This window comes from Streptomyces sp. NPDC046805 (assembly GCF_040645355.1).
Classification (GTDB): Bacteria; Actinomycetota; Actinomycetes; order Streptomycetales; family Streptomycetaceae; genus Streptomyces.
Genome location: NZ_JBEYYC010000022.1, coordinates 56,191 through 112,367, shown reverse-complemented (window position 1 = coordinate 112,367; position 56,177 = coordinate 56,191). Strand labels below are relative to the sequence as shown.

Below are 56,177 nucleotides of genomic sequence, written 5' to 3'. Positions count from 1 at the left end.
GTGGAACGCCTTCGGGCCGTCCTCGTCCGTGGTGCCCGTCCACATCGACGTGTACGGGTTCATGCGCTCGGCCGTGGAGGAGCGGGGGAGGGTCTGGAGGAACACCTCCAGGTCACGCCAGGTAGGCACGATCTTCTCGATGCCGACGACCGAGATCAGTGTCTCGGGGAGGGTGAGGCACATCCGGCCGTTGCCCTCGGACTCCACGACCACCAGCGTTCCGGTCTCGGCGACCATGAAGTTGGCGCCGGAGATGCCGACCTTGGCCCGCAGGAACTTCTCGCGCAGGTGCAGCCGGGCGGCCTCGGCGAGTTCGGCGGGTGTGTCGGTCAGATTCTCGGGGGCCGGGCGGCCCCATGCGCTCATCTCGGAGCGGAAGATGTCGCGGATCTCGCTGCGGTTGCGGTGGATGGCCGGGACCAGGATGTGCGAGGGGCGGTCCTTGCCCAACTGCACGATCAGCTCGGCGAGATCGGTCTCGTAGGCGTGGATTCCCTCCTCGAGGAGCGCCTCGTTGAGCCCGATCTCCTGCGTGGCCATCGACTTGACCTTGACGACCTCCGACTCGCCGGTCTCCTTGACCAGTTGCGCCACGATCCGGTTGGCCTCGTCGGCGTCGGCGGCCCAGTGGACGGTGCCGCCCGCGGCGGTGACCGACGCCTCCAACTGCTCCAGATAGTGGTCGAGATGGTGCAGCGTGTGGTCCTTGATCCGCCGGCCCGCCTCCCGGAGGTCCGCCCAGTCGGACACCTCCGCGACGGCCTTCGCCCGCTTGGCGCGGATGGTGTGCGTCGCGTGGCGCAGATTGCCGCGCAGGGTCGTGTCGTTGACGGCCTCGTGCGCGGCCCGGGGAAAGGCCGGCATCCCCACGAACGTCCCACTCATACGGTCGGCTCCTCCTCCGTGCTCGCCAGGATCTCCGCGATGTGCACCGGCCGCATGTCCGTACCGAGCCGGGTCATCGTGCCGCCGATATGCATCAGACAGGAGTTGTCGGCGGCGCACAGCACGTCGGCGCCCGTCGACTCGGCGTTGCGCACCTTGTCCGCGCCCATCGCCGCCGACACGTCCGGGTTCTTCAGCGCGAAGGTCCCGCCGAAGCCGCAGCACTCCTCGGCCCCCGGCAACTCCACCAGCTCCAGCCCCTTCACGGCCTGCAGCAGCCGCCGAGGCCGGTCGCCGAGGCCGAGGGCGCGCAGGCCGTGGCAGGTCGGGTGGTACGTCACCGTGTGCGGGTAGTACGCCCCGACGTCCGTCACCCCCAGCACGTCCACCAGGAACTCCGTGAGCTCGTACGTCTTCGGAACCACCGGCGCCAGCGCCGCGGCCACCGCCTCCCCGCGCCCCTCGGCCCGCGCCCGCTCGCCCAGCCGCGGATACAGCTCGCGCACCATCGCCCCGCACGAGCCGGACGGCGTGACGATCGCCTCGTATTCTCCGAAGACCTCGGCGAACCGCCGCGCCAGGGGCTCCGCCTCGTGTCGGTACCCGGTGTTGTAGTGCGCCTGCCCGCAGCACGTCTGGGCCATCGGGAAGTCGACGTCGACGCCCAGCCTGGTCAGCAGTCTCACGACGGCACGGCCCGTGTCGGGATACAGCGTGTCGTTGACGCAGGTCAGAAAGAGGGCGACACGCATCGCGGCTCCTTGTCGTCGATCACCGGATGATCGCAGCGTAGGCCGTGGAGGCGTCTGAGGGGAGACCCCGCCGCCCTCGAACAGCGGCCGCGGGGCAAAAGGAGTTGCGAGAGCGGTACGGCGGCATAGCCTGCCCTCATGACCGAGCCGAAGGCCGCCCCGCTGCGGCCCATGCCCGACGACTGGCGGCGGGCCCTGGCCGTGGTGGCCCACCCCGACGATCTCGAGTACGGCTGCTCCGCGGCGGTCGCCGCCTGGACCGAGGCGGGCCGCGAGGTCGCCTATGTGCTGGCGACCCGCGGGGAGGCGGGCATCGACACGCTGGACCCGGCGGTGTGCGGCCCGCTGCGCGAGCGGGAGCAGCGGGCGAGCGCGGCGGCCGTGGGCGTCTCGGTCGTGGAGTTCCTCGACCACCGGGACGGGGTCGTCGAGTACGGCACCGCGCTGCGCCGCGACATCGCCGCCGCGATCCGCCGGCACCGACCCGAACTCGTCATCACCCTCAACCACCGCGACACCTGGAACGGCGTCGCCTGGAACACTCCCGACCACGTCGCCGTCGGCCGCGCCACCCTGGACGCCGCCGCCGACGCCGGCAACCGCTGGATCTTCGCCGAACTCGCCGCCCAGGGGTTGGCACCCTGGAACGGGGTGCGCTGGGTCGCCGTCGCCGGATCCGACAGGGCGACCCACGCGCTGGACGCGACGCCCGGCCTGGAGCGGGCGGTCCGCTCGCTTCTCGAACATCGCACCTATCTGGGGGCGTTGGCCGACTCGGCCGCGGACCCCGAGGCGTACGCACGGGACTTCCTGGCCAAGACCGCCAGGGCCGCCGGCGAACGCTTCGGGGGGAGGCCCGCGGTCGCCTTCGAACTGTTCGGCGCGTAATCCAGCATGACGGGAGGCGATCCAGCATGACCGACAGGGACGTCCTCGCCGACCGCTTCGAGGAGCACCGCGGGCAGATGCGCGCTGTGGCCTACCGGATGCTCGGCTCGCTCGCCGAGGCGGACGACGCCGTGCAGGAGGCGTGGCTGAAGCTGAGCCGCAGCGACGCGGACGCCATCGAGAACCTGGGCGGCTGGCTGACCACCGTGGTCGGCCGGGTCTGCCTCGACATGCTGCGGGCGCGGACCGCGCGGCGTGAGGAGCCGATGGAGGACACGTTCGTCCCGGACCCGGTGATCCGGCCCCTCTCGCAGGCCGACCCGGAGCAGGGGGTGCTCCAGGCGGACTCGGTGGGGCTCGCTCTCCTCGTCGTCCTTCAGACGCTGGGGCCCGACGAGCGGCTGGCGTTCGTGCTGCACGACATGTTCGCGGTGCCGTTCGACGACATCGCGCCGATCGTGGAGCGCAGCTCGGCGGCGACGCGGCAGCTCGCCAGCCGGGCCCGCCGCAGGGTCCAGGGCGCCACGCCGTCGGCCGACCCCGACCTCGGACGGCAGCGCGAGGTCCTCGGCGCCTTCCTCGCCGCCTCCCGTGCCGGTGACTTCGAGGCGCTGGTCGCGCTGCTCCACCCGGACGCGGTGCTGCGCGTCGACGCGGGCACGCTGGTGCGGGGCGCCGCCGTGTCCAAGGTGGTGCACGGGGCGCGCGCGGTGGCCGAAAACGCCTTCGCCTTCCGGCAGTTCGCAAAATTCGTCCGCTTCGCGCTGGTCAACGGCGCGCTGGGCGCCGTCACCGCGCCCGAGGGACGTCCGCTGTCGGTCATGGCCGTCACGGTCGCCGACGGCCGGATCACCGGCATGTACATCCTGGCCGACACGGAGCGGTTGAGCCGGCTCGATCTGCCGTTGGACCCTGCCTCCTGACATGCGGGCTTGTCACGAGCGTGGGGCGGCTCGCGCACCGCGGCCGCGGGGTGGAGGGAGCAGTTCAGTACGCTGCCCTCATGCCTGATCGGACAGCCGTACGGCTGGATCTGCGCGGCGACTGCGCGCGCTGCTTCGGGTTGTGCTGCGTCGCGCTGCCCTTCGCCGCGTCGGACTTCGCGCTCGACAAGCCCGCGGGAAAGCCCTGCCCGAACCTCCGGGGCGACCACCGGTGCGGCATCCACGCCGAGTTGAGGCAGCGGGGCTTCAACGGCTGCACCGTCTACGACTGTTTCGGCGCCGGACAGCAGGTCTCGCAGCACACCTTCGGCGGACAGGACTGGCGCACCGGGGGCAGGGAGCATGCCCGCCGCATGTTCGACGTGTTTCCGGTCATGCGCCAACTGCACGAGATCCTCTGGTACTTGACCGAGGCGCTGGACCTGCCCGCCGCCCGCTCCCTGCACCCCGACATGCGCGCGGCCCTGGAGCGGACCGAGCGGCTCACCCGGCAGACCCCCGAGGAGTTGGCCGCCCTGGACGTGGCCGCGCACCGGCAGGGCGTCGGTGTGCTCCTGGAGCGTGCGAGCGAACGGGCGCGGAAGGCCGTCCGCGGGAAGAGGAAGGACCGCCGGGGCGCCGACCTTGCCGGCGGCCGCCTCAAGGGGGCCGACCTGCGCGGTGTCAGCCTGCGCGGTGCCTGTCTCATCGCCGCCGATCTGACCGGGGCCGATCTGCGCGACGCGGACCTGCTCGGCGCCGACCTGCGCGACGCCGACCTCACCGACGCCGACCTGACCGGCGCCTTCTTCCTGACCCGGCCCCAGGTCGACGCGGCCCGGGGCGGCTCGGGCACCCGGCTGCCGGGGTCAGTCACCCGCCCCGTGCACTGGGCAGCCGGCCACTGACGCGGCGGTGTCGGGGGCGTGCGGCACGGGAGCCGGCGCCGGGCGGCGCTCCAGGTGCAGGCGTAGTCCCTCCGGCATGACGGTCAGCCGCTCGGTCACCCGCAGCCGGTAGCCGGGGTCGGGCGTGAGGTCGTACCGGCGCAGCAGCAGGCCGAGGACGAGCGTCGCCTCGTGCAGGGCGAACTGGCGGCCTATGCAGGCCCGGGCCCCGGTCCCGAACGGCTTGAAGGTGTGCGGGGCACGGCCGCGTACGGCCTTCGCCTCGAAGCGGTCCGGGTCGAAGCGCTCGGCGTCCGGGCCCCACACCTCGGGGTCGCGGTGCAGCATCGGCGTGAGGATCAGTGCCCAGCCGCCGCGGCGCATCGGATGGTCCCCGGCCAGCACCGTGTCCTGCCGCGCCTCACGGGCGAAGGCGGGCGCGGTCGGCCACAGCCGCAGCGACTCGTCGAGGACCCTGCGCAGGTAGCGCAGCTTGGCGACCTGGTCGTAGCCGGGAGCGGGCGTGTCGCCCCAGACGCGGTCCACCTCGGCGCGGGCGCGCGCGGCCACCTCCGGGTGCTGGGCCAAGTAGTGCAGGGCGAAGGAGAGCGCCCCCGAGGTGGTCTCGTGCCCGGCCACCAGGAAGGTGATCACCTGCCGCCTGACGTTCTCCGGCGACAGCCGCTCCCCGGTCTCCGGGTGGGCCGTCTCCAGCATCCGGTCGAGCAGGTCCCCGTCCCCGCCGCCGGAGTCGCGCCGGGTCCGTACGACGTCGTCGACCGTGCTGTTCAGGCGGGCCATGTCGGCGGCGTTGCGGCGGCCGGCGTCGCGCAGCAGGAGCGGGGCGAGCGGTCCGGGCACGGTGTTGAGGCGCTGCGCATAGGTGAGCGTGCCCACCATCGCGCTCACGAAGGGGTGCGGGCGATCGCGCTCGAACGACCCGAAGTCGTGCCCGAATCCGGTGCGGGCGATCGTCTCCAGGGTCAGCTTGGTCATGTCGCCGGGCACGTCCACCGCGCGCCCGGCCGCCTGCTCCCGGTCCCAGTGGTCGGTCAGCCGCTCCGCCACGTCCAGCATCATCGCGTGGTAGCCCTGCATGGCCTCGCGGCTGAAGCCGGGGGCCAGGACGTCGTGCGCCAGCTGCCAGTTGGGCTCGTGGTTGTACGCCGTGAACAGCCCGTCACCGACGACCGGCCGCAGGTTGGCGACTCCGAGGCCCACGTGCTTGGCGAACCGGGACTCGTCCGCCATGTCGGCCACCAGCGGTGCGCCCCACACGAACACGAACTCCTTGCCGAACGCCCTGCGCCGGAAGATCGGGCCGAGCCTGCGCGCGATGCGCAGCGAGTCCTGCAGCGGGGTGCGCCGGTTGACGCCGACCACGTCGCCGAGGAAGGGGAGCCGGTGCGACGGATGCGGAATGCGGCGCAGTTCGGGCCAGCCCTGCTCGGCGCCGCGGAACCCCTTCGGCAGGCCGTCCGCGGCCGTCGTCCTCGTGGTCGTGGCCGCCCCCGCGGTCGTCTCCGCCATGGCGCGATCTCCCTTGATCCAGCTGGCTGTTGAACGTGTGGCGCATGAATGAACCCGGACGTGTTGTACGTGAGTTCAATAACTGGTTTCAGTCTGGTCCTGCTGTGGAATCGGCGTCAAGTACAGTGCGGACATGGCCGCGAACGAGGGCGCGCGCACCCGCCGCAGACTCAGCACCGGTGAGCGCCGGGAGCAGCTCCTGTCGGTCGGGGCCAGGCTGTTCTCGGAGAGTCCGTACGACGACGTGTGGATCGAGCAGGTGGCCGAGATCGCGGGCGTCTCCCGCGGGCTGCTGTACCACTACTTCCCGACCAAACGGGACTTCTTCGCGGCCGTCGTCGAGCGCGAGAGCGAGCGGATGCTGCGCATGACCGCGGCCGATCCCGGCGTCCCGGTGCGCGAGCAGCTCACGGCCGGCCTCGACGCGTATCTGGCGTACGTCGAGGCCCACGCCCACGGCTACCGCGCCTTCCATCGCGCCGACGCGGCGGGCGACCAGACGGTGCGCCGCGTCTATCAGCAGGCCCTGGCCGCCCAGGAGCGCCAGATCCTGGCCGCCCTCGGCGCCGACCCCGAGTTCGGGCCGCTCTTCGAGGACCGCCCCGACGTCCGCCTGGCCGTGCGCGGCTGGCTGGCCTTCACCACGGCCGTCTGCCTCGAGTGGCTGCGCGGCTCGGGCCTGACCCGGGAGCAGGTCCGGGACCTGTGCGCGCGGGCGCTGCTCGGGGTCATCGCCTGACGGCGCCGCCGTGGCCGCTGACGCACCACCCCGTGATTGGCGCACGCTCCGATCTCCGATAAGTTAGGCAAGGCTTACCTAGGGAGGTTTCGGGATGGGTGACAGCATGGGTGACGGTCAGCCCTGCACAGCGGTGTCCGGCGCGGCGGAACGGGCCCGCACGGTGCTCGCCGCCGCATGGTCCTGCGCGGTGACCGTGGACGGCGGCCGTGAGGAGCACGTCGCCGCGCACACCGTGACCGAGGACGGCCGGGTGCTCCTGCACATGCCCGAGGACAGCGCTCTGCTCGCCGCGGCGGTCTGTGCGCCGCGCGGGGAGCCGTCCGCGGTGCTGGAGTTCGCCGACGTCGCGCCCGTCCCCGTACGGCACCGGATCCGCGCCCGCCTCTGGCTCGCCGGCCGGTTCACCCCCGAGGACGGTCACCTCACTTTTCACGCCACCCGGGTGGTGCTCCGCGAGGCGTCCGGTACCGCCGTCGTCCCCCTCGACGCGTTCGCCGGCGCCGCGCCCGACCCGCTGGCCGGCGCCGAGGCCCGGCTGCTGACGCACCTCGCCGACGCCCATCCCGACGCCGTCGACCGGCTCACGCGGCTGGTCGAGCCCGGCAGTCTGCACGGCGCCGTCCGGGTCCGGCCGCTCGCCGTGGACCGGCACGGGCTGACCCTGCGCATCGAGCGCACCCGCACGCACGGCGACGTACGCCTGCCGTTCCACACGCCCGCCGACGACATGGCCCAGCTCACCGAGCGCATGCACGTGCTCCTGGAGCGGGCGAGCGGCCCGATGTGTCCCCGAGGCCTACAGCGGCAGCGCGCAAACCGCGACCGGTGAGGCGAACGGCTCGCCCGCGAGCCGCAGTTCACCGCTGCGCGCGTCCACGTGGAACACACTCACCGTGCCGGAGCGCTGGTTGGCCGCGAACAGCAGCCGCTCGTCCGGTGAGAAGGCGATCTGCCGGGGGAAGTCCCCGGCGACCGGCACGGTGTCCAGCAGCCGCAGCCGGGCGCCGTCCGCCTCGACGGCGTACCGGGTGAGGCTGTTGTCGCCCCGGTTGGCGAGGTAGGCGTACCCGCCGTTCGCCGTGACCAGGATCTGGGCCGGGTAACTTGTGCCCGGGCCGGTGCCCGTGGACTGCGGCCGGCCGATCGTCAGGCGTCCGGTGGACCGGTCGTACGCACAGACCACGATCGTGTTGTCGACCTCGTTGGCCAGGTAGGCGAACCGGCCGCCCGGATGGAACGTGAGGTGGCGCGGGCCCGCGCCCGGCCGGGTGTGCGCCCGGCCGGTCTCGGTGAGCGTGCCCCTCGCCTGGTCCAGGCGGTAGGTGTAGACGGCGTCGGTGCCCAGGTCGACCGCGAGGACATGGGCGCCGCCGGGACCGGTGACGAACTGGTGCGCGTGCGGGCCCTGTTGGCCCGGCCCGGGCGGCGGTTCGGAGTGCGTGACCAGATCGGTGTGTGGCCCGATGGCGCCCGAGGGGTCGATCGGATGCACGGCCACGCTGCCCGACTGGTAGTTGGCGCTCAGCAGCCACCGCCCGGTGGGGTGCACGGACAGATGGCAGGGGGCCGCTCCGCCGGTGCTTCGCGTGCCGAGCACCCGCCGGTCGGCCAGGCGGACGGCGGTCACGCCCCCGTCCGCGCGCTCGTCCACCGCGTACAGGGTGCGGCCGTTGGGGTGCACGGCGAGATACGACGGGTCGGCGACGCCCGTGAGGATGCCGGATCCGGTGATACGGCCCGTCGCCGGGCCGTACGCCGCCAGGCCGATGCCGGTGCCGCCGCCCTCGGCGGAGGTGTAGGTGCCCAGGTAGAGGGGGGGGAGCCGGACCGCTCGCGCGGGGGCCGCGGCCGGGTCTCCGGCCGTGCGGCGGCCCGTGACTCCCCTCGCCCGGCGGCCGGCGGCGCCGGTGCGGGAAGCGCCAGCACGGCGGCGGTTCCCGCCAGGGCCCCGATGAACCGGCGCCTGCTCCAGCCGCCGCTCTCCGCCGCCGCACCGCTGTCCATGCCCGCACCTCAGGTCGTCGGCTGTCACGGTCGTGACAGCCCACCTTGGCGTGGCGCGACCCCCATGTGCAAAGACAGCGGGGGAGGTTGCCCAGGGCGCGGCAGTCGTCCGCGGCTACCAGTCGCCGTCCTCGACCGGCTTGCCCGGTGCGTCCTTCAGCGGCCTCACCTGGTCCGGCGACGGCTCATGCCAAGGGTCGAGGTCGTCGCCGAGCCAGTCGCCGACCGGCTGGACCGCGTCCAGGGCACCGGTGGGGGCGACGTCCTCGGCGTCCTCGTCGTAGTAGTCGTACCAAGGCAGTCCCGCGCTGGTGTACGACGCCCGGTCCACCGGCGACGGCGGAGGAGCCTCGCCCGTGATGCGGCGCCACTCCGGCGGCGTCACCAGATGCACGAACACCCGCCCCGCGGGCCGGTCCGCCCAGTGCTTCGGCGGCCGGTCGTCCCGGTGGACCTCCTGGCGCATCGAGCCGCCGACGCCGAGCCCCATCGCCGCGCCCCGGCGCCGCTGCGCGGGCGCCGCGGCCGGTACCGCCATGGCCATGGGGGAGCCCGCGGGCAGCGGGCCGCCGTATCCACCGCTCGGCCCGGCCCCCCGCAGCGGCCCCCGCCGTGCCCGCTGCTCCTCGCGCCACGCGGCGAGCGGGCCCTCCTTCAGCGGGAACGACTGCAGCTGTACGCCGCCCCAGACCTCCTCGCCCGTGACCTGTCCCTCCACCGTGGCGCCGAGGCCCAGCGGCGCGGCCACGAACTGGCGGACCGTCCCCTCGCCGGAGTTGATGCCGTCGAGCCAGGGCTGCCGGGGCAGGACGACGTAGTTCTGCGGCTTCCGGGACAGCCGGTCGCTCCACCGCTTGCCCGACACCGCGCACACCTTGCCCACCCCGACCTGCAGCGCGGCCGGCTCCGTCGAGCCCGTGAAGCTCAGCCACATCGCCTCGCGCAGATACACCGGCAGTATCACGCCGCCGCGCGCCCGCCACTCCCGCGGCACCGTGTCCGCGTGGTCGGCCACCCGCCGGACCGGGAAATCGCCCAGCCCCGGAGGCAACGGGTGCGTGCCCTTCTCGGGCAGCCGCAGGGTGCGCACGAACCGCACCGCCACGCCGCCCGGAAGCCGCAGCGTGTTCCCCTCGATCCGTACGGCCGTGTCGGTCATCCGCGCGCTCCCCTCGCTCGTCCGTACGTTCCCTCACGAACATTCCCTCACGAAGAACGCCTGTTGGTGTCCGAGTGGTTCCGGCGCAGCCGCTCCGGCACGCCCAGGTGCTCGCGCAGCCACACCAGCCAGGGCAGCCGCGCGCGCTGGGCACGGGACACCCGGTCCAGCTCCTCCAGGAGGCGACGCGAGCGGTGCTCGATGGCGAGCTCGTCGATGACCCGGTTCACCTCGGTCAGGACGGCGCCGAGCAGCTGCCAGTAGTGGGGGTCGTGCTCAGCCTCGTCCCGCAGCAGCAGCGCCAGCTTGTCCCGGGTTCCCGCCGCCGCGTGCAGCTCGGCGGACAGCCGCTCCTCGGCCGAGTCCGCGCTGGCGGCCACGTCGGTGGTGACCAGCACCGCGAAGCTGACCACCGCGTCGCCGATCTCGGCCAGCAGCTGCTGGACGGCCGCGCCCGCCTCCGGCGGGAACAGCGCCTCGGGATCGCGGGCCTTCGCCAGGTCCGTGAACGTGCGGGCCAGCACCCGCAGCACGACCGTGCAGATCTCCAGCGTGTCCAGGCCCGTCCGCAGCACCACCCGGCGCAGCAGGCCCTCGCGCACGCGCGGATTGAGCCGCATGCTGTCCTCGGCCTGCCGCAGCGCCGCGTCCACCTCGACGATGGCGTGGTCGAGCCGGCGCGCCTCGTGCAGCCGCTCGGCCGCCTGCTGCCACGGGGTCTGTCCCGCGGCCTGCTCGCCGAGCCGCAGCATCAGCTGCCGCACCCGGCGCGCCAGCCCCTCGATCGACTGCCCGGCCTCGTCCACCCAGACCGGGGGAGCGATCAGCAGGTTGCAGCAGAGCCCGACGACGGCGCCGATCAGCGTCTCCACGATCCGTGCCCAGGCCGTGCTCCCGATGGTGGTGACCCCGAGTACCAGCATCGCGCTGATCGCCACCTCGGCCACGTACTCCCGGACCCGCACCAGGTGCCCCACGGTCAGCGCGGCCACGATCAGCAGGGCCAGGCTCCACCAGGTCAGCCCCACCAGCAGGCTGAAGGCGATGGCGACCAGGACCCCGGCCACCACGGCGTTCACCCGGCGGAAGCTGTTGGTGATCGTGGCGTACAGGGTGACCTGGACGACGAGCAGGGCGGTCAGGGGCGCGGTGAGCGGGGCGGGCTCGGGGCTCAGCCGCAGCGCGATGACGTACGCGATCGTCGCGGCGGTGGCCGACCGCAGCGTCTGATCGACCACGGGGTCCCATCGGAGCCTCAGCAACCGCCTCAGGAAGCCCTTCAGCTCCGCGGTCCACTTCCGTAGGTCTGGCACCTTGGGCCTGTTCCCGTTCCACCGACGCGTCCAACATCCCCCTTACACCCTTTGTGTGCCGGGGTCGGTCCGCAAGCCGTGCCCTGCGTCCCGACACCGTGCCGCCCAGGTCTACCCGTGGCGTTCGTCGGCCGGCAGCCGCGCCAGCATGCGTTTGGGGATGCCGCCGAACTTCCCCCGTACGCTCATCAGGTGATTGCGGGCCGTGCCCAGGGCGATGCCCAGCGCGTCCGCGATCTCCTGCGCGGTGAACCCCTTGGCGGCGAGCACCGCCACCTCGTGCTCGCGCGGTGTCAGCCCCGCGTGCGGCTGGTGCCGCTGGCTCTGGGGCACCCGGACCCGCTCCGGCCCGCGGTGCAGTCTCCGGTCCCGTACGACCGCCGCGAGCGACCGCTCGGCACCGACCGGCTCCAGCAGCTCGATCGCCCGGACACGCAGGGCGTTCCCCTCGACGACGGTGGGCGCCACCCGGGCCGCCGCGTGGAAGGCCCGGCCCGCGGTGATCGGCTCGGGCAGGGCGGCCAGCAGCTCCGCCGCCTGCCGCAGCCGCGGGTAGCCGCCGCGCCGGGCGGTCAGCCCTTCTACGAACAGCCGGATCGCCCGGGCCCGCGGTCCGGCGGGCCACAGCTTCTCCAGTGCCGCGGCCTCCCGCGCGGCCAGACGCGGATCGATCTCGGCGAGTGCCAGCAGCACGTCCTCCCAGCCGAAGCGGAGCCGTTTGCGCCGGACCTCGGCGAGCGCGGGCAGCAGGTCCCGGCACGGCGACGGCTCGGCGCGCGCCGCGCGGACGCGGGCGCCGAGCGCCAGCCACCAGTGCCCCAGCTCGTGGCAGCCCGCGGCCGTGAGCAGGGACAGCGTGCCGTCCCCGTCGACCGCGGGAAGCCGGCCGCTCCGCTCGAACGCACACGCCGCCGGAACCATCTCCGCGACGGAGGACGCCCAGTGCCGCGGTCCGTCATCGATCAGGCGGGCCTGTTCGGTCGCGCGGTCCAGTTCACCGGCGCGGACCAGGATCCATGCCTGGATCGCGTCGAAGGTGCGGAGCCACGACGAGGCGTACGCCGTCGAGCGGCCCTCGCGCAGCGCCCGGTGCGCCTGCGCGTAGTCGCCGAACGCCGCTGCCGTGATCGCCCAGTTGATGTGATGGGTCGCCGCCATCTCCGCCGTCGAGGCGTCGAGCCCCGGCGGCAGCAGCGCGGCCACCTGCTGCCATCTGCGCAGCGCGCCCCGCCTACCCAGATACGTCTCGCAGACCGCGAGATGACCGGCGCACAGTGCGATGACATAGGGGTCGCCGCTGCGCATCGCCAGCTCCAGCCCCTGTCGGCCCAGCCGGGCCCGGTGCGCGTTGGACGGGCCCTCGGTGCTCTCGGTCGGAAAGGCCATCCTGCCGAGGGCCAGCGCACGGCCCCGTACGTCGCGGGCCGCGGTGAACTCGCCGAGCGCCCGCACCTGGAACCGCTCCGCCTCGTCTCCCTCGGACGCCCGCGCGCGGGCGAGCAGCAGTTTCGCGCGTACGGCGGACTCGGTGGCCGTCTCGATCGCCCGGTCACAGATCCGGCGGGCGAGTTGGGCGTCACCGCCCCAGCGCATCAGCAGCGCCGCCAACTCGGCGACGGCCACCCGGTCCTGCTGCGCGTCCTGCGCGCTCGCCGGCAGCGCGGCCAGCCGCATGAGCGCCGCGTCCGGATCACCGCGCAGCCCGATCGCCTCGGCGTGCTGCAACGTCTCACGGATCTCGGGCGACACGTGCGCGGCCGCCGAGGCCACATAGGACCCGGCCACGTGCCGACCATGTGCATGACCAGTCACGTGACAAACATATGTGCAGTTACTGCAGTTCACACCCCCCGTGCCGTGCACTTTTCTGGTGACAGCCACTCCCCACGGCGTACAACCCCTCCCTGTCCCGCTCGGTGCCCCGCTGTTGGAAGGACACCCCCACATGCGCCGACTCCAGATCATCGCGATCGCGCTGACCGCCGCCTGCATCAGTGCGACACCTGCCATCGCCCACACCCTCCCCACAGGGGTGTCCCCGCTCCTGTCCTCGACCGCAAGACCCGGCGTCGCCCCGGCCGGAGACAACCCGCCCGAGGAGTTCGACTCCCGGCAGGGCCTCGACCGCCTCGTCCAACCGACCAAGGCCCAACTCGACGCGCTCTCCGCGCTGTTCGACGCGAGCGGCGCCCCCGCCGGCGCCCCGCGCGTGACCTGGAACCACCTGACCGGCACCCCGCGTTCGCTGCGCGTCCCCGGCGGCTATCTGAGCGACCCGCGATCCGGGTCCGCCGCCGACACGGCCCGCCGCTGGCTCGACGACCGACGCGCCTTGTTCGGGCTGACCGGCGCCGAGGTCGCAGCCCTCGACATCACCCGCGACCACGAACTGCCCGGAACCGGCGCGCGGGTCATCACCTTCCAGCAGACCTTCGACGGCGTACGTGCCGTGCACGGCGGCACTCTGATCGTCTCCGTCACCAAGGACGGCCGGGTGCTGTCCTACGCCGGTGACCCGGTGCGCGGCGGCGGACTGCTGGCCGGGTTCACCAAGTCGGCGACGGACGCCCTCACGAAGGTCGTCGGCGACCTGGCGCCCGGCGCCGACTACGTGGCGAAGGCCACCGGCGACGTCCAGGCCGGCTACACCGTGTTCAACGCCGGGCCGTTCGGCGACTCCCAGCGCGTCATGAAGATCGCCTTCCCGACGGTGGACGGGGCCCGGCCCGCCTACAGCGTGCTCTTCGTCAAGAGCCTGTCGGAGGCGTACGACGTCGTGATCGACGCCGCCACCGGAGAGAAGCTCCTGCAGCACAGCCTGGTCGACTACGACAGCGCGCCCGGCTCCGAGGGCACGGTGTACGAGAACTACCCCGGCGCGCCCAAGGGCGGCACCCCCGTGGTCAAGAGCTTCGGCCCGACCGCCGAGTCACCCTCCGGCTGGGTCGACCCGACCGGTATCGCCGGACTGCCCGGCCCGACGACGCTCGGCAACAACGCCAACACATTCGCCCAGTACACGGCGCCGCTCGCGCCCACCGACCAGCTCAACCGCCCGGTCAGCGCGACCTCCCGGTTCAACTACGCCTACACCGACAACTGGGGCCGTACCCAAGGCGCCACGCTCCCGCCCTCCTACGTCCTCGACCGCGACCCCGCGGTGACCAACCTCTTCTATCAGCACAACCGGATCCACGATCAGTACTACGAGCTCGGGTTCACCGAGACCGCGGGCAACTTCCAGGTCGACAACAACGGCAAGGGCGGCAACGGCGGCGACCCGGTCAGCGGCCTGGTGCACTCCGGCGCGCTCAGCGGCGGCTCACCGACCTACCTCGGGCGCGACAACGCCAACATGCTCACGCTGCCCGACGGCATCCCCTCGTTCAGCAGCATGTACCTGTGGGAGCCGATCAACGACTCCTTCGAAGGACCGTACTCGGACGGCGACTTCGACGAGTCGGTCATCCAGCACGAATACTCGCACGGCCTGACCAACCGCTACACCGGCGGCGGCGGCCTCGGCTCGCTCGGCGGGCAGCAGTCCGGTTCGATGGGGGAGGGCTGGGGCGACTGGTACGCCCTCGACCACCTCTACCGGGAGGGCCTGACCGACAAGCCGGTCGTCGCCCCGTACGCCACCGGGAACACCGAACGCGGCATCCGCAACTGGGACTACGACCACAACCCGCTGAACTACGGCGACTTCGGCTACGACCTGACCGGCCCCGAGGTGCACGCCGACGGCGAGTTCTGGACCGCCACGCTGTGGGACCTGCGCAAGGCGCTCGTCGCCCGCTACGGCGAGCAGGGCGGCAGCGACGTCGCCGAGCACCTGGTGACCGACGCGCTGCCGCTGTCGCCCCCGTCGCCGTCCGTGCTCGACATGCGCGACGCCATCCTTGCTGCCGACGCCCTGCGCTACCACGGCGACAACACCGACACCATCTGGTCGGTCTTCGCCAAGCGCGGCGCGGGCCGGTCCGCGTCGACCGTCGACAGCGACGACACCAACCCGGTGCCGGCCTTCGACCACGCCTCGCCGTCCCGCAACGGCACCCTGACCGGCTCCGTCGTCAACGCCGCCACCGGCAAGCCCATCGAGGGCGCCCGGATCGTCGTGGGCGAGTTCGAGGCGCGGGTGAGCCCACTGGCGAAGACCACCGCACAGGGCGGCTTCACCGCCCCGATGACCGACGGCGACTACACCCTCACCATCCAGGCGCCCGGTTACGGCATCCAGACCTTCCGCGACGTGTCCGTCACCGCGGGCCAGGCCACCGCGCGCACCTTCAAGCTCGCCCCGAACCTCGCCTCCACCGCCAACGGCGCCTCCGTCGAGGACACTTCGAGCCAGGACGACGCGCTGCCCGCCAAGTTCCTGCTCGACGACACCGAGAACAGCTCCTGGAAGACCAAGGACACGGGCACGCCGTACAACTCCGGCGGCAACCAGTACACGACGATCAAGCTGGCCCAGCAGGCGGACATCAGCTCGATCAGGATCAGTGCGCTCAAGCCGACCTCACTGCCGAGGTTCAACGCCGCCAAGGACTTCACGGTGCAGACCTCGACCGACGGCGTCCAGTGGCAGACGGTGAAGACCGGCACCTTCGCCGCCCAGTCGCCCCGCCCGGTCGCACCCGACCTGAACATCCGGACGCTGAAGCTGGACTCCCCGGTGAACGCCAAGTACGTCCGCGTGTACGTCGATTCGGTGCAGGGCGAGACGAAGACCTACGCCACCCTCGCGGAACTGGAGGTCTTCTCCGAGGACGCGACCGTGGAACCGCTGCCCAGCAGCCCGGAGCAGCCGTTCACCGTGAAGGGCACCATCGCGGCGGGCAACCCGGCGGCCGGAGTCCTGGTCCTGCCCGGCACCGAGCCGTACCGTCCCGGCGTGACCACCGCCGAGTTCACCGACACGTGCAACGCCGAACCGACGACGCAGGGGGCGGACGCCTGGGTCGCCAAGCTCCCCTCGGGCTTCGCCGACGGCATGCACACCGTGAGCTACGACTCCGACGCCGGAATGGACTTCTACTTCTTCGACTCGTCCTGCAAGTACCTCGCCGGGACGACCGAGTTGGGCACTGCCCCGTCGACCAAGGCGATACCGCCGGGGGCCGCGTACGTGGTGCTCCAGGCGTGGCAGGCCACCGACTCACCGTTCACCCTCACCGCGCAGCGTGCCGACTGACAGCTGTCGACTGACCGAAGGGGCCGGGTCGTCGGCAGTCCGGCCCCTTCGTCATTCCGTGTCGGCGGGTTCCGCGGCGGCCAGGGCCGGGGGCCACACGCCGGGGGCGAGGACGCCCAACGCGTAGGCGCGGGCGATCAGTTCCGTGCGGTTCGCCGCGCGCCAGCGGGCCGACAGACGCCGCAGGTGGTAGGTGACGCCGTCCGCGGTGAGACCCAGTTCGCGCGCGGTGCGAGCCGTGGTGGCGCCCTCGGCGAGCAGCGCCAGCACCCGGCCCTCCATGGACGTGACCCGCACCGGCCGCTCGGCGCGCGGCTCGTGTTCGCCCAGCACGCGCAGCATCACCAGCAGGGCGGGCGTGTCCTCCACGGTGTCGCTCACCGGGTCGGCCATCAGCTCGCCGTACCGCTCGCCGCCGTCGGGCGCCTGCCAGCGCACCGACACGTGGTACCGCGACCGGTGGCGCAGCCGCAGCGCCTCCACGATGCGTTCCACCTGCGTCGCCTCCTGCGGCCGGAACAGCTCCAGCACCTGCCTGCCGCGCAACTGACCCGGCGTCGCACCGCATTCGGCGGCCATCGCCGGATTCGCCAGTTGTACGATGCCCCGCGCGTCGCACACGGCGACGGGCATCGGGACCCGGTCGAAGACCATGAGGGCACGATTGCGCCACACCACGGCCTCGGACGGACCCGCCGCCGTCCGCACCTCCCAACGCACCGGGCCACCGCCTCCATCGACCATGAACGTGCAGGTCGGAGCCTACTGCTAGGGCGTTGGTGCTACGGCATCGAGCTGGCATAACGCAAGATCCCGCGGGCACTTTCCACTACGCGATCATGTAGTCACCCGGTATCGGTCGGGGTCCCCGGTCGACCACGCTGGAGCGCAGTACCCTCCGTACCGCGAAAGGCCTTGTAGCGCCATGCCTCCCACCGCGTTGCACCCCGAAGCCGGGGAGACCCTGCTCGGTGTCCCCGTCGTCGACATCTCCGCCACCGGCCCCGGCCGCACCCCGATCCAGCAGGTCATGGGGCTGATGCGGGAGCACGGCCCGGCGCTCGTGCGCCGACTGCACGGGTGGGACACGCTGTTCGTCGCCGAAGCGGACCTGGTGGCGGACCTCGCCGACGAGGAGCGGTTCGCCAAGCACATCTCGCCGGCGCTGGAGAACGTGCGGGCCTTCGCCGCCGACGGGCTGTTCACCGCGTACAACGACGAGCCCAACTGGGCCAAGGCGCACGACATCCTCATGCCCGCCTTCGCGCTCGGCTCGATGCGCACCTACCACCCCGTGATGCTGAAGGTGGCCCGGCGGCTCATCGACTCCTGGGACCGCGCCGCGAAGGACGGTCAGGCCGTCGACGTCCCCGACGACATGACCCGGATGACGCTCGACACCATCGGACTCGCCGGATTCGACTACGACTTCGGCTCCTTCGACCGGGACGAGCCGCACCCCTTCGTCGAGTCGATGGTCCGCTGCCTCGAGTGGAGCATGCTGCGGCTCGCCCGCGTCCCCGGCAAGGACTACTCGGCGGTCGACGAGGCCTTCCGCGGCGACGCCGACTACCTCGCCCAGGTCGTCGACGACGTCATCGCCTCCCGCGCCGGCACCGACCAGAGCGACGCGGCGGACCTCCTCGGTCTCATGCTCACCGCCGAGCACCCGGCCGACGGCACCAAGCTCGACGCCGCCAACATCCGCAACCAGGTCATCACCTTCCTGATCGCGGGGCACGAGACCACCTCCAGCGCGATGTCCTTCGCCCTGTACTACCTGGCCAAGCACCCGGCCGCGCTCCAGCTCGTCCAGCGCGAGACCGACGCGCTGTGGGGCGACACCCCGGACCCCGAGCCGACGTACGACGAGGTCGGCAGGCTGACGTACACCCGGCAGGTCCTCAACGAGGCGCTGCGGCTGTGGCCGACCGCCCCCGCCTTCACCCGGCGCGCCGTCGAGGACACGATGCTCGGCGGCCGGATACCACTCAAGGCGGGGCAGCCGGTCACCGTGATGACCTCGATGCTGCACCGCCAGCCGGTGTGGGGCGACAACACCGAGCTGTTCGACCCCTCCCGGTTCACCGCGGAGGCGGAGGCCGCGCGGCCCGTGCACGCCTTCAAGCCGTTCGGCACCGGCGAACGCGCCTGCATCGGGCGGCAGTTCGCGCTGCACGAGGCGACCATGCTGCTGGCGATGCTCGTCCACCGCTACCGGCTGCACGACCACGCCGACTACGCCCTCACGGTCAAGGAGACCCTGACCCTTAAGCCCGAGGGCTTCACCCTGACCCTCACCCCGCGCACCCCGGTCGACCGCATGCACACGCCCCTGCCGGGCTCGGCGGCCAAGGCGGCACAGGCCGCGTCGGACTCGGCCGCCCTCCCCGCCCGCGTCCTGCCCGGCACCGGCGCCCTCCTCCTGCACGGCAGCAACTACGGCACCTGCCGCGAGTTCGCCGCACAGCTCGCCGACGCGGCCGCCGCCCTCGGCTGCGAAACCCAGGTCGCGCCCCTGGACGCCTTCGCCGGCGGCCTGCCCACCGACCGGCCCGTCATCATCACGGCCGCCTCGTACAACGGCCGCCCCACCGACGACGCCACCGCCTTCCACGCGTGGCTGGACGGCACGCCCGACCTGACCGGAGTGACGTACGCCGTCCTCGGCGTCGGCGACCGCAACTGGGCCGCCACCTACCAGCACGTGCCGACCCGCGTCGACGCCCGCCTCGCCGAACTGGGCGCCACCCGCCTCACCGAGCGCGCCGCCGCCGACGCCTCCGGCGACCTCACCGGCACCGTCCGCGACTTCACCGCCCGGATGCGCACCGCCCTGCTGGAGCAGTACGGCGACCCGGACGCCACCGCCGCCCCGGCCGAGCCCAGCACGGCCTACGAGGTCCGCGCCCTGACCGGCGGTCCGCTGGACACCCTCGCCGAGCGCCACGAGCTGGTGCCGATGACGGTCACCGAGGCGTACGACCTCACCGCCCCCGGCTACCCGCGCGTCAAGCGGTTCCTGCGTCTCGCGCTGCCCGACGGTGTCGGCTACCGCACCGCCGACCACATCACCGTGATGCCGGGGAACGCCCCGGAGCTCGTCGAGCGCACCGCCGCCGCCTTCGGCGTGGACCTCGACACCGTCCTGGACATCCGGGCCGCGCGCCCGCGCCGCGACGGCATCGCCGTGGACCGTCCGCTGACGGTGCGCCAACTTTTCACACATCACCTGGAGTTGCACGGACGGCCCACCGCGCACCAGCTGGCGGCGCTCGCCGACGCCAACCCGTGCCCGCCGGAGAAGGTGGCCCTCGCCGCGCTGACCGACGACCCGCGCACCCTCGTCGAGGTGGTCGAGGACCACCCGGCCCTGTGCGGCGCCCTGGACTGGCCGCTCCTCCTCGATCTGCTCAACCCGCTGCGCCCGCGCACCTACTCGATCTCGTCGTCGCCCGCCGTCGACCCCGGCCACGTGGACCTCATGGTCTCGGTGCTCGAGGCCCCGGCGCGGTCGGGCAAGGGCGTCTTCCGGGGCACCGCCTCCACCCACCTCGCCGCCCTCCGGCCCGGCGACACCGTGCTGGCGCGCATCCAGCCCTGCCGTGAGGTGTTCCGGATCGACAGCACCGCCCCGGAGCCCGTGATCATGGTCGCCGCCGGCACGGGCCTCGCCCCCTTCCGCGGCGCCATCGCCGACCGTACGAGGGCGCTTGCCGCGGGCGCCGAACTCGCCCCCGCCCTCTGCTACTTCGGCTGCGACGCCCCCGACGCCGACTTCCTGCACGCCGGGGAACTCTGCGCCGCCGTGGCCTCCGGCGCGGTCTCGATGCGGCCTGCGTTCAGCGTGGCCCCCGAGGGCTCGGTGATGTTCGTCCAGCACCGCATCGCCGCCGAGGCCGACGAGGTCTGGGAGCTGCTGAACGCCGGTGCCCGGGTGTACGTCTGCGGCGACGGCTCGCGGATGGCGCCCGGCGTGCGCGAGGCGTTCCGCGCCCTGTACCGCGACCGCACGCCCGGCGCCGACGAGGCGGCGGCCGAGCGGTGGCTCGACACGCTGGTGGCGGACGGGCGTTACGTCGAGGACGTGTACGCGGCCGGCTGACGCGCAGAAGCCGGCTGACGCGGAAGGAAACGCCCGATGGGCGCACGGGGTGCGTGCGCCCATCGGGCTTCTGCGTCCGGACAGGCCCTAGTGACCTGAGTCGGAGAAGGCGTTCACGCCCGTCAGCTCCGCGGACAGCTGCCACAGGCGGGCCGCCTGCTCGGGGTCGGTCGCCCAGTCCTTCACTCCGACCCGCTCGCCGTCCGCGGGGGCGGGCTCGGCGATGTCGCAGTCCTCCAGGTACACGCCGCCCACGCCGTCCAGTTGCGGTGAGGTGGCCGCCCACACCTGCGTGGCCGCACCCTGCGGCGGGGTCTTGAAGCCCTCGGGGTTCAGCGCGTTGCCGTCCTCGTCGATCCAGCCGCGCTCGACCATCTCCTCCTTGGCCAGGTGCCGCTGGAGCGGCGTCATGATGCCGCCCGGGTGGAGCGAGAAGGCCCGTACGCCCGCGTCGCGGCCCAGCCGGTCGAGGTGGACGGCGAACAGCACGTTCGCCGTCTTCGACTGGCCGTACGCCGCCCACTTGTCGTAGCCCTCGCGCCACTGGACGTCGTCCCACCGCACGGGGGAGAGGTGGTGGCCGCGGGAGGAGACGGAGACGACGCGGGCACCGCCCTGCTCGAGCGCCGGCCACAGCCGGTTGACCAGGGCGAAGTGCCCGAGGTGGTTGGTGGCGAACTGCGCCTCCCAGCCCGGCCCGACCCGGGTCTCCGGGCAGGCCATGATCCCGGCGTTGTCGATCAGGATGTCGATGGTGCGGCCCGAGGCCAGGAAGCGCTCGGCGAAGGCGCGCACACTGTCCAGGTCGCCGAGGTCGAGCTCGTCCACCTCGACGCCGTCGAGGCCGGCCAGCGCCTCCCGGGCGGTGTCGGGCCGCCGTGCCGGGACGATGACGCGGGCGCCCGCCTTGGTCAGCGCACGGGTGGTCTCCAGGCCCAGGCCCGAGTAGCCGCCGGTGACGATCGCGAGCTTGCCGGTCAGGTCGATGCCCCGCAGAACGTCGTCGGCGGTGCTGTCGGCGCCGAAGCCCGAACCGATCTTGTGCTGTGCAGAAGTGCTCATACCCGGAACGCTACGGATTCGAGTGCTCTCAAAGTCAAGTGGAACCGGGGAGGAGAGTGACCGCTGCCTGTCGCTCCCCGGCACCCCCCGGTCATCCGGGCGTACGCCCGTCCCGGGTCCAGGCCAGCAGCTCGGGCGCGGACCATGTGTTCACCACGCGCTCGGCGGGCACCCCGCACTCCTCGGCCCGCGCGCAGCCGAGGATCTGCCAGTCGAGCTGGCCGGGCGCGTGCGCGTCGCTGTCGATCGAGAAGAGCACGCCCGCGTCGACGGCCCGGCGCAGCAGCCGTCGCGGGGGATCGAGCCGCTCCGGACGGCTGTTGATCTCCACAGCGGTGCCCGACTCGGCGCACGCCGCGAACACCGCGTCCGCGTCGAACGCCGACTCCGGCCGCTCCCGCTCGCCCCGCAGCCGCCCCGTGCAGTGACCGAGGATGTCGGTGTGGGGATCGCGTACGGCGGCGATCATCCGGCGCGTCATCGCGCGCTCGTCCATCCGCAGCTTGGAGTGCACGGACGCCACCACCACGTCGACCTGTTCGAGGAGCTCCGGCTCCTGGTCCAGCGAGCCGTCCTCGAGGATGTCGCACTCGATACCGGTGAGCAGCCGGAACGGCGCCCACACGGAGTTCAGGGCGGCCACCACCTTCAGCTGTTCGCGCAGCCGCTCCGGCGACAGCCCGCGGGCCACGGTCAGACGCGGTGAGTGGTCGGTCAGGACGGCCCACTCGTGCCCGAGGCGCGCCGCGGTGCGGCCCATCTCCTCGATCGGGCTGCCCCCGTCGGACCAGTCGGAGTGCAGATGGCAGTCCCCGCGCAGCAGCCCACGCAGTTCCCGCCCGCCGTCGGTGAGCGGGCCGCCGGCCGCGTCCTCCAGCGTGCGCAGGTAGTCCGGCACCTGCCCGGCCAGGGCCTCGCGCACCACCTGCGCGGTCTTCGGGCCGACGCCCTTGAGTGACTCCAGCGTGCCGCCGGCGGCGCGCTCGGCGACCTCGGCCTCGGGCAGGTCGGACAGCACCCGGGCGGCGGTGCGAAAGGCCCGTACGCGGTACGTCGGCGCCAGCTCCCGCTCCAGCAGGAAGGCGATCCGGTCCAGCGCCTCGACGGGCTCCATCGCCACCGCCACCTCCGCCCGCGCCGCCGTCTCCGGCTCCAGGATCGCGCAGCCCCCGGGGTGCCGCACGACGGATGGCGGGGGTCGGCGATCGGTTGCCCACATCCCTCATTTCCGGTCATTGCGCTCTACGCTCTATTGCATGACCGAGATTGAGAGCCCCTACATCTCGCACCCACGGATCCTCGTCCTCCGGGTCATGGAGGGTAAACCGGGCCGCCCGCCCTTCCGCATCGTGGAGATCGACGGCGAGGTGGTCGGCGAGGCGACGACCGTCACCGACGTCCTGGAGGCCGCCGCCGCGTACGGCATCACGGTCCACGACCTGGACGACCCGGACGTGGTCCGCTGGGTGGGCGGGGACAAGTTCACCTGGAAGCTCCGCTAGGGCCCGTTCGGCGTATCAGGTCGTGGTGTTTCCCGTCGTCACCGAGACGGAGTCCACCACCAGCTGCTGCGGGAACACCGTGGAGGCGTCCGGGTCGCCCGGCCAGGAGCCGCCCACGGCCAGGTCGAGGATCAGGAAGAACGGTTTGTCGAACACCCATGTCCTCCCGCCCAGGTCGGCGGGGGTGCGCCGCTGGTAGACGCTGCCGTCCACCGACCAGGTGAGCGAGCCGGGGGACCAGTCGACGGCGAAGGTGTGGAAGCCGTCCGCGAAGGCCTGGCCGCTGGGGAGGGAGTAGGCGGCGCCGATACCGCCCGAGCCGGAGTAGCCGGGGCCGTGGATCGTGCCGTGGACGGTGGCGGGCTCGTAGCCGACGTTCTCCATGACGTCGATCTCGCCCGAGGCCGGCCAGCCGAACTGCCCGAGGTCGTTGCCCAGCATCCAGAACGCGGGCCACATGCCCTGCCCGCGCGGGAGCTTCATCCGGGCCTCCACGTGGCCGTACTGCGCGGTGAACCGGCCCGCGGTGTTCAGCCGGGCCGAGGTGTACTGGCAGCTGCCGTACCAGCACTGGTAGCCCGCGGGGTTCTCGCGCCGGGCGGTGACCACCAGATGGCCCTGGCCGTCGAGGGCCGCGTTGGCGTTGCTCGCGGTGTAGTACTGCCGCTCGTGGTTGTCGACGTTGTCGCCGGTCTCGGTCTGCCATGTGGCGGAGTCGGCGCCGGCGCCCGCCGGTCCGTCGAAGGTGTCACTGAACGTCGCGGCGGCGCGGGGAGTCGAGGCGTCCGCCCGCGCGGGGGCGATGGCGGCGGACGCGACGAGACCGGCGGACAGGGCGGCGTACAGACAGCCGCGGAGCATGCGTGGGGGAGTCACGGCTTTCCCTTCCGTACGGCGGGCCCGGGACACGGACGCGCCGTCCGAGGTGGGGGGTAAGGGCGTCGCCTCCTGATTCAAGGAGTGGCACAGGGGCCCGTCAATCCCTTGGTACGGACCAATCTCGGCCGGTCGCTCCTTCCCCCTCCCGACGGTCAGTCCTTCCCCTTCCGTGCGTGCACCGTCCGGCCGAGCCACCGCCCCAGCACCAGGTAACCGACCAGCGCCCCGGAGGTGTTGAGGATGACGTCGTCCACGTCGAACGCCCGCCCCCTGACGAGGGCGCCCTGCGCCAGCTCCACCAGGAGCATCACGATCGCGGTGAGCAGCAGCACCTTCACGATGCCGCGCGCTCGCGGCGCCAGCACCGGCACCAGCACCCCGAACGGGATGCCCAGCACCAGGTTCCCGCCGATCTGCCGTACGGCGTCGCGCAGTTCGGGCTGGTCCAGATAGGTCTTGATGGTGCTGCCCGGGTGCAGGTTGGTGTGGGTGAGCGCCTCCGACGCGGGAGACGGCTCCAGGGTGAGCCGGGCCAGCTCGACGGCGAACGCCACCATGAACGCGAAGGCGCACAGCATGGCGAGCATCCGGCCGAGGAAGGGCAGCGCCTTGCGGCCGGCGTCCGCCCACCGTCGCACGTGCCCCTGGATCGCCTTCGCGGCCTTTCCCTTTCCGGCAGGGCGCCCCTTCTTCGCGGCGCTTCCCTTTCCGGCGCCACGCTTCTTGCTGATCGTGCGCCCCTTGCCGGTCGTACGGTTTTTTCCGGCGGTGCGTCCCTTCCTCGTTGCGCGCGGCTGCGAGGCGGCCCGGGCCATTCCGTCCTCCTGTCTTCAACTATCTTGTGTGCCTTGGCAGTTACCCGCTGTCGAACAAGGGATGCCCTCTCCGGTCTCCACGGGACGGCATCCGGTCACGTCGTCCCGTACGAGACGTGCACCTCCTTGAAGCCCAGGGAGTGCAACAGCCCTTCGAGCATGCCGGTGGTGTTCGCCTCGGCCCGGGCGGTCAGCCCGCTGTCCTTGGCCGCCTCACCGATGTGCCGGACGGCGAGGCGCTGCACGGCGTGCTCACTGTTCGGGTTGTCCGAGAACAGGTCGCCGAGCCGGTCGAGCAGCCCGCGCTGCTTGGAGACGGCGTACGAGTGGTCGGCGTCCAGGGCAGGCCGGCCGAGTCGCGCGTGCGGCAGCCGGAGCGTGGCCGAGGTGCGGTCGCCGTTGACCGACACGTCCTTCGCGCCGAGCCGGCCGAGGTCGACGTACGCCTCCACCGTGCCGGCACCGACGTACAGGGTGCGGGTGCCGCGGATCGCGTCGGGCAGGTACTTGGTGTCCTTCTCCAGGTCCACCACGACCTGGAAGTTGCCCGAGGCGGCGTCGTAACGGCTCATGTCCTTGATGGACTTGAGGAGTGCGGGGCCCGACCGGTCGCGGGTCTCGGTGCCGAACAGGTCCTTGAATCCCGGGAGTACGGCCAGCCGGATGCCGGCGAACAGCACCACGAGCACCACCGCGATCGCGGTCACCGCCTTGGCCCAGCCCGGCATGCGCCGGGGCGGGTGCGGCCCCGTGCGCCCGGGCGTGTGTCCGAGGGAAGTCGTCATGTCGAGGGTCTCCTTTCCCCTGTCCGCATGCCCACCCAACGGCCTTGCCAGACCGGCGCGTTGATCGGCCCCTCGGCCCGGCCGGCGGGCGCCGCTTCAGTAGCATGAGCTCGCAGCCCGTAATGATCACGCGAGGAGCGGATCGTGCGAGACATCGCCGTCTTCAGTGGCACTGCCCATCCCGAGCTGGCGCGGGAGGTGTGCACCCATCTCGGCGTGCCACTCAGTCCCGCCCGCGTCAGCCGGTTCGCCAACGACTGCCTGGAGGTGCAACTTCAGGCCAACTGCAGGGAGCGGGACGTCTTCCTGGTCCAGCCGCTCGTCCGGCCGGTGCAGGAGCACCTGGTCGAACTGCTCATGATGTGCGACGCGGCCCGGGGCGCCTCAGCGGGCCGGATCACCGTCGTCATGCCGCACTACTCCTACGCCCGCTCCGACAAGAAGGACGCCCCGCGCATCTCCCTCGGCGGCCGGCTCGTGGCGGACCTGATGGTGGCGGCGGGCGCGAGCCGGGTCCTCGCCATGACCCTGCACTCGCCCCAGGTGCACGGCTTCTTCCCGGTGCCCGTGGACCACCTGCACGCGCTGCGCGAACTCGCCGTGCACTTCCGGCAGTACGACCTGACGCGCACCACCGTCGTCTCGCCCGACCTCGGCAACGCCAAGGAGGCCGCCGCGTTCGCCCGGCTGATCGGCGCCCGGGTCGCGGCCGGCGCCAAGCAGCGGTTCGCGGACGACCGGGTGAGCATCAGTTCCGTGATCGGCGAGGTGGCCGGGCGGGACGTCATCGTGTTGGACGACGAGATCGCCAAGGGCAGCACCGTACTGGAACTCCTCGAAAAACTGCGGGAGTTGGGGCCACGGTCGATCCGGGTGGCCTGCACGCACGGGCTGTTCGCGGCGGGCGCGCTCAAGCGGCTGAGCGAGCAGCCCGACGTGCTGGAGATCGTGTGCACGAACACGGTGCCGGTGCCGATGGAGGAACGCACCGGCAAGCTGCAGGTGCTGTCGATCGCCCCGGCGCTCGCCGAGGCGGTCCGGCGCATCCACAACGGCGAGTCCGTCAGCGCCCTGTTCGACGCACCGCCGGCCGAGTCCCCCTGAGGGAGGCGCGACCGACGGGGAAGGGCGCGGTCACACCGGACCGGACGAGGCCTCGGACCGGTCCAGGGCCGCGTCCAGCGTCGGCCGCGGGGGCAGCAGCCGCGACAGACCGGTGACCCGTAACAGGCGCAGGGTCAGCGGGTGGACGCAGACGAGCTGCAGCTGCCCGCCGCCGTCGAGCACCCGGTGGTGGGCCCGGTACAGCAGACGCAGCCCGGAGCAGTCGAAGAAGTCGATGTGCCGCAGGTCGATGACGACCCGGACGCCGGGCCGGTCCGTCACCCGGTCCAGGTACGGCCCGATCTCCGTGGCCGCCGCGATGTCGATCTCACCGCGGAGCTCCAGCACCGTATGGCCGCGGGCCTCGTGGACACGCAGCTGTTCCAGCCGTGGTGCGGGTTCCTGTCGCGGCTCCTGTCGCACGACGGCATCACCTTCCACCCTTGCCGGGGAACTCCGTGTTCCGCCCTGCAAGCTACCCTCGATGGAAGGAATTTGAGCATGTTCGATTGACATATGTCATCGAGTTTGACGCCGGTCTTTCTGCCGGGCGCCGACTCGTCCTGTCCGGCGGTGGTTCGTCCTGCTGCGGTCGATGTGCGGCTCAGTCGGCCAGGAGAACCAGCTTGCCCTTCGTCCGCCCCGTTTCGCCCAGCTCGTGCGCCTTGGCCGCCTCGGACAGCGGGAAGGTCCCTGCGATCGTGGCGCGCAGTTGGCCCGCCTCGACCAGTTCCGCGATCGCCCGCATCCCGGCGCGGTCGGCGTCGACGAGCATGCGGACCGCACGGACACCCAGCCGCTCGGCCTCGTCGTAGAACTCCTGGGAGCCGACCGGCAGGATCGACACCGCGATCCCGCCCGGCCGCAGCACGCGCAGCGAACGGAGCCCGGTGTCGCCGCCGATCGTGTCCAGCACGACGTCGACGTCCCGGACCGCCTCCGCGAAGTCGGTGCTCCGGTAGTCGATCGGCTCGTCGACGCCGATCTCCCGCAGGAAGTCGTGCTTGCCCGCGCTCGCCGTCCCGATGACGTACGCCCCGCGCGCCTTGGCGATCTGCACGGCCACATGGCCGACCCCGCCGGCCGCCGCGTGGATCAGCACCCGCTGGCCCCGCCGCAGGCCCGCTGTCTCCACCAGCGCCTGCCACGCGGTCAGCGACACCAGCGGCAGTGCGCCCGCCTGGGTGTGGTCGATCCCGGCCGGCTTGTGGGTGAGGGCGCGGGCCGGGACGGTGACGTACTCGGCGTGCGTGCCGTGGCCGAACGGATAGGAGACCATCCCGAAGACCTCGTCCCCCGGCTTGAACGCGGCGACGCCGATGCCCGTCTCCTCGACCACCCCGGACACGTCCCAGCCCAGGACGAACGGCGGCTCGCCCAGGAAGCCACCGGTGGCCCGGTGCTTCCAGTCGGTCGGATTGACACCGGCGGCACGCACCCGGACGAGCACCTCGTTCGGGCGCGGCACGGGCCGCTCCACCTCCACTTCCTTCAGCACCTCGGGACCGCCGAGGACGTCCTGACTGATCGCGCGCATCGTAGTCACGCCCTCCATCGTGCCCCGGACGCCGGAGACCGGCGACCCGTCCCACTACGGCGGAGGCCCGCCGTGCTCCCCCCGGGCCGAGCCCTGCCTCAGCACCCGGGCGCGCAACGCCAGTTGCATCTCGAAGCGGGCCGCCGGATCGTGGAGCAGATCGCCGAACAGCTCGTCCAGCTGGCGCATCCGATAGCGGACCGTCTGCGGGTGCACGGCGAGACGCGCGGCGACCTCGGCAACTCCCCGGCCGGACTGCAACCAGCTCAGCAGTGTTTCGGCCAACCTCTCGCGCTGCGGCGGACGCACCTGCTCCAGCGGGCGCAGCCGGAGCTCCGCCATGGCGTCCAGCAGCGCGTTGTCACGTGACAGCAGCAGCGTGGACAGGTGGTCCTGACAGCGCACGATCCCGGTGCCGGCCCCGGCGTCCGCGAGCACGCCCCGCCGTACCAGCTCCAGCGCCTCGGCCGCCCAGCGCAGCGACCGCGCGCCCTCCCGGAGCGCCACCGTCGGGCCCATCGCCCCGCGCATCCCGTGCAGGGCCCCGGCCACCGCCCGCCCCCGCCCCGGCCCTTCCGGATCCGGTACGACCAGGACGGCGGGCTGTACGTCGAAGCGGGCGAGGAACTCCGGCGGCACGATGGGCTCCGCCCCCGCCCGCGGCGCGTGGTCCACGACCACCACCGCGACGGCCCGCGGCACGGTCCAGCGCGCGGCCTGCGCGAGGTCCGCGATCGCCTCGGCCGAGGCCGGCGGGTCGGCGGTGAGCAGGTCGACCAGCCGCGCACGGCGCTGGCGGAGCTCGCCCGCCGCGTGCAGCCGGGCCTCGGTGTAGCCGGCGGTCGTGGCGGCCGCCATCTCGTCCAGGTGCAGGAACAGCGCCTCGCCGATGGCGCCCAGGGCATGGCGCGGCAGCCGGCCCGCGTCGACCAGCGCGTTCACCCGGCGCCAGGTCACCCGGGCACCCAGCCGCAGCGCCGACTGGAAGGAGTCGAGACTGCGCCCCTCCTCCGCCTCGCCGCGGCCGATGCGCCGGTACGTCTCCTGCACCGGTTCCCAACCGGTGTCCGGACGGGCCATCCGCTCCAGGAACCCGCGCAGGGCGTGGTCCACCCCCCGGTGGACACCCTGTGTGTAGGCGTCGTCCATCGGGCGTTCGTACTCGGGGATCTCCGTTCTGATCGCCTGGACCACCTCCTCGACGATGTCGTCGAGAAGTGGTCTGAGGCGGTCGGGCAGGCCCGGCGGCAACGCCTTGAACGGGCCGCCCGCAGGGACGTCCCCCGTCGCGGCTCTCTTCGGCACGGGGGTGACTTTACCGGCCGGTAACCGGCCGGGGCTCTTGCCCTGCGAACAGTTGTCCGGTCGTGCTTTGTGGCGCGGTGACAAGTGACGTGTCGACAAGTCCCCTGCGCCGAACGGGGGTTCGCCGAGGTGAGACGGCCTTCGCGAGTGACGGAATCCTCACCTCCGCGATCGGCTGCGGTTGATCTTCTAGGGTTCAGACCCGATAAGCTCCAGTGCGTCACCACGAGTTGACCCCGGCCTTCACGGGTCGGGCGGCTCGTCACGTGTAGACGCGAGTGCGGCCGTTGCACACCCCCCAAGTCGATCGTGTTGCTTTCGAAGGATGCAGATGGAACTCGCCACTCCGCCACCGGCGGCGCGGGCACCTGTCGCCTGGTACAGCTGGTGGCTGATGCCTCTGGCCCTAGGGGGCGGGACGGTTGCCGCCACGTTCATGAGCTCGGAGCATGTCACCGCCGCCGTCGCCGGTGCGGCCGCGACGGCCACCGGCTCGGTATGCGTACGGCTCCTGATCCGCTCGCAGAAGCGGCTGCGGAGCGCGGAGGAGGGCTTCCGCGCCGCGCAGGCCGAGCACGCCCAGCAGTGGCAGCAGCATGTCGTGGGGCTGGAACGGAAGTTCAGCGCGGAACGCGCCGCCCTCGACGAGCAGCTGACCGACCACGCGGCCGCCCACGAGGACCGCCTCGGCGAGCAGTCGGCGGCCTTCGACGCGCAACTCGCCGACCAGGCACGGGTGTACGAGGAGCGGCTGGCCGGCCAGGCCCAGTCGTACGAGACGCAGCTCGCCGACCAGGCCCAGTCGTACGAGACGCAGCTCTCCGACCAGGCCCAGTCGCACAAGACGCACCTCGCCGAGCAGGACGAGGACTGGCAGGAGCGACTCGCCCACCAGCGGGCCGCCGTCGGACGCCTCGGGGGCGAGCAGCTGCCCGACGCGCTGAAGCGGCTGCGGGCCGGCGACGCCATCGACGACCTGCTGCCCTCCGCGGACCAGTGCGCGAAGGTCGACGCGGAGCTGCAGGCGGAGCTGCGCAAGATCCTGCGCACCTCGTTGATCGGCATCGAGGAGGAGTTCAACCGCTCCACCTCCGCCGAGCAGGCCGTGATCAGCCTCGGCAACCGCATCCACGTCCTCACCAGCAAGCTCCGCGGCCGGCTGCACGAACTGCAGGGCGAGCACGGGCGGTTGCCGGCCGTGGCTCGCGGTCTGATGGAGCTCGACCAGGCGCTCGGCCCCGCCGACTCGCTCGCCGCGAGCATCAGCGTCCTCGGTGGCGCGGACCGGCCCGGGCGGCAGTGGCAGGAGCCGCAGCGCCTGCTGAGCGTGGTCCGCGGCGGCATCGGCCGGATCAAGGACTTCCACCGGGTCGAGGTGCGCCACCTGCCCGAACTCGGCGTAGACGGCGGTCTGGTGGACCACCTCACGCTGATCTTCTCCCACCTCCTGGACAACGCGGCCCGCTACTCGCCCCCCACCGAGCCGGTGACCGTGTCCGGCAAGCAGGTGCCGAACGGCGTCGGCATCGAGATCCAGGACTCGGGCAAGGGCCTGAGCGAGGAGAAGAAGCGCGAGGCGGCGCACGCTCTCGCGGGCACCCAGGCCGGGCCCGGCCTCGGCGGCATCTCGGAGGACGCCAACATCGGCCTGCGCGTCGTCGGCATCCTCGCCCGCCGCTACGGCATCCGCGTCACCTTCGCCGACTCGCCCTGGCTCGGCACCTCGGTGGTCGTCGTGGTCCCGCACAAGTACTTCAGCCCGCTGCCGGTGACCACGCCCGCCGCCGCCCGGGCCGCCGCCCCGGGTGCGGCGACCGCCAGGCCCACCGCCTCGGCCGCGGCCCCGTCCCGTGGCCCGGCCGTCCGTGAACCCGTGGCGGCGGAGGCCGGCGAGTCGGCCGAGACCACGCCCGGGGGACTGCCCCGGCGCAGGAGCAGGCGGCGCGAGACGGAGGAGCCGCAGCGGTCCGGCCGTACCGCCCCTGGAGACACCGGCGGTGTCTCGGCCATCCCGCCGGACGAGTCCTTCGCGGGCCTGGCCGCCTTCGCCACCGCGAGCAGCGACATCCCCGACCCGCGCACGTCGGCCCCGGCACACCGTGCCGGATCCGAAACCACCGCACCGCCCGCGACGACCGACGGACGCGAGGCCATCGAGCACCGCACTGAAGAGAGCGACTAGTCCATGACGCAACAGGGAACCGACGTGAGCTGGGCGCTCCGCGATCTGGTGGAGAGCATCCCGGAGATCCGTTTCGCCCTCGTGGCCTCCAGCGACGGCAAGGCCATCACCTCCTTCGGCGCCGAAGACCCCGACGACGTGGACCGCTTCGCGGCCGTGGTGGCCGGGCTGCAGGCCCTGGCCCAGCCGGTCGCCGAGCAGTTCCCCACGTACGCGGGCCAGTTGAGACTCGCGATGATCGAGGTCGACGGGGGCCACCTCTTCGTCGTCCGGGCGGGCGTCGAGACGTATCTCGGCGTGCTCGCCCGCGAGGGCCTCGACCAGGGCCTGCTCGGACACCAGATGAGGGACCTCGCCCGCAGGATGGGCGAACTGCTCGGCACCACCCCGCGCCAGGAGGAGCACTCTGGATGAGTGCTCCCCGCCGGCCCACGGACCCGTCCGGACTGGAGCGTTACTACGTCCTCACCAAAGGACGCAGCCGACCGGACGGGTCGGCGTCGACTCTCGACGTGGCTACCCTCATCGTCTCCCGCAGCGACCCCGCGGCGGGCATGCAGCACGAGCACGAGGAGATTCTGCGGCGCTGCCGCGACCCGCTGTCGGTCGCCGAACTCGGCGCCCACCTCGGACTGCCCTTCAACATTCTCGCGGTGCTGCTGGCGGATCTGCTGGACGCAGGCCGCGTCGAAGCCCGTGACCCCATCCCGGCGCACGATGCCGGGGACGGGCTCGACCTCGCGCTCCTTCAGGAGGTACTCAGTGGACTTGAACGGCTTTGACCACCCCGGCAGTTCCGGTGCCGGAGGCACGCGCTCGGTCAAGGTGATGATCGCCGGCGGATTCGGCACCGGGAAGACCACCATGGTCCGCTCCGTCAGCGACATCAAGCCGCTCACCACCGAGGAGACCCTGACGCAGGCGAGCGTCGGCAGCGACCACCTCATCGGCGTCGCCGACAAGACGCAGACCACCGTCAGCCTGGACTTCGGCAAGATCAGCCTCAACGACAGCCTGATGCTGTACCTGTTCGGGACGCCGGGCCAGGAGCGCTTCTGGTTCCTGTGGAACGGCCTGTTCAAGGGTGCGCTCGGCGCGATCGTCCTGGTGGACACCCGCCGGCTGGCGTCGAGCTTCCGGGCGATCGAGGAGATGGAACGGCTGAAGGTCCCCTTCGTCATCGCCCTGAACGTCTTCCCCGACTCCCAGGAGCACCCGGTCGAGGAGATCCGGGACGCGCTGGACATCTCCCCGCACACCCCGGTCGTGGTCTGCGACGCCCGTGACCGGACCTCCAGCCGCGACGTGCTCGTCGCGCTGATACGTCACCTGCAGGAACGCTCCGCCGTCGCCGTGGAGGCCCGATGAACGACCAGCCCCAGGGCCTCGCCGCCCCGTCGGGGTGCCCCGTCGCCCACGGCGCCGGCATCACCCGGCTCTACGGCGAGGAGTCGGAGACCGACTCGCACGACATCTACGCGCGGCTGCGCAAGCGGTACGGCACCGTCGCCCCCGTACTGCTGGAGGGTGACATCCCGGCCTGGCTGGTGCTCGGCTACCGCGAGATCCGGCGCGTGCTGGACAACCCGTCGCAGTTCAGCCGGGATTCACGGATCTGGCGGGACTGGCAGGAGGGCCGGGTCCCGGAGACCTCGCCGCTCATCCCGATGCTGGGCTGGCGCCCCGACTGCGTCTCCCAGGACGGCGAGCCGCACCGCAGGCTGCGTGCCGCGGTCACCGACAACCTCCAGGCGGTGACCGGCCGAGGCATCCGCCGCCATATCACGCACTTCGCGAACAAGCAGATCGACGCCTTCGCGGACGCGGGCCGCGCCGACCTGGTGACGGACTTCGCCGAGTACCTGCCGATGCTGGTCCTCACCCGGGTGTTCGGGCTCGCCGAGCGCGAGGGGCGCAGCCTCGCCGAGTCCAGCAACCAGCTCATGAAGGGCGGCGCGGACGCCCTCGCCCACAACGAGCGGATCATGGGTGTCCTGGCCGAACTCGCCGCCCGCAAGCGGGCGGAGCCGGGCTCGGACTTCGCCACCGGGCTCCTGGGGCACGACGCGAGCCTGGACGAGGACGAACTGGTCAACCACCTGCGCCTGGTGCTGATCACCGCCCACACCATGACCAGCAACCTGCTGGCCCGGGCGCTTCAGCTGATCCTCACGGACCCCTCCCGGCACGCCGGGCTGGTCAGCGGGCAGTTGGACATGACCACGGTGGTCGAGGAGGTGATGTGGAACACCCCGCCGCTCGCCGTGCTGCCGGGGCGTTTCGCGACCTCCGACCTCGAACTCGGCGGCTGCGCCCTCAAGAAGGGCGACCTGATCGTCCTCGGCCTGGCGGCCGGCAACATGGACCCGCAGATCCGGCCCGACTCCGAGACCTCGGTCGTCGGCAACCAGTCCCATCTGGCCTTCAGTGGGGGCCCGCACGAATGCCCCGGCCAGAACCTGGGCCAGGCCATCATCGAGACGGCCGTGGACGTCCTGCTCCACCGCCTGCCCGACCTGCGTCTGGCGGTCCCGGCGGAGGAACTCACCTCGACGGCCTCCACCTGGGAGTCCCGACTGGACAGCCTGCCGGTGGAGTTCGCACCCTGATCCGCACGGGCTCTCGGTGAAACCGTCGCGAGGGGCCGCCGTCCGACGGGACGGCGGCCCCTCGCCGTTCGGTTCACACCGCGAGCAGGTCGTCCACCGATCCACGGCCCGCCAGTTCGGCCGCGACCGCCTCGCCCTCCTTGGCGGCCGCGTAGCGGCCGGTGATCAGGGCCCACTCGTAGTTGCCGTTGATCCAGTGCTGTATCGCCTCGACGCCCATCCGCACCCGGGCGCGCTCGTCCTCGTCCAGGCCGAGCTCGTCGCACATCTGCGGGACGCGCGCCTCGAGTTCGACGTACTCCTCGAGGCAGTCGCTCGTCATGCGGTACGCCTCGTCGATCGCGTCCTGCCAGGACCCGCCCCGCTCCCGCTGCAGGACGCATATCAGGTTGTGGCCGTCGCCCCGGCGCCGCTCGCGCTCGAAGGAGTGGATGTCGTTCATGAACCCGATGGTGTCCGCGGCCAGATCGCGCATCCGCTCCATCAGCGGCTGGGCCATCACCTGCGCGGGCACCTCGAAGCCGCGGCTGCGCTCGCCCGCATCGATGCTGTGGTGGATGCCGACCGTACGGCGGCGGAAGATGGCGTACTCGTCGAGTCCGAGCGTCCCGGCCAGCCTGCGGGCGGCCAGGTCGACCTCCTCGCAGTGCGCCACCAGGAACCGCCCCCAGGACGCCGCGAAACGCGTCTGCCAGGTAAGGGACATGCCGTCGGAGAGCCGCTCCCAGACCTCCGCCCAGGCCAGCGTGATCGGGCAGACCACCCGGGGGCGGCTGCCGGCCGGGCGCAGCGGTGTCACGATGAGCTCGCGCGCGACCTCGGCGATCTTGTCGGCGCGGTCCGGCTGGTTGGCGTCGAACTGGTCGTCGAAGAGGAACGCCAGCGAGAACCAGTTCATCAGCACGATCAGGTCGTCCGCCGACGCGTGCGGGTAGGTACGCGCGGCGGCCTGCGGCAGATCCCAGGACTGGTACTCCTCGAACCCGGCCTGACTGCGCACCAGGCCCATGTCCCAGATCCACCGAAGATGGCGGGCCCGCGCATACTCCAGATGCTCGCTGACGGGGGTGTCGAAGGGCAGGTCGAACCTGACGTCCTGAGGCATTCGTTTCCTTTCGGGAGACGGCACGCAGAGTCCCCCCAACTCCTTGCCAGCGGGCGGCCGCACGACCGCACCGCACTCGAACTGCACTTCCCGGCACGAAAGTTGTGCGCCGGGAAGTGCTACGAGAACTGCCCAGAGCCTAAATGATCTACACCGTGACCCTGCCGTGATGTGTGTTACTGCATATGCCTCTTGTGTCGCGTGTGCTTGCGAGGCCCGGCAGGAGGCCCGGAAGGGCCCGGGCGGGAGGTCCCGAAGGAAGGCAGCAAAAGGGCCCCGCCGCGACGGGGGAACGCGGCGGGGCCTTGACGCACAGGTGCCCGCGGGGAAGCCGATCATGCCTCCCGCGAACAGCTTTTTCCTCGACTCCGTGATCTCCGGCCGGACTCAGCTCCCGGCGGCCGGTTCGAGCACGAAGACCGGGATCGCCCGGTCCGTCTTCTGCTGGTACTCGGCGTACGGCGGATACGCGGCGACCGCCCGATCCCACCACTCGGCCTTCTCCGGGCCGGTGACCTCACGGGCCGTCATGTCCTGCTTGACCGGGCCGTCCTGCAGCTCCAGACGGGGATCGGCCTTGAGGTTGTGGTACCAGACCGGATGCTGGGGCGCCCCGCCCAGCGAGGCGACGGCCGCGTACCGGCCGTCGTGCTCGACCCGCATCACCGGCGTCTTGCGGATCTTGCCGCTCTTGGCGCCCAGGGTCGTCAGCAGGACGACGGGCATCCCCGTGTCCCGCAACGTCGTCCCCTCGGTGCCACCGGACCCCTCGTACAACTCGACCTGCTCCCGCACCCACTGCGTCGGACTGGGCTCGTACTCGCCCTCTAGAGGCATGGTGTTCGTCCCCTCGTCGAAACCGCGGTTGAACTGACACCGCGATTCAACACTGGTACCCACACGTTTCATCCGTACCGCGCCGTCACGGCGGCGCCATCGCCATCCGTGCGGCCAGCGCCAGGATCACGCCGCTCGACAGCAGCGCGGTCACCAGCCGCCCCCGCTGCCCGGTCAGCGCCCGGCCGAGGAGCGCGCCGCCACCGGCCAGGAACAACTGCCAGCTTGCGGAGGCCGCGAACGCCGCCAGCACGAACACACCCTGGGACAGGGGGCGTTCGGCGTCCGTGGTGCGCGTGCCGAGCACCAGCGCGGCGAAGTAGATGACGGTGGTGGGGTTGAGGAGGGTGATCCCGAGGAGGCCGAGATACGCCCGCGCCGGGGTGGGAACCGGCCGCTCCGGCCGCAGGGCGGGCCCGCGTTCACGGTGCCGGCGCAGCGCGGCGACCGCGCCCCGCACCGCCAGCGCGGCCAGCACCAGGGCCGAGGCCCAGCGCAGCGGGGTGAGGACCGGCCGCAGGGCCGCCGCGAGGGCGGAGCCGCCGAGCATGGCGACGAGGGCGTAGAGGCCGTCGGCGCTGGCGACGCCGAGCGCGGCGCAGGCGCCGGTCCTCAGGGACGTACGAGCGGTGAGCGAGACCAGGTAGGTCGCGACGGCGCCGACGGGTACGGCGATGCCGTAGCCGGCCAGCAGGCCCGCGACGAGCGCCGCCGTCACGAGCGCGCGGAATCGGGCCTCCGGGGGCGGCCGGGCTGCTGCTGGACCCGCACGGGGCACACGGCGGCGGAGGTCGGCGGCAGGTAGGCTGCAATCGAGGTCATGCGCCGAATCCTGCGGCGTGCGGCCGGGCACCGGCAACCGAATTTCGGCAACGGGACGACGCACGAACCACGATGTTCGGCCAGATCCCCCGAATCACCGATCTGGCCGAACTTGCCATCGCCTCATAGATGCCTTGGGCATCTAATGAAGATCGGCACGACGCCCCCCACGTCTGCGAGGTCTTCCATGACGGAACCGACAGAACTCACGCGACCCACCGAACGTACGCACCTCACGGAGCGAACGGACCGTACGGACCGTGCGGAAGCGACCGGTCCGGCAGCCGCGGCCGAACCCGTCGCCTTCCCCCAGGACCGCAGCTGCCCCTACCATCCGCCCACCGGCTACGACCCGCTGCGCGAGCGGCGCCCGCTGGCGCGCGTCACCCTCTTCGACGGCCGCCCGGTCTGGCTGGTCACCGGCCACGGCACGGCCCGCACCCTGCTGTCCGACCCGCGGCTGTCGACCGACCGCACCCGCCCGGAGTTCCCCGCGACCTCGCCGCGCTTCGCGGCGTTCCGCGACCGCAAGCCCGCGCTCCTCGGCGTCGACGACCCCGAGCACCGCACCCAGCGCCGGATGATGATCCCTTCCTTCACCCTCAAGCGCGTCGCCGACCTGCGGCCCGAGATCCAGCGGATCGTCGACGAGCGGCTCGACGCGATGATCGCGCGGGGAGCCCCCGCCGAGCTGGTGAGCTCCTTCGCGCTGCCCGTGCCGTCCATGGTGATCTGCGCCCTGCTCGGAGTCCCGTACGCCGACCACGAGTTCTTCGAGGAGCAGTCGCGCCGGCTGCTGCGCGGGCCCACGGCTGCCGACACCCGGGGCGCGCGCGACCGGCTGGAGGCGTACATCGGCGAGCTGATCGACCGCAAGCGCGAGCAGCCGGAGCCCGGCGAGGGCATCCTCGACGACCTCGTCCACCACCAGCTGCGCGAGGGCACGCTGGACCGCGCGGAGGTCGTCGCCCTGGCGATCATCCTGCTCGTCGCGGGCCACGAGACGACGGCCAACATGATCTCGCTGGGCACGTACACCCTCCTCCGGCACCCCGAACGGCTCGCCGAACTCCGTGCCGATCCGGCCCTGCTGCCCGACGCCGTCGAGGAGCTGATGCGGATGCTGTCGATCGCGGACGGTCTGCTGCGCACGGCCACCGAGGACATCGAGGTGGACGGCACCACCATCCGCGCCGGTGACGGCGTGGTCTTCTCGACCTCGGTGATCAACCGCGACGACTCGGTCTACCCCGAACCCGATGCCCTGGACTGGCACCGCCCCGCCCGTCACCACATAGCGTTCGGGTTCGGCATCCACCAGTGCCTCGGCCAGAACCTCGCCCGCGCCGAGATGGAGATCGCCCTGAGCGCCCTCTTCGAGCGGCTCCCCGGACTCCGCCTGGCCGCACCGCCGGAGGAGATCCCCTTCAAGCCCGGCGACACGATCCAGGGGATGCTGGAACTCCCCGTGACCTGGTAAGAGGCTCCTGCCATGCACATCAGCATCGACATCGACCAAGACCTCTGCATCGGCGCCGGCCAGTGTGCCCTGACCGCCCCGAAGGTCTTCACCCAGGACGACGACGGCTTCAGCACGCTGCAACCCGGCTGGGAGGAGCGCGCGGGCGACCCGTTGGTGCGGGAGGCGGCCCGCGCCTGCCCCGTCGGCGCCATCACGGTGACCGAGACGACGGGCTGACGACGGGCGAACGACGGACTGACGACGAGCTGAGGACGGGCTGGTCCACGCCCCGTCGGACGGGCTGCGGCGGCGGTCGGGAGCAGGTACCGTCTCCGCTGCCGTCCCGGCGCCGTACCGCCGCCGCTGTGCCGCCGCTGTGCCGCCACCGTCCGTCGTCGGGCGAAGTCCTAGGAGGAGAAAGACCATGGCCGACCGCCCGCCCCTGCCGCCCTTCACCCGCGAGACCGCCGCACAGAAGGTCCAGTCCGCCGAGGACGCCTGGAACACCCGCGACCCGCACAAGGTGGCGCTCGCCTACTCCGAGGACTCGGTCTGGCGCAACCGCGACGCCTTCGTCACCGGCCGCGCCGAGATCGTCGAGTTCCTCACCGCCAAGTGGGCGCGGGAGCTGGACTACGCGCTGCGCAAGGACCTGTGGGCCTTCGACGGCAACCGCATCGCGGTGCGCTTCCAGTACGAGTCCCGGGACGCCGACGGGCAGTGGTGGCGCTCGTACGGCAACGAGCTGTGGGAGTTCGACGAGCACGGGCTGATGATCCGGCGCGAGGCCAGCATCAACGACGTGCCCATCGAGGCGAAGGACCGCAGGATCTTCGGCTCACGCCCCGCAGCCGAGCGGGGGCTGTCCTTCCCGCTGCAGTAGAGGACGCGCGCTTCAGCAGGGGACCCGCGCTTCAGTAGGGTTCCCGGATGACCGCACAGGCCGAGAAGCCCTTCCTGTACGTCGTCGTCTGCGCGGCCGGGATCGCCGTCGGCGTCAGCAAGTTGATCACCGCCGCCCAGGAGCGGGACTGGGAGGTCGGTGTCATCGCGACGCCGGTCGCCATGAGCGGATTCTTCGACACGGGCGCCGTCGAGGCGCAGACCGGCCGCCCCGTCCGGTCCGCCTGGCGCACCCCCGCCGACCCGCGCCCCTTCCCGCCGCCGGACGCCGTGGTCGTCGCCCCGGCCACCTTCAACACCCTCAACAAGTGGGCGGCCGGGATCGCCGACACCCTCGCCCTCGGCACCCTCTGCGAGGCGTTCGGCCTCGGTGTTCCCATCGCCGTCCTGCCCTGCGTGGCCGACGCGCTGGCCGCCCATCCCGCGTACGGGGCGAGCATGGTCCGGCTGCGCGGGATGGGCGTCCGCTTCGGCGAGCCGTACGGCGGCGAGGTGGACGAGACCGGCCGCCGACCGGAGTTCGGCTGGGAGCGCGCGCTGGACCTCCTGGAGCGCGACTAGGGCCACCACGCCCCTCACTCCACCTCGCGCACGTATCCCCTGCCCTCGGCGTCGGCAGCGCGACATCACGGCGGACGATGCTCAGCCGGTCGCCGAAGCCTGCGCCGGCGCTCGCCCGGAGACGTCCGGCGCGGGTGACACCCTCGCCGGGCCGGACCCGGCGACACGTGTCCAGATCAGGGCGGCCGCCGGCTGCGGTCGTCAAGCGGGGCCCACGAGGGCCTACGCTCCAGGTGACAACCGATCCGAAGGCAGGAGCAGCAACGATGCAGTACGTGAAGCTCGGTTCGACGGGCCTCGACGTGTCACGGGTCTGTCTGGGCTGCATGACGTACGGCGATCCCGACCGCGGCGCCCACGAGTGGACCCTCGACGAGGAGGCCTCGCGCCCGCTGATCCGGCAGGCGCTGGAGGCGGGCATCAACTTCTTCGACACGGCCAACGTCTACTCCGACGGCACCAGCGAGGAGATCGTCGGCAGGGCGCTCGGTGACTTCGCGAACCGCGACGAGATCGTGCTCGCGACGAAGGTCCACGGCCGGATGCGCCCCGGACCCAACGGGGGCGGGCTGTCCCGCAAGGCGATCATGTCGGAGATCGACCACAGCCTGCGCCGCCTCGGCACCGACTACGTCGACCTCTACCAGATCCACCGCTACGACCACGAGACGCCCGTCGAGGAGACGATGGAGGCGCTGCACGACCTGGTGAAGGCGGGCAAGGTCCGCTATATCGGGGCCAGTTCGATGTACGCCTGGGAGTTCGCGAAGGCCCAGTACACCGCCGAGCGGCACGGCTGGACCAAGTTCGTCTCCATGCAGAACCACTACAACCTCCTCTACCGCGAGGAGGAGCGCGAGATGCTGCCGCTGTGCGCGGACCAGGGCGTGGGCGTGCTGCCCTGGAGCCCGCTCGCCCGCGGCCGCCTCACCCGGGACTGGGGCACCGTCACCGGGCGCAGCACGACCGACAACTTCGGCGACCGTCTCTACCTGGAGAGCGACCGGTCGATCGTCGAGGCCGTCACCCGGATCGCGAACGACCGGGGTGTGCCGCGTGCCCAGGTGGCCCTCGCCTGGCTGCTCCACCAGGACACGGTGGCCGCACCGATCGTCGGCGCGGCCAAGCCGCAGCACCTCCAGGACGCGGTGGCCGCCGTCGAACTCGAGCTGAGCGACAAGGAGATCGAGGAACTGGAGCGGCCCTACACCCCGCGTGCCATCAGCGGCCACTGACGGAACGAATGACGGTGAGACCCCGTGCGGCACGCACTCCCCGTGCCGCGCGGGATCGGGTCCGGCGAATTCACTGACATCAAGTCAATTTCCAGAAATCGCCGGGGCGTTGTGCCATTCCCGCCAATCCCTTGTTCCGTGTCGCCGCCTGTGCGAAGGTGTCGGCTGTCGGCGTGCGGCCCATTACATTCCTCGCCGCGCGCGCGAGCCCGTTCCGTACGCCCCCACGCTTCAAAAGAGCTGCCGCCGGCGGACGTTCGAGACGCCGAATCCCCTACGGGGTGAACCTCCCCGGGATTCCCCCACCCCAGGTGGCGTCTGGAATCCGTGCAGTCGTGTGGAAGGAATGCAGCCGTGAATGACGCAGGCCTGCCGAATTCTCCGGGCCCGGTCCGGACCTCCGGCATCACGGACGAGCAGTTGAGTGCTGAACTGAAGAAGTGGACGGGGACGACGTCCGCGCCGCATCCCGTGGGCGAACTCCTCGACCGGCACTGGGAAGCGGCCTTCTCCTACGCCCTGTTGTGCACCGACGGCGCCCGCGCGGCCGGAATGCTCACCACCGCGGCCTTTACAAGACTTTTCGGTGAATTGCTCAGACACACCGGACCCGCGACCGCATGGCGCCCTCAACTCCTTCTCACCGTACGGCGCATCACGGCGGAATGGGACACTGACGGACGCCGCGAACAACTCCACCCCGCACTGCGCTCCGCCGCCGCGGCCGGCGACCGCGCGGCGGCCCGGCTGCTGCCGCCGTCCGACCGGCGCCTGCTGTCGCGGGCGTTCCAACGGCTGCCGCAGGCCTCCCGCGCGCTGCTCTGGCACACCGAGGTCGAGGCCGAACCGCTCGCCGTCCCGGCCGCCCTGCTGGGCCTCGACGAGGAGGACGCCCGCGTCGAACTCCGGCGCGCCCGCGAACGGTTGCGCGAGGAGTGCCTCCAGGTGCACCGCGAACTCGCCCCGGAGGACGAGTGCCTGCGCTACATGCGCATGCTCGACGTGACCTACCGGCGCGGCGGCGTCGACGTCGACCCGGACCTGCGCCTGCACATCGACGGCTGCCGCCACTGCCTCCACACCGCCGACCAGTTGGACCAGTTCAACGGCGGCCTCGGCCTCGCCCTGGCCGAGGCGGTCCTGGGCTGGGGCGCCCTGGCCTACCTGGAGGTCAGGGCCGGGCTGACCGAGCAGCCCGCGGCGCACGCGCCCGCACAGCCGGCCGTCGCCCGCCCCGCCATCGGCCCTTGGACAGCGTCCCGTAGCCCTTCCCGAACGCCTGCCCCGTCCCCTCGCCCTGCCACCCCCGTCCGCCGGTCGGTCCCCAGGGCCGCGCTGCGGGCGGCCCGTCGCGCCCGCCGCCGCAACCTCGTCGCGGCCGTGGCGACCGTGAGCGGTCTGGTCGTCCTGCCGCTGCTCCTGTGGGCCGTCGTCGGCTCGGACGACGGTGGCGCCCCCGCCGCCGCGGGCGGAAAGCCCACCGGGACACCCGCGCCCGGTTCGCCGACGCCGGTACCCTCCTGGGTCGGGGCCGGTGCGACCGCCCAGGGGGACCTGCGCGGCAGGCTGCACAACGTCGCGTCCGGGCTGTGCGTGGGCGTCGTCGGGGAGAAGGCCGTCAAGGGTGCGCAGACCGAGCTGGCCACGTGCAGCTCGGCCACGAGCCAGCAGTGGTCGTACGAGACCGACGGGCTGCTGCGCAACGGCGCCGCCCCCGGCCTCTGCCTGGACTCCCACCTCGGCTACTCGGTCCGGCTCGCCCCGTGCGCCGGCGCCTCACGGCACGGTGCCAAGGACATCCGCTACGACTTCACACTCCAGGGCGCCCTCGTCCCCCGTGGGAACCAGGACCTGGCCCTCACCCCCGCCGCCACCGACGGCGGGGGCGACCTCGTCCTCAAGAACCGCACGGACGCCACCGTCCAGCGCTGGGTCATCGACACCTCGAAGCCCGACCTGCAACTGCAGGTGGTCGACTGGGACGGCGGCAGCCGCTCGTCTTCGACCCCGACCACCGCCGAGCCCGCCCCCCGCGCGACGGGAACGCCGTCGCGGACACCCAGCCCCTCCTCGTCCGAGCCGAACTCGGGCCCGGAGCCTTCGAGTTCACCGTCGTGGTCGAGTCAGGGGGCGGGGCCGGTCGACGGCTGTGACTACCACCCGTACTCCTGCGGTTCGGGCGGTCAGTACGGCGGCTATGGCGGGTACGGCGGTGGTTACGGCGGCCGGTACGGAGGTTGGGGTCGCTGACAGGCTCAGGCGCCGGTGCCCCGGCTGAAGACCGTCAGGAAGACCGAAGAAGCGTTGCCGGACACCGGCACCCTTCCGGCCGTCCACGCCACCTTCAGGTGGTCCCGCTCGTCCGGCGGCGTGACGATCAGCGCGGCGGGCGTCGCCGTCTTGGCGCCGCTGACCTCCGGGTTGGAGAAGCTCAGGCCCGCCCACGCGCTCTGTCCCGGCTTCAGGGTGACCGTCGTGGGTGAACCGGAGGAACGCTTCGGGTCCGGACCGAGCTGAGCGCCGGAGGCGTTCACGAAGGCGGCGCCGGGATAGCCGTGCACGGTGCAGGTGCGGGCCGACTTGTTGGTGAGCACGATCGGGAAGTTCTCCTGGCCGGCACCCGGGTTGTTGCGGCCCACGGAGGCCCTCAGCTCGGAGGTGTGGCAGCGGGTGCTGCCGCCGGTCGTGGTGGTTCCTTGGCCGGTGCCCTTGGTCGCCTTCTTGCTCGACGCGTGGCCCGACGTCGTACCCGCCGGGGCGGGGGCGCTGGGAGAGGTCGGTGCGGGGGTGTCGTCGCCCTTCGGGGCCTCGGTCGCGGGTGCGGCCGTGCCCGAGACCTTCTGCGGCGCGACCTGGGTACCGGAGCCGTTGCCGCAGGCGGTCAGGAGGCTCAGTACGGCGAACGAGGTCACGAGCAGGGTCGCCCGACGCGTGGACGGGGAGGTGTGCGCCATGTCTGTCACCACTCCTGGATCTTCACGGCACGCGGTGGCACGTGCCTGCGGCGCCTCGTGCGCCGTCATCAGACTCCGATGCACGGGCCGCCCGAAAAGTTCGCGACTCGCCTGGATGTCTTCCCCGGCGGAGCGATTTCCTCCCCGCCTTGTCAGGTGACCCACGGCTCGCCAGGCTGACCGCGGCCTCCTCGGCCGGGTGACCGCTGTCTGTCAGGTGACCCGCAGCGAGCGGAGGATGCCGTCCGTAGCGTCGCCGTCCCCGCGCTCGCGGACCTGCACGTACACCTGGGGGTGCGCGGCGCCGCCCGCCGTGCCGAGCGCCGTCTCGGTGAGGGAGCCGCCGCCGGAGCAGTCGCGCCAGACCCGGGTCCGGCCGTGCCAGCGCGCGCTCGTGAAGGCGTGGCTGCCGGCGTACCGGCACCCGGTGTGGTCGAGGGCGTTCACCCGGGCGGTGACGTCGCCGTGCTCGCTCAGGCCGATGAACACGCCGTTCACCGGGGCCGTGAGGTCCTGCCACCGCGTCAGGTCGTCGGCGACGGCCAGCCCCGGCTCGTGCCCGGAGGCCAGGCCGAGCGCCCGCGGATCCCAGCCGGAGTCGCGCAGCCGTCGCCCCCATCCGGCGGGGACCTCGGCCACGATCCGGCCGGTGGCGTCCGTGACCCGCGCCTCGTCGGGCGCGGAGTGCCGGTTCGCCAGTGCGACGGCGACGGCCGCGACCGTGGCGGCGAAGACCGCGGCCACGGTGAGCGTGACGGGGCCGAGCCGGCGCCTGACGCCGTCGAGTCCCCGGCGGGCGGGTCTCGCGCGGGGCGGGGCAGCGGTCGCCGCCGCGGCCAGCCCGTCCAGCTCGTCCGCGAACGCCGCCGCACCGGGCCAGCGCCGCTCCCGGTCCGGCTCCAAAGCGCGCATCAGGGCCCGCTCGACCTCCTCGGGAAGGTCGGGCCGCAGCCGCCCCGGCCGTACGACCTTGCCCGGCGCCCCCGGCACCGTGCCCGTCACCAGCTCGTAGCCGACCGCGCCCAGGCTGTAGACGTCGGCACGCGCGTCGATGCCCGCGCCGGGCTCGGCCTGCTCGGGCGGCCGGTACCCCGCCGAACCGGCGGCCAGGGTCAGCCCGGAGGCCTGCGCCAGGCTCTTGGCCAGCCCCAGGTCGGCCAGCAGCACCCGCCGGGAGCCGTCCGGGGCGGTGCGCAGCAGCACGTTGGTCGGCTTGATGTCGCGGTGCACGATCCCCGCCTCGTGCAGCGCCGCCGCGCCGCGGGCGGCCAGGGCCGTCAGGCGCAGCGCCTCGGGCACCGGCAGGGGAGCGGCGGCCGAGAGGTCGGCGAGGGTGCCGGCGTCGGCGTACTCCATCACGAAGTACGGTCTGCCATCGGGCAGTTCACCGATGTCGTAGACCTGGACGACCCGGCCCGAGCCGGCCTTGCGCAGCAGCCGCGCCTCGGACAGGAACCGGTCCCTGACGTCGAGTCGGTGCGCCCAGTTCTCGGCGAGGACCTTCACCGCCACCGGGGCCTCGAGCTGCTCGTCGTGGGCGAGCCACACCGTGCCGAAGGCGCCGGTGCCCAGGCGCCGTTCGAGGCGGTAGCGGCCGATCCGCTCCAGGGACTGCATGCGACTATCATGCCTGCCCTGAGATCGGCTCCGAGGGGGAACGTCCCGTGCACGACGCGGCGTTGACGGAAGACCTCGCCCTGCGTGCCGCCGCGGGCGACCCGGCGGCCCTGGACCGGCTGCTGAGCGCCGTCCGGCCCGAGGTCCTGCGGCGCTGCGGGCGCTTCCTGCCGTGCCGGGAGGACGCGGAGGAGGCGGCACAGGACGTGCTGCTCCAGGTCGCCCGGAAGATCACCGCCTTCGAGGGCCGCAGCCGCTTCAGCACCTGGCTCCACACCGTCGTCGCCAACTGCGCCCGCCAGAAGTACCGCGAGCTCAAGCGGCGCGCCACCGAACAGCCCGCCGCCATCGAGCCCTCCCAGCACGTCGACCCGCGCACCACCAGCGTCATCGCGGGCTCCCGCGTCGACCTGCTGGAGGCGCTGGAGCGGCTCGAACGGGAGCACCCGCACCTGGTCGCGCCGCTGGTCTACCGCGACATCTGCCAGCTGGACTACGCCGAGGCCGCCGAGCGCGTCGGTGTTCCCCTCGGCACGTTCAAGTCCCGTCTGCACGAGGCCCGTAAGCAGGTACGGCCCTGGCTGGCCGCCGGCTGACCCCCCTTGCCGCTCGCCGCACGCACGGTGCCCGGCCGGCGCGCTGCCGTTCCTGCCCGGGTACCGTTCGGCATACGGCTTGAACTGGGGACATTTACCGGTAAGTACCCGCGCGGTACCTTGAGGACATGCCAGCTCTCAACGTGGAGTTCAGCGAACGCGAGCTTGAGGACCTGCGGCAGATCGCCAAGGAGCGGGGGACGTCGATGAAGGCTCTGGTGCGCGAGGCGGCCGCGGCCGACATCGCCCGGCACCGGGCGCTGGAGGAGGGGGCGGAGGTCTTCCGCCGCTTCTTCGCCGCCCACGCCGACGAGTTCGCGGCCGCGTTCCCCGGCGACGAACCGCCCACCGAGGGCGAGGCCGCCTGACCGATGTCGCCCGTGCTCCACATCGACGTCCCCTGGCTGCTCCAGCGCCATGAGGAAGTGCTGCCGGACCAGCCCGCGATCAACGACTTCTCCGTGCTGATCGCGGCGGTCGCCCGGCACCGCGTCGACCCGCCCCGCCTCGGCGTGCACGCCGACCCGGCCTGGCGCGCCGCCGCCCTGCTGCACACCCTCGTCCTGCTCAAGCCGCTGCCGTCGGCCAACGCCCGCTTCGCCTGCGCCACGGCGGTGGCGTACATGTCCGTCAGCGGCGCCGCCGTCGAGCCGCCCCCGGGCGCCCTCGTCGACCTCGCCCGCGCTCTGATGTCCGGCGGGACCGACGTGTACGGCGCGGCCGAGCGGCTCCGTTCCTGGCAGGTGTGAGCCCCCTCCGGCGGGCTCCGGAGCCGAGAGAGCGTTAATTAATCTGATAAAGCGATAAGCGGGATAACTGTCCCTCAATCTCGCTTACCAATCAGGTACTTGATGGCACATCAGCTGACTCTTCGGCATGTCGGACATAGAAGTCATATGAGCAGTTAGTACTTTCATCATGCGTCGGCTGCCCCAGCCGAACTCTCTGAGACAGGAGAAGTTGCATGTTGATCAAGCGCTCCAACGTTGTCACCGCGGCCGTCGCGGCCGCAGCGGCCCTGGCCGCGACCGGCATCACCTACGCCTCGGCTTCCGGGTCCGTGGCTCAGGCGCCCTACGGCGGCACCGGGACCAACCCGACCGGCAACCCGACCAGCGGCACTCAGGGCAAGGGCAACGAAGGCAAGATCATCCTCCAGAGCCAGGGCAACCAGAACATCAACAACAACAACAACCACCGCGAGCACCACGAGGAGGAGGGCAGGATCCAGATCAACGAGCGGACCTACTCGGCCCGTGTGGGTGGCTGCATCACGGTGGTCAGTGGGCTGGGCGCCACGAGTCTGAACGTCCGCAACGACAGCCGCAAGACCGTCGAGGTCTTCCGCGGGGCGGTCTGCGACAACGGCGCTCCCATCGCCACGGTCGGTCCCTACAGCTCCAGCGACGGCCTGGACCCCGGCACGGTGCCCGGCTTCTCGGTTCAGAACGGCGTGGTGGGCAGCTTCCGGGTGGTCGACCGCCACCACGACCGCGAGGACCGTGACTAGTTCTGAGCCGACCGTATGACATGGAGGCCCGGCCCGCCGCAATCGGGCCGGGCTCCAGTCTCTTCCGTCCGGTGCTCCCCCTTTCGGGTGGGGACCGGACCAGACCTGACCATTGTCTGACACCCCGCGCATCGTGCACGCCCGGCCGGAGCCGGACAGGCCACCCGGACAGGTGACGCGGGCGCAGACGCGTGCCTTGATCAGCTGCTCAGCAGGGCTGCTCCACCAGGTCGGCCGCGCTGACGGTGCCGGGGGTGGCGTGTCCGGACAGGGCGAGCGTGAGGTCGAACTCCCCGAGCAGACAGCGGATCACGTGCTCGACGCCCGCCTGCCCGTCGAGGCCGAGCCCATAGACGTACGGCCGCCCCAGCAGGACCGCCCGCGCGCCGAGGGCCAAGGCCTTGAAGACGTCGTCGCCGGTGCGGACCCCGCTGTCGAACAGCACGGTCAGCCGGTCGCCGACGGCCTCGGCGACACGGGGGAGCGCGTCGGCCGCGGCGACCGAACCGGCCACTTGCCGGCCGCCGTGGTTGGAGACCACGACCCCGTCCATCCCGGCGTCGGCGGCCAGCCGTGCGTCGTCCGGGTGCAGGATGCCCTTGAGGACGATCGGGCCGTCCCAGTGCTCGCGTATGAAGGCGAGGTCCGGCCAGGTGTGACCGGCGTCCCCGAACAGGCCGAGGAAGTGCAGGACGGCCGCGTTCGGATCCTCGTGCACCGGCTTGGCGAGGCCCGCCTGGAAGGCGGGGTCGGTGAAGTAGTTGGCGGTGCCCACTCCGTTCAGGAACGGCAGATATGCCTGGTCCAGGTCACGCGGCCGCCATGCCAGCAGCGGGGTGTCCAGGGTGATGACCAGGACCGTGAACCCGGCGGACTTCGCACGGGCGAGGAAGCTCCGCGTCACCTCGCGGTCCTTGCCCCAGTACAGCTGGAACCACCGCTCGGCGTCCCCCATCGCCTCCGCCACCTGCTCCATGGGCGTGCTGGAGGCGGAGGACAGGGTGTACGGCACGCCCTGAGCGGCGGCGGCGCGGGCGGCGGCGAGTTCGGCCTCCGGATGCATGATCGACAGCACGCCCACGGGTGCCAGCGCCAGTGGGGCGGCCAGCGCACGGCCCAGCACCTCGACGGACAGGTCGCGTTCGCTCACGTCCCGCAGCATGCGCGGGAGGATCCCCCGCCGCTCCAGGGCGGCCCGGTTGGCGCGCGCGGTGCTGCCGTCACCGGCGCTGCCCGCGACGTACCCCACCGGACCGGGGCCGAGCCGCTGCTCGGTCATCTCCTCCAGCCGGGTGAGATCGGTGGGCAGCCGTGGTACGGCCCCGGACATCCCGTTCAAGTAGATCTCGTACTGGAAGTCCGCCCAGTGCTTCGCCATCCGTACCTACCGCCTCTCGTCGCTGAGCTCGCGTCGTGCCGACATACTCGCGGGTATGTGCGGGCCCGTCCACCGAGGATGCCCGGTGGACGGGCCCGGAACCGTCATCGCGCCCGGGCGACCGCCCGTACCGGTGCGCCGTCCGCCCCGGGCAGCCGCAGCGGGAAGAGGAACACCTCCACCTCCCGCGCGTCCACGAGCTGCTCCAGTCCGGTGAGGTTCTCGGCGATCACCCCGCCCGCGCCGCACAGCACCCGGTGTGCGGGCAGCCCGAAGTCGGCCAGGGGATCGCCGGGTTGGGGCGTCGGGTCGACGCTGAGCGCGTCGACCGCCACCGTGCGGACGCCCGCCTCCACGACGGCTTGTGCCGCCGCGGGGGTGAGCCACGGATGGGCGAGGTACTCCTGCGTGCCCCAGTGCGCCGACCAGCCCGTGGCCAGCAGCAGCATCGCGCCCGGCGCCGCCGCGACGGCGTCGAGCGCCGGCGTCAGCATGCCGGGGGTGATCGCCTCCCGGGGCGCCAGCCCCCGCACGTCGGCGACCACCGCCTTCCCGGCGAACCGGTCCAGCGGCAGGTCGTCCAGTCGGGGCCAGGCGTCGTCCACGTGGTACGGCGCGTCGACGTGGGTGCCGGACTGCGACCCCATGTGCAGGCGCAGGACGTTGACACCGTCGGACTCGGCGTGCAGGGCGGGGGAGACCGTGACCTCCGGGTCACCGGGATACACGGGCATCCCGGTGGCGAGGGGGACCGACAGATCCAGCCAGGTGCTCATCGCCCGGCCTCCGCCGCCAGTGCGGGCGAGGCGCCGTCGGCCTCCGTGCCGGGGCCGGTGATCGGCGGCACGGGCACGTCGACGGTACGGGCCAGTCGGGCGCCCTCGGGCCCGTACGCCGCGCGCGGTTCGGGGAACAGCCGCAGCAGGGCGAGGAACAGGACGGCGGCCACGGCCAGCGACAGCGGCAGGCTGATGTCGACGCCGTTCGCGAGGTCGCCCAGCGGGCCGACGAACTGGCCCGGGATGTCGGTGAACAGCACGCCGGTGAGCGCCCCCACCCACCAGGCGGTCATGCCGCGCCAGTTCCAGCCGTGCGCGAACCAGTAACGGCCGCCGCGCTGACGGCGGTTGAAGACCTGGAGCGCGTCGGGGTCGTACCAGCCGCGGCGGGTGTAGAAGCCGAGCATCATGACGACCATCCACGGCGTGGTGCAGGTGATGATCATCGTGGCGAACGTCGAGATCGACTGCACCAGGTCCAGGCCGAACCGGCCGATGAAGATGAACGCGATGGACAGCACGCCGACCAGCAGCGTCGCCTGCACGCGCGACAGCCTCGGGAACACCGACGAGAAGTCCAGGCCGGTGCCGTACAGAGAGGTCGTACCCGTCGACATGCCGCCGATCAGGGCGAGCAGACACACCGGCAGGAAGTACCAGCCCGGCGAGATGGCCAGCAGGCCGCCCACGAAGTCGGGTCCGGCCGGGTCGACGTACTTCGGCGCCTTCTCCGCGATGATGCTCGCGGTCGCCAGGCCGAAGACGAACGGCAGGAGCGTGGCGATCTGGGAGAGGAACGCGGCGCCGACCACCTTGCGGCGCGGCGTGTCCGCCGGGATGTAGCGCGCCCAGTCGCCGAGGAACGCGCCGAACGACACCGGGTTGGACAGCACGATCAGGGCCGCGCCGATGAACGACGGCCAGAACATCGACTGGGTCGCGGCGTCGGCATGGGCCGTGAAGGAACCGGCGTACGACGGGTCGAAGTCACCGGCGAAGGCGATCGCGCCGAGCAGGAACAGCACGCTCGCCGAGGCCACCGCGATCTTGTTGACGAACAGCATGAACCGGAAGCCGTACACGCACACCGCGAGCACCAGCCCGGCGAACAGCGCGTACGCGACGACGTAGGACAGCGTGCCGCGGTCCAGGCCGAACAGCCGGTGCGCGCCGCCGACCAGAGCGTCGCCGGAGCTCCACACCGAGATGGAGAAGAACGCGACGGCCGTCAGCAGCGACAGGAACGAGCCGACCACGCGGCCATGCACGCCGAGGTGGGCGGACGACGCGACGGCGTTGTTGGTGCCGTTGACCGGGCCGAACACCGCCATCGGGCACAGGATCAGCGCACCGGCGACGACGCCGAGCACGGTGGCCGCGAGGCCCTGCCAGAAGGAGAGCCCGAAGAGGATCGGGAAGGCGCCGAGGACGCAGGTGGAGAAGGTGTTGGCCCCGCCGAAGGCGACCCGGAACAGGTCGAACGGGGTCGCGGTGCGGTCCGCGTCGGGGATGCGCTCGACGCCGTACGGCTCGACCTCGGTGACGGACGGGGGCGGTGCGGTGGGGGAGGGGGACGCAGAGTCGGCGGGTTGCGGGGTCAAGGGGGCTCCAGCGAAGGTACGGCGACGGAGCGCGTCGTGCGCGGGGCGGTGAACGGCCGTCGCCGCCGCAGGGGTTGCGCGGCGCGGACTTAGGCCGTCCGGGAGGATCAGCCGAACCTACGGCGCGTGCCGAGACCCCGGCCAGGGGACATTTCATCCATCTTCCGTGCCGTCAGTGGACGAATCCGACACTTATGCCGCGTCGGGTCCCCGGGCTCGGCCATACGGGTCAAGTCGGTCCGAGCCTCCCGGGTCCGCTCCGCAACTCCTGGATCTGGCCCTGTACGGCGCACCTCGACCACAACTGAACCTGAATGTTTCAGGACGATTGACGAGCGGCCGGATTCAGGCCACTTGGTTGCGGATTTGATCAAGAGCCGCTTTGTTTCGGGGTTTACGTGTGCGCCGTCCGTGACTTCACGCCACTGATTCAATACGCAAGGTTACTGAAACCCGTGGGTCGGAGGTGAGTTTCGGCGGCGGACTCGGCAGACTCGCGCTCGCCGCTCCGGTGCCGCTCCGGCTGCCGGCGGCACTTCGTCTGATCGAGCGGAAGGATGCACACCATGCGGAACACCGCGCGCTGGGCAGCGACCGTCGGCCTCGCGGCCGGCGCCGTCTGCGGACCCCTGACCGGGGCCGCCGTCGCCACCCCGGGTGCCACCCCGTTCTCCCTGTACGCCCCCTCGGCCCTGGTGCTCACCGTCGGTCACGGCGCGAGCGCGGCCGGGGCGACTCCGGAGCGCGCCGTCACTCTGACCTGTGCCCCGGCGCCCTCCGGCACGCACCCGGCCGCGGCCTCGGCATGCGCCGAACTGCGCGGGGCGCGTGGCGACTTCGACGCCCTGAAGAGACGGGACGGCGCGGCGTGCACCAGGGAGTACAGCCCGGTCTTCGTGACGGTCGAGGGTGTCTGGGAGGGCAAGCGCGTCTCCTATGAGCGCACCTTCGGCAACGCGTGCGTGAAGGACTCCCAGGGGGGCGGCTTCTTCGCCTTCTGAGGGGATGCGGGATCGCCGGGTCCGCGCGGCACACCGGACCGGGCGCGCGGCTGGGGAGTGCGAGCCCCTGCCGCGCGGAACCGCGATCTCGCGCCGGGGGCCGGACGGGCGGAGTGGGGCCGCCCGTCCGGCCCCCGGAATCATGTCGGCGCCGATCCCGAAGGCGGCGGCGTGCTGTATTCCTTGACTGAAATATAACCGCGGAGGCATATTGGGTCGCATGTCCGACGCCGAGCTCTGGACGGCCCTCGCCGACCCCCACCGCCGGGCCATCGTCGCGCTGCTCCTGGAGCGGCCCCGACCCGTCGGGGAGATCGTGCAGGCGTGCGGTCTGAGTCAGCCGAGCACGTCCAAGCATCTGAAGGTGCTGAGGGAGGCGGGCCTGGTGCGGGTCAGGCAGGACGCACAGCGCCGCGTCTACGCCCTCGATCCGGAGCCGATGGCCGCGCTCGACACGTGGCTCGCCCCCTACCGCCGGCTGTGGAACAGCAGCCTGGACGCCCTGGGGCGCCGCCTCGACGAGACGTCGGACGACAGCACAAGACCCTCCCCTCCGAAGGACTGATCCCCCATGTCCACCGAACTCACCGGCACCTACCGGCCCCTGGACGACGGCCGCCCCGCCGTCCGCTTCAGCCGCACCTACGCCCACCCGATCGAGCGCGTCTGGCACTTCGTGACCGACCCCGACGAACTCGCCCAGTGGTTCCCGTCCCGCGCCGAGATGGAGCTGCGCCCCGGCGGCACGGTCCGGTTCAGCGGCGACCCGAACATGCCGGAGTCGACCGGCCGGGTCATCGCCGTCGACCCGCCCCGGCACCTGTGCTTCGCCTGGGGCGGCGACGAACTGCACTTCGATCTGGCGGAGACCGGCGACGGCGGCACACGGTTCACGCTCACCAACGTGCTGAGCGCCGAGAACACCGCCGCCCGCAACGGCGCCGGCTGGGAGGTGTGCCTCGGCGCGCTCGACGCGAAGGCACGCGGCGAGAAGAACCAAGGGCCGCACTCGGGAGCGAGTGCGGCCTGGAAGGAGTTCTACGAGGGGTACGTCGAGGCCGGGATCCCCTCGGGCGCGCCCGTGCCCGGCCTCGACTGAACGGTGGCTACGCCATCTGCCGGCGCACCAGCTCGTGCAGGCGGCCGTTCGTGTCCGCGAGGAGTTCGGCGGGCGGCCCCTGCTGGGCGACCTTGCCGTCCTCCATCACGATGACCCGGTCCGCGTCCAGCACCGTCGACAGACGGTGGGCGATGACGATGCGGGTGGCGTTGAGTTTGCGCGTGCTCTCGATGACCGTGCGCTGGGTGTCGTTGTCCAGCGCGCTGGTCGCCTCGTCGAAGAACAGGATGCGCGGGCGGCGGATGAGGGCCTGGGCGATCATCAGGCGCTGGCGCTGGCCGCCGGAGATCGCGCCGCTTCCGGCGACGATCGTGTGCAGGCCCATCGGCATGCGCTTGATGTCCTCGGCGAGACCTGCCAGTTCGGCCGCCGCCATCGCCTCTTCCGGCGTGTACGGCTCGGTGCCGCAGATGACGTCCAGGATCGAGCCGGTGAACGGCTGCGCGTGCTGGAGCACCACCCCGCACTGGCGGCGCACCGCCGACTGGTCCAGCGCAGCCAGGTCCTGACCGTCGTACATGACGCTGCCCGAGACCGGCTTGTCGAAGCCGATCAGCAGCCGCAGCAGCGTGGACTTGCCGCAGCCGCTCGGGCCGACGATCGCCACGAACTCGCCCGGCCGTATCTCGAAGGACACGTCGTCGAGGACGAGCGGACCGTCGTCGGCGTACCGGAAGGAGAGGCGGCGGGCCTCGATGCCGCCGGACAGCGGGCCGGGGCGGGTGCTGGCCGTGCGCACCTCGGGGGTCGCCTCCAGCACCGGCTTGATCTCCTCGAACAGCGGCAGCGCCGCCACCCCCGAGACGAACGCGCCCGTCAGCGTGGTGACCGAGGTGAGCACCATCGTCATCGAGGTGCTGAAGGTGAGGAACCCGGCCGCCGACATCGTGCCCCGCGCCGGACCCGCCAGCAGCACGAACATCAGCAGGGTGCAGACCGGCAGGTACACCGAACCCAGCACCGAGTTGAGGTTCTTGATGCGGCCCACCTTCTGCTGCAGCTCGCGGCTGCGCGCGAACTCGGCCGCCCAGGAGGCGTACGCGTAGTTCTCGGCCGCCGCCACCCGCAGCTTCGGCAGACCGCGCAGCGTCTGGAACGCCTGGTTGTTCAGCTTGTTGCTGAGCACCACCAGGCGCCGCTGCCAGCGCACCTGCCACAGACCGAGGCCCAGGAACACGGCCGCGATGACCACGAGCATGCCGATCGCCGCCAGTGCCATCGGCACGCTGTACCAGAACAGCAGGCCCACGTTCATCACGCCGACGGTCACCGACTGGGCGACCACCGGGGCGATGCCCGCCAGCAGCCGGCGGATCGAGCTGATGCCCATGGCGGCACTGGCCAGCTCGCCGGTCGAACGCTGCGTGAAGAACTTCGTCGGCAGGCGCAGCAGCCGGTCCCAGACGGCCGGTTGGAGCGTCGCCTCGATCCGGCCCTCCAGCCGGAGCATGGTCAGGTTCTCCAGCAGCATGAACGCCGCCGCCACCACACCGCTGACCATCACCGCCAGGCAGACCTGCACGATCAGTCCGGTCTGCGCCTTCGGGACGTACTCGCCGAGCACCTTTCCGGTCGCGATCGGCACCAGCGCGCCGATCACCACCGTCACCAGTCCGGCGACCAGCAGATTGAACAGGTCGCCGCGGTTGCCCTGCATGCTGAACCGCAGCAGGCCGAGCGGGCTGAGCTTCTTGTCGGGCAGCGGGCGGTAGAACATCACCCCGCGCGGCTCGAACTCCTCCGCGTTGGCCTTCTCGATCGGCGTCTCCCGGCCGCTCGACGGATGCACGGCCACATAGCCGCCGCGCCGCCACAGCAGCGCGACCGGTGCCCCCGACAGCGCCCGGTGCCCGACCAGCGGGCCGACGTTGTCCCGCCACCAGCTGCCGTCGAGACGTACGGCCCTGGCGCGCACCCGGGAGGCGAGGGCCACCCGCTCGACCGGGTCGAGGCGGTCGCTCTCGGTGCCGCTCTGCGCGGGCTCGGCGAGCTGGATGCCGGCGGCCTGGGCCACCATCTTGCACGCGGCGTACGTGGCGTCGGCGTCCGCGGAGGTGGTGCGCTGGGACGACCTCTTGCCGATGGACGCGAGCAGCGTCTGGTCGGCCTGGACACGGACCGCCTCACCGGCCTTGATACCGGCCGCAGTCCGCGTCTCGTGGGTGCGTTCGAGCTGCTCGATCCAGCGGTCCAGCGCGGTCAGCAGCCGGTACTGCTGCTGACACAGGCTCTGCCACATCGCCGGGTCGATCAGCAGGTCGGCCGTGGCCTCGGCGCCGTACATCGAGCCGTACTGGACGCTGCCCGGGGGCACCTGCATCCAGAACACGTCGTCGTCCGTGACCTCGGTGGTCCCCTCGTTCGCCATCGGCGCCTGGAAGAGGACGGCCAGACCGCGGCCGACGCCGAGGGCGAGGGCGTACTCCAGCGGGCTCGTGGCCGGGGGCACGTACTGGGGGTTGCCGTACTCGTCGTACGACCAGGTCTGTGTGCTCGGCTCCTGGTACAGCTCACGCAGGTTGATGCGG

General features: G+C 72.1%; 51 protein-coding genes and 1 pseudogene (2 of these 52 only partly in view). 27 read left to right on the top strand and 25 right to left on the bottom strand.

Features of this window, described 5'->3' with window-relative positions; translation table 11 throughout:
- Together ABZ910_RS23525 and ABZ910_RS23520 are read right to left on the bottom strand one after the other, a co-directional pair.
- Positions 1-885, bottom strand: partial view of a LutB/LldF family L-lactate oxidation iron-sulfur protein gene (locus tag ABZ910_RS23525; protein ID WP_361368409.1) — the 5' portion only. 594 nt of this gene lie to the left of the window's left edge; the window shows 885 of its 1,479 coding nt (coding positions 1-885); the start codon lies at positions 883-885; its stop codon lies beyond the left edge, outside the window.
- A complete protein-coding gene (locus tag ABZ910_RS23520; RefSeq protein ID WP_361368407.1) occupies positions 882-1,637 on the bottom strand; it encodes a (Fe-S)-binding protein in 756 nt (251 codons plus the stop codon). Before ABZ910_RS23520 ends, ABZ910_RS23525 begins: the two co-directional genes overlap by 4 nt.
- A 138-nt stretch (positions 1,638-1,775) precedes the next feature.
- Between ABZ910_RS23520 and ABZ910_RS23515 the strand changes: the two genes are divergently transcribed.
- From ABZ910_RS23515 to ABZ910_RS23505, 3 genes are all read left to right on the top strand, one after another.
- The gene (locus ABZ910_RS23515) at positions 1,776-2,525 is read left to right on the top strand and encodes a PIG-L deacetylase family protein (protein WP_361368404.1); all 750 of its coding nucleotides are present in this window, start codon (positions 1,776-1,778) and stop codon (positions 2,523-2,525) included.
- A gap of 26 nt (positions 2,526-2,551) precedes the next feature.
- Complete coding sequence (gene sigJ, locus ABZ910_RS23510) at positions 2,552-3,448, top strand: RNA polymerase sigma factor SigJ (RefSeq protein ID WP_361368402.1); 897 nt, start codon at positions 2,552-2,554, stop codon at positions 3,446-3,448.
- An 80-nt stretch (positions 3,449-3,528) separates the two neighbouring features.
- Complete coding sequence (locus tag ABZ910_RS23505; RefSeq protein WP_361368399.1) at positions 3,529-4,356, top strand: pentapeptide repeat-containing protein; 828 nt, start codon at positions 3,529-3,531, stop codon at positions 4,354-4,356.
- Here ABZ910_RS23505 and ABZ910_RS23500 read toward each other — a convergent pair.
- A complete protein-coding gene (locus ABZ910_RS23500; protein ID WP_361368396.1) occupies positions 4,318-5,865 on the bottom strand; it encodes a cytochrome P450 in 1,548 nt (515 codons plus the stop codon). The two genes, ABZ910_RS23505 and ABZ910_RS23500, sit on opposite strands and share 39 nt — an antisense overlap.
- Before the next feature lie 133 nt (positions 5,866-5,998).
- On the opposite strand from ABZ910_RS23500, the gene ABZ910_RS23495 reads away from it, so the two are divergent.
- Complete coding sequence (locus tag ABZ910_RS23495) at positions 5,999-6,604, top strand: TetR/AcrR family transcriptional regulator (protein ID WP_361368393.1); 606 nt, start codon at positions 5,999-6,001, stop codon at positions 6,602-6,604.
- 106 nt (positions 6,605-6,710) lie between these two features.
- Positions 6,711-7,436: a DUF2470 domain-containing protein gene (locus ABZ910_RS23490; RefSeq protein WP_361368502.1), complete on the top strand. Its 726-nt coding sequence runs from the start codon at positions 6,711-6,713 to the stop codon at positions 7,434-7,436.
- Here ABZ910_RS23490 and ABZ910_RS23485 read toward each other — a convergent pair.
- From ABZ910_RS23485 to ABZ910_RS23470, 4 genes and pseudogenes are all read right to left on the bottom strand, one after another.
- Positions 7,404-8,611: pseudogene (locus tag ABZ910_RS23485) on the bottom strand (lactonase family protein). The gene ABZ910_RS23490 and the pseudogene ABZ910_RS23485 sit on opposite strands and share 33 nt — an antisense overlap.
- Before the next feature lie 115 nt (positions 8,612-8,726).
- On the bottom strand, positions 8,727-9,770 hold the full coding sequence (locus ABZ910_RS23480; RefSeq protein ID WP_361368390.1) for a hypothetical protein: 1,044 nt from the start codon (positions 9,768-9,770) through the stop codon (positions 8,727-8,729).
- A gap of 47 nt (positions 9,771-9,817) precedes the next feature.
- On the bottom strand, positions 9,818-11,083 hold the full coding sequence (locus tag ABZ910_RS23475; protein ID WP_361368387.1) for an FUSC family protein: 1,266 nt from the start codon (positions 11,081-11,083) through the stop codon (positions 9,818-9,820).
- 111 nt (positions 11,084-11,194) lie between these two features.
- Complete coding sequence (locus ABZ910_RS23470) at positions 11,195-12,868, bottom strand: LuxR C-terminal-related transcriptional regulator (RefSeq protein WP_361368384.1); 1,674 nt, start codon at positions 12,866-12,868, stop codon at positions 11,195-11,197.
- Between the two features lie 160 nt (positions 12,869-13,028).
- Here ABZ910_RS23470 and ABZ910_RS23465 point away from each other — a divergent pair, with 160 nt between their 5' ends.
- Positions 13,029-16,283: a M36 family metallopeptidase gene (locus ABZ910_RS23465; protein ID WP_361368381.1), complete on the top strand. Its 3,255-nt coding sequence runs from the start codon at positions 13,029-13,031 to the stop codon at positions 16,281-16,283.
- A gap of 51 nt (positions 16,284-16,334) precedes the next feature.
- Here ABZ910_RS23465 and ABZ910_RS23460 read toward each other — a convergent pair whose 3' ends face one another.
- On the bottom strand, positions 16,335-16,937 hold the full coding sequence (locus ABZ910_RS23460) for a PAS domain S-box protein (RefSeq protein WP_361368499.1): 603 nt from the start codon (positions 16,935-16,937) through the stop codon (positions 16,335-16,337).
- Positions 16,938-17,208: 271 nt separating this feature from the next.
- Here ABZ910_RS23460 and ABZ910_RS23455 point away from each other — a divergent pair, with 271 nt between their 5' ends.
- Complete coding sequence (locus tag ABZ910_RS23455; protein WP_361368378.1) at positions 17,209-20,388, top strand: cytochrome P450; 3,180 nt, start codon at positions 17,209-17,211, stop codon at positions 20,386-20,388.
- Between the two features lie 87 nt (positions 20,389-20,475).
- On the opposite strand, the gene ABZ910_RS23450 is transcribed toward ABZ910_RS23455, so the two are convergent.
- Positions 20,476-21,450: an SDR family NAD(P)-dependent oxidoreductase gene (locus ABZ910_RS23450; protein ID WP_361368375.1), complete on the bottom strand. Its 975-nt coding sequence runs from the start codon at positions 21,448-21,450 to the stop codon at positions 20,476-20,478.
- A 91-nt stretch (positions 21,451-21,541) separates the two neighbouring features.
- Positions 21,542-22,564: a PHP domain-containing protein gene (locus tag ABZ910_RS23445; RefSeq protein ID WP_361368496.1), complete on the bottom strand. Its 1,023-nt coding sequence runs from the start codon at positions 22,562-22,564 to the stop codon at positions 21,542-21,544.
- 142 nt (positions 22,565-22,706) lie between these two features.
- On the opposite strand from ABZ910_RS23445, the gene ABZ910_RS23440 reads away from it, so the two are divergent.
- Positions 22,707-22,952 (top strand): hypothetical protein, encoded by a 246-nt coding sequence (locus ABZ910_RS23440; protein WP_361368372.1) that lies wholly within the window; start codon positions 22,707-22,709, stop codon positions 22,950-22,952.
- Between the two features lie 15 nt (positions 22,953-22,967).
- Here the strand turns inward: ABZ910_RS23440 and ABZ910_RS23435 are convergent, their stop codons facing one another.
- The 3 genes from ABZ910_RS23435 to ABZ910_RS23425 form a co-directional block, all read right to left on the bottom strand.
- A complete protein-coding gene (locus ABZ910_RS23435; protein ID WP_361368369.1) occupies positions 22,968-23,828 on the bottom strand; it encodes a glycoside hydrolase family 16 protein in 861 nt (286 codons plus the stop codon).
- 155 nt (positions 23,829-23,983) lie between these two features.
- The gene (locus ABZ910_RS23430) at positions 23,984-24,481 is read right to left on the bottom strand and encodes a VanZ family protein (RefSeq protein ID WP_361368494.1); all 498 of its coding nucleotides are present in this window, start codon (positions 24,479-24,481) and stop codon (positions 23,984-23,986) included.
- A 260-nt stretch (positions 24,482-24,741) separates the two neighbouring features.
- A complete protein-coding gene (locus ABZ910_RS23425; RefSeq protein ID WP_361368366.1) occupies positions 24,742-25,431 on the bottom strand; it encodes a DUF4230 domain-containing protein in 690 nt (229 codons plus the stop codon).
- 144 nt (positions 25,432-25,575) lie between these two features.
- On the opposite strand from ABZ910_RS23425, the gene ABZ910_RS23420 reads away from it, so the two are divergent.
- Entirely contained in the window at positions 25,576-26,535 is a 960-nt protein-coding gene (locus ABZ910_RS23420) for a ribose-phosphate pyrophosphokinase (protein ID WP_361368363.1), read from the top strand.
- Positions 26,536-26,565: 30 nt separating this feature from the next.
- Here the strand turns inward: ABZ910_RS23420 and ABZ910_RS23415 are convergent, their stop codons facing one another.
- From ABZ910_RS23415 to ABZ910_RS23405, 3 genes are all read right to left on the bottom strand, one after another.
- Positions 26,566-26,958: an anti-sigma factor antagonist gene (locus tag ABZ910_RS23415; RefSeq protein ID WP_361368361.1), complete on the bottom strand. Its 393-nt coding sequence runs from the start codon at positions 26,956-26,958 to the stop codon at positions 26,566-26,568.
- 181 nt (positions 26,959-27,139) lie between these two features.
- The gene (locus ABZ910_RS23410; RefSeq protein ID WP_361368358.1) at positions 27,140-28,090 is read right to left on the bottom strand and encodes an NADP-dependent oxidoreductase; all 951 of its coding nucleotides are present in this window, start codon (positions 28,088-28,090) and stop codon (positions 27,140-27,142) included.
- 36 nt (positions 28,091-28,126) lie between these two features.
- The gene (locus ABZ910_RS23405; protein ID WP_361368355.1) at positions 28,127-29,377 is read right to left on the bottom strand and encodes a helix-turn-helix domain-containing protein; all 1,251 of its coding nucleotides are present in this window, start codon (positions 29,375-29,377) and stop codon (positions 28,127-28,129) included.
- A 331-nt stretch (positions 29,378-29,708) separates the two neighbouring features.
- Between ABZ910_RS23405 and ABZ910_RS23400 the strand changes: the two genes are divergently transcribed.
- Genes ABZ910_RS23400 through ABZ910_RS23380 form a run of 5 tightly spaced genes read left to right on the top strand, consistent with a single transcriptional unit; the run spans position 29,709 to position 34,168 of the window.
- A complete protein-coding gene (locus ABZ910_RS23400) occupies positions 29,709-31,559 on the top strand; it encodes an ATP-binding protein (protein ID WP_361368352.1) in 1,851 nt (616 codons plus the stop codon).
- Positions 31,560-31,562: 3 nt separating this feature from the next.
- The gene (locus tag ABZ910_RS23395) at positions 31,563-31,973 is read left to right on the top strand and encodes a roadblock/LC7 domain-containing protein (protein ID WP_361368349.1); all 411 of its coding nucleotides are present in this window, start codon (positions 31,563-31,565) and stop codon (positions 31,971-31,973) included.
- Positions 31,970-32,341, top strand: a complete 372-nt coding sequence (locus tag ABZ910_RS23390) for a DUF742 domain-containing protein (protein ID WP_361368346.1) — start codon at positions 31,970-31,972, stop codon at positions 32,339-32,341. Before ABZ910_RS23395 ends, ABZ910_RS23390 begins: the two co-directional genes overlap by 4 nt.
- Positions 32,322-32,927 carry an ATP/GTP-binding protein gene (locus ABZ910_RS23385; RefSeq protein WP_361368343.1) on the top strand — a complete coding sequence of 202 codons (606 nt, stop codon included), beginning with the start codon at positions 32,322-32,324 and terminating at the stop codon, positions 32,925-32,927. The genes ABZ910_RS23390 and ABZ910_RS23385 overlap by 20 nt, the downstream gene beginning before the upstream one ends.
- Positions 32,924-34,168, top strand: coding sequence for a cytochrome P450 (locus tag ABZ910_RS23380; RefSeq protein WP_361368340.1), 1,245 nt, complete (start codon positions 32,924-32,926; stop codon positions 34,166-34,168). The genes ABZ910_RS23385 and ABZ910_RS23380 overlap by 4 nt, the downstream gene beginning before the upstream one ends.
- Before the next feature lie 73 nt (positions 34,169-34,241).
- On the opposite strand, the gene ABZ910_RS23375 is transcribed toward ABZ910_RS23380, so the two are convergent.
- From ABZ910_RS23375 to ABZ910_RS23365, 3 genes are all read right to left on the bottom strand, one after another.
- Positions 34,242-35,273: a 7-epi-alpha-eudesmol synthase gene (locus ABZ910_RS23375; protein ID WP_361368337.1), complete on the bottom strand. Its 1,032-nt coding sequence runs from the start codon at positions 35,271-35,273 to the stop codon at positions 34,242-34,244.
- A 387-nt stretch (positions 35,274-35,660) separates the two neighbouring features.
- Entirely contained in the window at positions 35,661-36,110 is a 450-nt protein-coding gene (locus ABZ910_RS23370; RefSeq protein WP_361368334.1) for a nitroreductase family deazaflavin-dependent oxidoreductase, read from the bottom strand.
- A gap of 85 nt (positions 36,111-36,195) precedes the next feature.
- A complete protein-coding gene (locus ABZ910_RS23365) occupies positions 36,196-36,828 on the bottom strand; it encodes a LysE family transporter (protein WP_361368331.1) in 633 nt (210 codons plus the stop codon).
- 291 nt (positions 36,829-37,119) lie between these two features.
- On the opposite strand from ABZ910_RS23365, the gene ABZ910_RS23360 reads away from it, so the two are divergent.
- The 6 genes from ABZ910_RS23360 to ABZ910_RS23335 all read left to right on the top strand — a co-directional run bounded on the left by ABZ910_RS23360 (position 37,120) and on the right by ABZ910_RS23335 (position 43,343).
- The gene (locus tag ABZ910_RS23360) at positions 37,120-38,412 is read left to right on the top strand and encodes a cytochrome P450 (protein ID WP_361368328.1); all 1,293 of its coding nucleotides are present in this window, start codon (positions 37,120-37,122) and stop codon (positions 38,410-38,412) included.
- 12 nt (positions 38,413-38,424) lie between these two features.
- Entirely contained in the window at positions 38,425-38,631 is a 207-nt protein-coding gene (locus ABZ910_RS23355) for a ferredoxin (RefSeq protein ID WP_361368325.1), read from the top strand.
- 187 nt (positions 38,632-38,818) lie between these two features.
- Complete coding sequence (locus tag ABZ910_RS23350; protein WP_361368322.1) at positions 38,819-39,277, top strand: nuclear transport factor 2 family protein; 459 nt, start codon at positions 38,819-38,821, stop codon at positions 39,275-39,277.
- A 47-nt stretch (positions 39,278-39,324) separates the two neighbouring features.
- Positions 39,325-39,858 (top strand): flavoprotein, encoded by a 534-nt coding sequence (locus ABZ910_RS23345; protein WP_361368319.1) that lies wholly within the window; start codon positions 39,325-39,327, stop codon positions 39,856-39,858.
- A gap of 266 nt (positions 39,859-40,124) precedes the next feature.
- Positions 40,125-41,093: an aldo/keto reductase gene (locus ABZ910_RS23340; RefSeq protein ID WP_361368316.1), complete on the top strand. Its 969-nt coding sequence runs from the start codon at positions 40,125-40,127 to the stop codon at positions 41,091-41,093.
- Positions 41,094-41,447: 354 nt separating this feature from the next.
- Entirely contained in the window at positions 41,448-43,343 is a 1,896-nt protein-coding gene (locus ABZ910_RS23335; RefSeq protein ID WP_361368313.1) for an RICIN domain-containing protein, read from the top strand.
- 5 nt (positions 43,344-43,348) lie between these two features.
- On the opposite strand, the gene ABZ910_RS23330 is transcribed toward ABZ910_RS23335, so the two are convergent.
- Together ABZ910_RS23330 and ABZ910_RS23325 are read right to left on the bottom strand one after the other, a co-directional pair.
- Entirely contained in the window at positions 43,349-44,047 is a 699-nt protein-coding gene (locus ABZ910_RS23330; protein ID WP_361368310.1) for a DUF4232 domain-containing protein, read from the bottom strand.
- Positions 44,048-44,260: 213 nt separating this feature from the next.
- The gene (locus ABZ910_RS23325) at positions 44,261-45,664 is read right to left on the bottom strand and encodes a serine/threonine-protein kinase (RefSeq protein WP_361368308.1); all 1,404 of its coding nucleotides are present in this window, start codon (positions 45,662-45,664) and stop codon (positions 44,261-44,263) included.
- Between the two features lie 47 nt (positions 45,665-45,711).
- On the opposite strand from ABZ910_RS23325, the gene ABZ910_RS23320 reads away from it, so the two are divergent.
- The 4 genes from ABZ910_RS23320 to ABZ910_RS23305 all read left to right on the top strand — a co-directional run bounded on the left by ABZ910_RS23320 (position 45,712) and on the right by ABZ910_RS23305 (position 47,770).
- Positions 45,712-46,260 carry an RNA polymerase sigma factor gene (locus ABZ910_RS23320; RefSeq protein WP_361368305.1) on the top strand — a complete coding sequence of 183 codons (549 nt, stop codon included), beginning with the start codon at positions 45,712-45,714 and terminating at the stop codon, positions 46,258-46,260.
- Between the two features lie 128 nt (positions 46,261-46,388).
- Positions 46,389-46,628, top strand: a complete 240-nt coding sequence (locus ABZ910_RS23315; RefSeq protein ID WP_361368302.1) for a hypothetical protein — start codon at positions 46,389-46,391, stop codon at positions 46,626-46,628.
- Between the two features lie 3 nt (positions 46,629-46,631).
- Positions 46,632-47,009 (top strand): toxin Doc, encoded by a 378-nt coding sequence (locus tag ABZ910_RS23310; RefSeq protein WP_361368300.1) that lies wholly within the window; start codon positions 46,632-46,634, stop codon positions 47,007-47,009.
- A gap of 215 nt (positions 47,010-47,224) precedes the next feature.
- The gene (locus tag ABZ910_RS23305) at positions 47,225-47,770 is read left to right on the top strand and encodes a hypothetical protein (protein ID WP_361368297.1); all 546 of its coding nucleotides are present in this window, start codon (positions 47,225-47,227) and stop codon (positions 47,768-47,770) included.
- Between the two features lie 208 nt (positions 47,771-47,978).
- Here ABZ910_RS23305 and ABZ910_RS23300 read toward each other — a convergent pair whose 3' ends face one another.
- From ABZ910_RS23300 to ABZ910_RS23290, 3 genes are all read right to left on the bottom strand, one after another.
- Positions 47,979-49,148 carry a lactate 2-monooxygenase gene (locus ABZ910_RS23300; protein ID WP_361368294.1) on the bottom strand — a complete coding sequence of 390 codons (1,170 nt, stop codon included), beginning with the start codon at positions 49,146-49,148 and terminating at the stop codon, positions 47,979-47,981.
- Between the two features lie 104 nt (positions 49,149-49,252).
- Positions 49,253-49,924 (bottom strand): cyclase family protein, encoded by a 672-nt coding sequence (locus ABZ910_RS23295; protein ID WP_361368291.1) that lies wholly within the window; start codon positions 49,922-49,924, stop codon positions 49,253-49,255.
- Complete coding sequence (locus ABZ910_RS23290; RefSeq protein ID WP_361368288.1) at positions 49,921-51,528, bottom strand: cytosine permease; 1,608 nt, start codon at positions 51,526-51,528, stop codon at positions 49,921-49,923. Before ABZ910_RS23290 ends, ABZ910_RS23295 begins: the two co-directional genes overlap by 4 nt.
- Positions 51,529-52,094: 566 nt before the next feature.
- Here ABZ910_RS23290 and ABZ910_RS23285 point away from each other — a divergent pair.
- The 3 genes from ABZ910_RS23285 to ABZ910_RS23275 all read left to right on the top strand — a co-directional run bounded on the left by ABZ910_RS23285 (position 52,095) and on the right by ABZ910_RS23275 (position 53,628).
- A complete protein-coding gene (locus ABZ910_RS23285; protein ID WP_361368285.1) occupies positions 52,095-52,529 on the top strand; it encodes a subtilase-type protease inhibitor in 435 nt (144 codons plus the stop codon).
- Positions 52,530-52,749: 220 nt separating this feature from the next.
- Entirely contained in the window at positions 52,750-53,094 is a 345-nt protein-coding gene (locus ABZ910_RS23280) for a metalloregulator ArsR/SmtB family transcription factor (protein ID WP_361368282.1), read from the top strand.
- Between the two features lie 6 nt (positions 53,095-53,100).
- Positions 53,101-53,628, top strand: coding sequence for an SRPBCC family protein (locus tag ABZ910_RS23275; RefSeq protein WP_361368279.1), 528 nt, complete (start codon positions 53,101-53,103; stop codon positions 53,626-53,628).
- Between the two features lie 7 nt (positions 53,629-53,635).
- Here ABZ910_RS23275 and ABZ910_RS23270 read toward each other — a convergent pair whose 3' ends face one another.
- On the bottom strand, positions 53,636-56,177 hold the 3' portion of the coding sequence (locus ABZ910_RS23270) for an NHLP bacteriocin export ABC transporter permease/ATPase subunit (RefSeq protein WP_361368276.1). 284 nt of this gene lie beyond the right edge of the window; 2,542 of the gene's 2,826 nt are visible here — the last part of the coding sequence; its start codon lies off the right edge, out of view — the gene reads right to left on this strand; its stop codon occupies positions 53,636-53,638.

Excerpts from the sequence above, each read along its gene's own strand:
- ABZ910_RS23305 (WP_361368297.1), top strand. The coding sequence starts at position 47,225 with ATGTTGATCAAGCGCTCCAACGTTGTCACCGCGGCCGTCGCGGCCGCA.
- ABZ910_RS23300 (WP_361368294.1), bottom strand. The coding sequence starts at position 49,148 with ATGGCGAAGCACTGGGCGGACTTCCAGTACGAGATCTACTTGAACGGG.
- ABZ910_RS23330 (WP_361368310.1), bottom strand. The coding sequence starts at position 44,047 with ATGGCGCACACCTCCCCGTCCACGCGTCGGGCGACCCTGCTCGTGACC.
- ABZ910_RS23515 (WP_361368404.1), top strand. The coding sequence starts at position 1,776 with ATGACCGAGCCGAAGGCCGCCCCGCTGCGGCCCATGCCCGACGACTGG.
- ABZ910_RS23500 (WP_361368396.1), bottom strand. The coding sequence starts at position 5,865 with ATGGCGGAGACGACCGCGGGGGCGGCCACGACCACGAGGACGACGGCC.
- ABZ910_RS23380 (WP_361368340.1), top strand. The coding sequence starts at position 32,924 with ATGAACGACCAGCCCCAGGGCCTCGCCGCCCCGTCGGGGTGCCCCGTC.
- ABZ910_RS23395 (WP_361368349.1), top strand. The coding sequence starts at position 31,563 with ATGACGCAACAGGGAACCGACGTGAGCTGGGCGCTCCGCGATCTGGTG.
- sigJ (WP_361368402.1), top strand. The coding sequence starts at position 2,552 with ATGACCGACAGGGACGTCCTCGCCGACCGCTTCGAGGAGCACCGCGGG.
- ABZ910_RS23310 (WP_361368300.1), top strand. The coding sequence starts at position 46,632 with ATGTCGCCCGTGCTCCACATCGACGTCCCCTGGCTGCTCCAGCGCCAT.
- ABZ910_RS23445 (WP_361368496.1), bottom strand. The coding sequence starts at position 22,564 with ATGGAGCCCGTCGAGGCGCTGGACCGGATCGCCTTCCTGCTGGAGCGG.
- ABZ910_RS23520 (WP_361368407.1), bottom strand. The coding sequence starts at position 1,637 with ATGCGTGTCGCCCTCTTTCTGACCTGCGTCAACGACACGCTGTATCCC.
- ABZ910_RS23390 (WP_361368346.1), top strand. The coding sequence starts at position 31,970 with ATGAGTGCTCCCCGCCGGCCCACGGACCCGTCCGGACTGGAGCGTTAC.
- ABZ910_RS23295 (WP_361368291.1), bottom strand. The coding sequence starts at position 49,924 with ATGAGCACCTGGCTGGATCTGTCGGTCCCCCTCGCCACCGGGATGCCC.
- ABZ910_RS23505 (WP_361368399.1), top strand. The coding sequence starts at position 3,529 with ATGCCTGATCGGACAGCCGTACGGCTGGATCTGCGCGGCGACTGCGCG.
- ABZ910_RS23400 (WP_361368352.1), top strand. The coding sequence starts at position 29,709 with ATGGAACTCGCCACTCCGCCACCGGCGGCGCGGGCACCTGTCGCCTGG.
- ABZ910_RS23455 (WP_361368378.1), top strand. The coding sequence starts at position 17,209 with ATGCCTCCCACCGCGTTGCACCCCGAAGCCGGGGAGACCCTGCTCGGT.
- ABZ910_RS23325 (WP_361368308.1), bottom strand. The coding sequence starts at position 45,664 with ATGCAGTCCCTGGAGCGGATCGGCCGCTACCGCCTCGAACGGCGCCTG.
- ABZ910_RS23425 (WP_361368366.1), bottom strand. The coding sequence starts at position 25,431 with ATGACGACTTCCCTCGGACACACGCCCGGGCGCACGGGGCCGCACCCG.
- ABZ910_RS23315 (WP_361368302.1), top strand. The coding sequence starts at position 46,389 with ATGCCAGCTCTCAACGTGGAGTTCAGCGAACGCGAGCTTGAGGACCTG.
- ABZ910_RS23465 (WP_361368381.1), top strand. The coding sequence starts at position 13,029 with ATGCGCCGACTCCAGATCATCGCGATCGCGCTGACCGCCGCCTGCATC.
- ABZ910_RS23440 (WP_361368372.1), top strand. The coding sequence starts at position 22,707 with ATGACCGAGATTGAGAGCCCCTACATCTCGCACCCACGGATCCTCGTC.
- ABZ910_RS23375 (WP_361368337.1), bottom strand. The coding sequence starts at position 35,273 with ATGCCTCAGGACGTCAGGTTCGACCTGCCCTTCGACACCCCCGTCAGC.
- ABZ910_RS23355 (WP_361368325.1), top strand. The coding sequence starts at position 38,425 with ATGCACATCAGCATCGACATCGACCAAGACCTCTGCATCGGCGCCGGC.
- ABZ910_RS23490 (WP_361368502.1), top strand. The coding sequence starts at position 6,711 with ATGGGTGACGGTCAGCCCTGCACAGCGGTGTCCGGCGCGGCGGAACGG.
- ABZ910_RS23370 (WP_361368334.1), bottom strand. The coding sequence starts at position 36,110 with ATGCCTCTAGAGGGCGAGTACGAGCCCAGTCCGACGCAGTGGGTGCGG.
- ABZ910_RS23450 (WP_361368375.1), bottom strand. The coding sequence starts at position 21,450 with ATGAGCACTTCTGCACAGCACAAGATCGGTTCGGGCTTCGGCGCCGAC.
- ABZ910_RS23360 (WP_361368328.1), top strand. The coding sequence starts at position 37,120 with ATGACGGAACCGACAGAACTCACGCGACCCACCGAACGTACGCACCTC.
- ABZ910_RS23350 (WP_361368322.1), top strand. The coding sequence starts at position 38,819 with ATGGCCGACCGCCCGCCCCTGCCGCCCTTCACCCGCGAGACCGCCGCA.
- ABZ910_RS23480 (WP_361368390.1), bottom strand. The coding sequence starts at position 9,770 with ATGACCGACACGGCCGTACGGATCGAGGGGAACACGCTGCGGCTTCCG.
- ABZ910_RS23340 (WP_361368316.1), top strand. The coding sequence starts at position 40,125 with ATGCAGTACGTGAAGCTCGGTTCGACGGGCCTCGACGTGTCACGGGTC.
- ABZ910_RS23285 (WP_361368285.1), top strand. The coding sequence starts at position 52,095 with ATGCGGAACACCGCGCGCTGGGCAGCGACCGTCGGCCTCGCGGCCGGC.
- ABZ910_RS23460 (WP_361368499.1), bottom strand. The coding sequence starts at position 16,937 with ATGGTCTTCGACCGGGTCCCGATGCCCGTCGCCGTGTGCGACGCGCGG.
- ABZ910_RS23495 (WP_361368393.1), top strand. The coding sequence starts at position 5,999 with ATGGCCGCGAACGAGGGCGCGCGCACCCGCCGCAGACTCAGCACCGGT.
- ABZ910_RS23280 (WP_361368282.1), top strand. The coding sequence starts at position 52,750 with ATGTCCGACGCCGAGCTCTGGACGGCCCTCGCCGACCCCCACCGCCGG.
- ABZ910_RS23345 (WP_361368319.1), top strand. The coding sequence starts at position 39,325 with ATGACCGCACAGGCCGAGAAGCCCTTCCTGTACGTCGTCGTCTGCGCG.
- ABZ910_RS23410 (WP_361368358.1), bottom strand. The coding sequence starts at position 28,090 with ATGGAGGGCGTGACTACGATGCGCGCGATCAGTCAGGACGTCCTCGGC.
- ABZ910_RS23275 (WP_361368279.1), top strand. The coding sequence starts at position 53,101 with ATGTCCACCGAACTCACCGGCACCTACCGGCCCCTGGACGACGGCCGC.